Origin of the sequence: Streptomyces sp. NPDC059256 (assembly GCF_042753785.1) — a bacterium.
Taxonomy (GTDB): Bacteria; Actinomycetota; Actinomycetes; order Streptomycetales; family Streptomycetaceae; genus Streptomyces.
The window spans coordinates 230,687-280,508 of the sequence record NZ_JBHYZO010000007.1; the positions used below are offsets into that span (position 1 = coordinate 230,687).

At 67.6% G+C, this 49,822-nt stretch carries 44 protein-coding genes and 1 pseudogene (1 of these 45 only partly in view); 22 read left to right on the forward strand and 23 right to left on the reverse strand.

What is annotated here, in order from left to right:
* The 3 genes and pseudogenes from ACFXJL_RS18555 to ACFXJL_RS18565 all read right to left on the reverse strand — a co-directional run.
* A pseudogene (locus ACFXJL_RS18555) lies at positions 1-381 on the reverse strand (ABC transporter ATP-binding protein) (its annotated part extends 1,428 nt beyond the left edge of the window); the annotation flags it as partial.
* Positions 382-473: 92 nt separating this feature from the next.
* A complete protein-coding gene (locus tag ACFXJL_RS18560; protein ID WP_384693670.1) occupies positions 474-2,168 on the reverse strand; it encodes an ABC transporter ATP-binding protein in 1,695 nt (564 codons plus the stop codon).
* 142 nt (positions 2,169-2,310) lie between these two features.
* Positions 2,311-2,850 carry a hypothetical protein gene (locus ACFXJL_RS18565; RefSeq protein ID WP_384693672.1) on the reverse strand — a complete coding sequence of 180 codons (540 nt, stop codon included), beginning with the start codon at positions 2,848-2,850 and terminating at the stop codon, positions 2,311-2,313.
* A 281-nt stretch (positions 2,851-3,131) separates the two neighbouring features.
* Between ACFXJL_RS18565 and ACFXJL_RS18570 the strand changes: the two genes are divergently transcribed.
* A complete protein-coding gene (locus ACFXJL_RS18570) occupies positions 3,132-4,694 on the forward strand; it encodes an amidohydrolase (RefSeq protein ID WP_384693675.1) in 1,563 nt (520 codons plus the stop codon).
* A 332-nt stretch (positions 4,695-5,026) separates the two neighbouring features.
* On the opposite strand, the gene ACFXJL_RS18575 is transcribed toward ACFXJL_RS18570, so the two are convergent.
* Positions 5,027-5,554 carry an ATP-binding protein gene (locus ACFXJL_RS18575; protein WP_384643447.1) on the reverse strand — a complete coding sequence of 176 codons (528 nt, stop codon included), beginning with the start codon at positions 5,552-5,554 and terminating at the stop codon, positions 5,027-5,029.
* A 222-nt stretch (positions 5,555-5,776) separates the two neighbouring features.
* Here ACFXJL_RS18575 and ACFXJL_RS18580 point away from each other — a divergent pair, with 222 nt between their 5' ends.
* Together ACFXJL_RS18580 and ACFXJL_RS18585 are read left to right on the forward strand one after the other, a co-directional pair.
* On the forward strand, positions 5,777-5,992 hold the full coding sequence (locus ACFXJL_RS18580) for a DUF397 domain-containing protein (protein WP_384643499.1): 216 nt from the start codon (positions 5,777-5,779) through the stop codon (positions 5,990-5,992).
* An 86-nt stretch (positions 5,993-6,078) separates the two neighbouring features.
* Entirely contained in the window at positions 6,079-6,981 is a 903-nt protein-coding gene (locus tag ACFXJL_RS18585) for a helix-turn-helix transcriptional regulator (RefSeq protein ID WP_358881520.1), read from the forward strand.
* Between the two features lie 179 nt (positions 6,982-7,160).
* Here the strand turns inward: ACFXJL_RS18585 and ACFXJL_RS18590 are convergent, their stop codons facing one another.
* Positions 7,161-7,973, reverse strand: a complete 813-nt coding sequence (locus ACFXJL_RS18590) for an SAM-dependent methyltransferase (RefSeq protein ID WP_358881519.1) — start codon at positions 7,971-7,973, stop codon at positions 7,161-7,163.
* 550 nt (positions 7,974-8,523) lie between these two features.
* Here ACFXJL_RS18590 and ACFXJL_RS18595 point away from each other — a divergent pair.
* Genes ACFXJL_RS18595 through ACFXJL_RS18605 form a run of 3 tightly spaced genes read left to right on the forward strand, consistent with a single transcriptional unit; the run spans position 8,524 to position 11,727 of the window.
* A complete protein-coding gene (locus ACFXJL_RS18595) occupies positions 8,524-9,573 on the forward strand; it encodes an iron-siderophore ABC transporter substrate-binding protein (RefSeq protein ID WP_358881518.1) in 1,050 nt (349 codons plus the stop codon).
* A gap of 13 nt (positions 9,574-9,586) precedes the next feature.
* Complete coding sequence (locus tag ACFXJL_RS18600) at positions 9,587-10,618, forward strand: FecCD family ABC transporter permease (protein WP_384693680.1); 1,032 nt, start codon at positions 9,587-9,589, stop codon at positions 10,616-10,618.
* Entirely contained in the window at positions 10,615-11,727 is a 1,113-nt protein-coding gene (locus tag ACFXJL_RS18605; RefSeq protein ID WP_384693683.1) for a FecCD family ABC transporter permease, read from the forward strand. Before ACFXJL_RS18600 ends, ACFXJL_RS18605 begins: the two co-directional genes overlap by 4 nt.
* A 177-nt stretch (positions 11,728-11,904) precedes the next feature.
* Here the strand turns inward: ACFXJL_RS18605 and ACFXJL_RS18610 are convergent, their stop codons facing one another.
* Together ACFXJL_RS18610 and ACFXJL_RS18615 are read right to left on the reverse strand one after the other, a co-directional pair.
* The gene (locus ACFXJL_RS18610; protein ID WP_384693686.1) at positions 11,905-12,852 is read right to left on the reverse strand and encodes a hypothetical protein; all 948 of its coding nucleotides are present in this window, start codon (positions 12,850-12,852) and stop codon (positions 11,905-11,907) included.
* Between the two features lie 81 nt (positions 12,853-12,933).
* Positions 12,934-13,377, reverse strand: a complete 444-nt coding sequence (locus tag ACFXJL_RS18615; RefSeq protein WP_329013008.1) for a hypothetical protein — start codon at positions 13,375-13,377, stop codon at positions 12,934-12,936.
* 219 nt (positions 13,378-13,596) lie between these two features.
* Here ACFXJL_RS18615 and ACFXJL_RS18620 point away from each other — a divergent pair, with 219 nt between their 5' ends.
* Positions 13,597-14,622: an ArsR/SmtB family transcription factor gene (locus ACFXJL_RS18620; RefSeq protein ID WP_384693689.1), complete on the forward strand. Its 1,026-nt coding sequence runs from the start codon at positions 13,597-13,599 to the stop codon at positions 14,620-14,622.
* A gap of 145 nt (positions 14,623-14,767) precedes the next feature.
* On the opposite strand, the gene ACFXJL_RS18625 is transcribed toward ACFXJL_RS18620, so the two are convergent.
* The 5 genes from ACFXJL_RS18625 to ACFXJL_RS18645 form a co-directional block, all read right to left on the reverse strand.
* Positions 14,768-16,222: a glucoamylase family protein gene (locus tag ACFXJL_RS18625; RefSeq protein WP_384693692.1), complete on the reverse strand. Its 1,455-nt coding sequence runs from the start codon at positions 16,220-16,222 to the stop codon at positions 14,768-14,770.
* Between the two features lie 358 nt (positions 16,223-16,580).
* Complete coding sequence (locus tag ACFXJL_RS18630; protein WP_384693695.1) at positions 16,581-18,428, reverse strand: glycoside hydrolase; 1,848 nt, start codon at positions 18,426-18,428, stop codon at positions 16,581-16,583.
* A gap of 166 nt (positions 18,429-18,594) precedes the next feature.
* Positions 18,595-19,425: a carbohydrate ABC transporter permease gene (locus tag ACFXJL_RS18635; RefSeq protein WP_358881346.1), complete on the reverse strand. Its 831-nt coding sequence runs from the start codon at positions 19,423-19,425 to the stop codon at positions 18,595-18,597.
* The gene (locus ACFXJL_RS18640; RefSeq protein WP_384643423.1) at positions 19,422-20,381 is read right to left on the reverse strand and encodes a carbohydrate ABC transporter permease; all 960 of its coding nucleotides are present in this window, start codon (positions 20,379-20,381) and stop codon (positions 19,422-19,424) included. The genes ACFXJL_RS18635 and ACFXJL_RS18640 overlap by 4 nt, the downstream gene beginning before the upstream one ends.
* Before the next feature lie 4 nt (positions 20,382-20,385).
* Positions 20,386-21,627: a sugar ABC transporter substrate-binding protein gene (locus ACFXJL_RS18645; RefSeq protein ID WP_384643420.1), complete on the reverse strand. Its 1,242-nt coding sequence runs from the start codon at positions 21,625-21,627 to the stop codon at positions 20,386-20,388.
* A 540-nt stretch (positions 21,628-22,167) separates the two neighbouring features.
* Between ACFXJL_RS18645 and ACFXJL_RS18650 the strand changes: the two genes are divergently transcribed.
* Positions 22,168-23,370 (forward strand): erythromycin esterase family protein, encoded by a 1,203-nt coding sequence (locus tag ACFXJL_RS18650; protein ID WP_384693700.1) that lies wholly within the window; start codon positions 22,168-22,170, stop codon positions 23,368-23,370.
* Positions 23,371-23,418: 48 nt separating this feature from the next.
* Here the strand turns inward: ACFXJL_RS18650 and ACFXJL_RS18655 are convergent, their stop codons facing one another.
* Positions 23,419-24,486 carry a LacI family DNA-binding transcriptional regulator gene (locus ACFXJL_RS18655; protein ID WP_384693702.1) on the reverse strand — a complete coding sequence of 356 codons (1,068 nt, stop codon included), beginning with the start codon at positions 24,484-24,486 and terminating at the stop codon, positions 23,419-23,421.
* Positions 24,487-24,759: 273 nt separating this feature from the next.
* On the opposite strand from ACFXJL_RS18655, the gene ACFXJL_RS18660 reads away from it, so the two are divergent.
* Together ACFXJL_RS18660 and ACFXJL_RS18665 are read left to right on the forward strand one after the other, a co-directional pair.
* On the forward strand, positions 24,760-25,041 hold the full coding sequence (locus tag ACFXJL_RS18660; RefSeq protein ID WP_358881351.1) for a DUF1778 domain-containing protein: 282 nt from the start codon (positions 24,760-24,762) through the stop codon (positions 25,039-25,041).
* Positions 25,038-25,436 carry a fic family toxin-antitoxin system, toxin component gene (locus ACFXJL_RS18665; protein ID WP_384693705.1) on the forward strand — a complete coding sequence of 133 codons (399 nt, stop codon included), beginning with the start codon at positions 25,038-25,040 and terminating at the stop codon, positions 25,434-25,436. Before ACFXJL_RS18660 ends, ACFXJL_RS18665 begins: the two co-directional genes overlap by 4 nt.
* A gap of 144 nt (positions 25,437-25,580) precedes the next feature.
* Here ACFXJL_RS18665 and ACFXJL_RS18670 read toward each other — a convergent pair whose 3' ends face one another.
* Together ACFXJL_RS18670 and ACFXJL_RS18675 are read right to left on the reverse strand one after the other, a co-directional pair.
* Entirely contained in the window at positions 25,581-26,165 is a 585-nt protein-coding gene (locus tag ACFXJL_RS18670) for a GNAT family N-acetyltransferase (protein ID WP_384643412.1), read from the reverse strand.
* A gap of 141 nt (positions 26,166-26,306) precedes the next feature.
* A complete protein-coding gene (locus ACFXJL_RS18675; RefSeq protein ID WP_358881354.1) occupies positions 26,307-26,735 on the reverse strand; it encodes a PPOX class F420-dependent oxidoreductase in 429 nt (142 codons plus the stop codon).
* A gap of 554 nt (positions 26,736-27,289) precedes the next feature.
* Between ACFXJL_RS18675 and ACFXJL_RS18680 the strand changes: the two genes are divergently transcribed.
* A complete protein-coding gene (locus ACFXJL_RS18680) occupies positions 27,290-28,501 on the forward strand; it encodes a Cmx/CmrA family chloramphenicol efflux MFS transporter (RefSeq protein ID WP_384693709.1) in 1,212 nt (403 codons plus the stop codon).
* 177 nt (positions 28,502-28,678) lie between these two features.
* Entirely contained in the window at positions 28,679-29,908 is a 1,230-nt protein-coding gene (locus ACFXJL_RS18685; protein ID WP_384693713.1) for an MFS transporter, read from the forward strand.
* 230 nt (positions 29,909-30,138) lie between these two features.
* Here ACFXJL_RS18685 and ACFXJL_RS18690 read toward each other — a convergent pair whose 3' ends face one another.
* Together ACFXJL_RS18690 and ACFXJL_RS18695 are read right to left on the reverse strand one after the other, a co-directional pair.
* Complete coding sequence (locus ACFXJL_RS18690; protein WP_358881357.1) at positions 30,139-30,972, reverse strand: nitroreductase/quinone reductase family protein; 834 nt, start codon at positions 30,970-30,972, stop codon at positions 30,139-30,141.
* A 523-nt stretch (positions 30,973-31,495) separates the two neighbouring features.
* A complete protein-coding gene (locus ACFXJL_RS18695; protein ID WP_384693716.1) occupies positions 31,496-31,735 on the reverse strand; it encodes a hypothetical protein in 240 nt (79 codons plus the stop codon).
* 164 nt (positions 31,736-31,899) lie between these two features.
* Between ACFXJL_RS18695 and ACFXJL_RS18700 the strand changes: the two genes are divergently transcribed.
* Entirely contained in the window at positions 31,900-33,648 is a 1,749-nt protein-coding gene (locus ACFXJL_RS18700) for a serine/threonine-protein kinase (protein WP_384693954.1), read from the forward strand.
* Entirely contained in the window at positions 33,645-34,385 is a 741-nt protein-coding gene (locus ACFXJL_RS18705; RefSeq protein ID WP_384693719.1) for a hypothetical protein, read from the forward strand. The genes ACFXJL_RS18700 and ACFXJL_RS18705 overlap by 4 nt, the downstream gene beginning before the upstream one ends.
* 31 nt (positions 34,386-34,416) lie before the next feature.
* Here the strand turns inward: ACFXJL_RS18705 and ACFXJL_RS18710 are convergent, their stop codons facing one another.
* Complete coding sequence (locus ACFXJL_RS18710) at positions 34,417-34,980, reverse strand: DUF2165 domain-containing protein (RefSeq protein ID WP_358881360.1); 564 nt, start codon at positions 34,978-34,980, stop codon at positions 34,417-34,419.
* A gap of 226 nt (positions 34,981-35,206) precedes the next feature.
* Between ACFXJL_RS18710 and ACFXJL_RS18715 the strand changes: the two genes are divergently transcribed.
* The 5 genes from ACFXJL_RS18715 to secD all read left to right on the forward strand — a co-directional run bounded on the left by ACFXJL_RS18715 (position 35,207) and on the right by secD (position 41,813).
* Positions 35,207-36,238 carry an SPFH domain-containing protein gene (locus ACFXJL_RS18715; RefSeq protein ID WP_384693722.1) on the forward strand — a complete coding sequence of 344 codons (1,032 nt, stop codon included), beginning with the start codon at positions 35,207-35,209 and terminating at the stop codon, positions 36,236-36,238.
* Positions 36,235-37,128 (forward strand): hypothetical protein, encoded by an 894-nt coding sequence (locus ACFXJL_RS18720; protein ID WP_384693725.1) that lies wholly within the window; start codon positions 36,235-36,237, stop codon positions 37,126-37,128. Before ACFXJL_RS18715 ends, ACFXJL_RS18720 begins: the two co-directional genes overlap by 4 nt.
* A 720-nt stretch (positions 37,129-37,848) precedes the next feature.
* A complete protein-coding gene (locus ACFXJL_RS18725; protein WP_384693728.1) occupies positions 37,849-38,766 on the forward strand; it encodes a S1 family peptidase in 918 nt (305 codons plus the stop codon).
* Positions 38,767-38,972: 206 nt separating this feature from the next.
* Positions 38,973-39,395, forward strand: coding sequence for a hypothetical protein (locus ACFXJL_RS18730; RefSeq protein WP_384693731.1), 423 nt, complete (start codon positions 38,973-38,975; stop codon positions 39,393-39,395).
* Between the two features lie 123 nt (positions 39,396-39,518).
* Positions 39,519-41,813 carry a protein translocase subunit SecD gene (secD, locus tag ACFXJL_RS18735; protein WP_358881365.1) on the forward strand — a complete coding sequence of 765 codons (2,295 nt, stop codon included), beginning with the start codon at positions 39,519-39,521 and terminating at the stop codon, positions 41,811-41,813.
* A gap of 61 nt (positions 41,814-41,874) precedes the next feature.
* Here the strand turns inward: secD and ACFXJL_RS18740 are convergent, their stop codons facing one another.
* The 4 genes from ACFXJL_RS18740 to ACFXJL_RS18755 all read right to left on the reverse strand — a co-directional run bounded on the left by ACFXJL_RS18740 (position 41,875) and on the right by ACFXJL_RS18755 (position 44,211).
* Positions 41,875-42,405 carry a GNAT family N-acetyltransferase gene (locus ACFXJL_RS18740; RefSeq protein WP_384693734.1) on the reverse strand — a complete coding sequence of 177 codons (531 nt, stop codon included), beginning with the start codon at positions 42,403-42,405 and terminating at the stop codon, positions 41,875-41,877.
* A 23-nt stretch (positions 42,406-42,428) separates the two neighbouring features.
* A complete protein-coding gene (locus tag ACFXJL_RS18745) occupies positions 42,429-42,809 on the reverse strand; it encodes a VOC family protein (RefSeq protein ID WP_384693737.1) in 381 nt (126 codons plus the stop codon).
* Between the two features lie 129 nt (positions 42,810-42,938).
* Positions 42,939-43,664: a siderophore-interacting protein gene (locus tag ACFXJL_RS18750; protein ID WP_384693740.1), complete on the reverse strand. Its 726-nt coding sequence runs from the start codon at positions 43,662-43,664 to the stop codon at positions 42,939-42,941.
* Positions 43,665-43,779: 115 nt separating this feature from the next.
* Positions 43,780-44,211: a helix-turn-helix domain-containing protein gene (locus ACFXJL_RS18755; RefSeq protein WP_358881369.1), complete on the reverse strand. Its 432-nt coding sequence runs from the start codon at positions 44,209-44,211 to the stop codon at positions 43,780-43,782.
* A gap of 154 nt (positions 44,212-44,365) precedes the next feature.
* Here ACFXJL_RS18755 and ACFXJL_RS18760 point away from each other — a divergent pair, with 154 nt between their 5' ends.
* Complete coding sequence (locus ACFXJL_RS18760) at positions 44,366-45,001, forward strand: NADPH-dependent F420 reductase (RefSeq protein ID WP_384693743.1); 636 nt, start codon at positions 44,366-44,368, stop codon at positions 44,999-45,001.
* Between the two features lie 381 nt (positions 45,002-45,382).
* On the forward strand, positions 45,383-46,819 hold the full coding sequence (locus ACFXJL_RS18765) for a PP2C family protein-serine/threonine phosphatase (RefSeq protein WP_384693957.1): 1,437 nt from the start codon (positions 45,383-45,385) through the stop codon (positions 46,817-46,819).
* 47 nt (positions 46,820-46,866) lie between these two features.
* Here ACFXJL_RS18765 and ACFXJL_RS18770 read toward each other — a convergent pair whose 3' ends face one another.
* Positions 46,867-48,360, reverse strand: a complete 1,494-nt coding sequence (locus ACFXJL_RS18770; protein WP_358881371.1) for a hypothetical protein — start codon at positions 48,358-48,360, stop codon at positions 46,867-46,869.
* A 234-nt stretch (positions 48,361-48,594) separates the two neighbouring features.
* Between ACFXJL_RS18770 and ACFXJL_RS18775 the strand changes: the two genes are divergently transcribed.
* Complete coding sequence (locus ACFXJL_RS18775; protein ID WP_384643374.1) at positions 48,595-49,704, forward strand: aminoglycoside phosphotransferase family protein; 1,110 nt, start codon at positions 48,595-48,597, stop codon at positions 49,702-49,704.
* The last annotated feature ends 118 nt before the right edge of the window (positions 49,705-49,822 follow it).

The window sequence follows — 49,822 nt, forward strand, 5'->3', positions numbered from 1 at the left end:
GAAACGTTCCCGCAACTGGGCGAGTACGGATTCACCGAGCCGCGAGACCAGCGAGAGGCCGACTGCGGTGGCAAGGCCCTGAACGACGGCGACGGCCGCCAGCAGCAGCACGGTGGTGGTGAGGGCGTCGGGCGGTCGGTGGTCGGCCGCGATGTCCACGATGCGGCCGAGGAGCGGCTGGGTGAGCAGTCCGACGGCCGTTGCGATGATCATGACGGTGAAGCCTGTGACCGCGAGGAAGCGGTGCGGGCGCAGCAGTTCGCCGACGGCGGCCCGAGTGCGCGCCGGGGAGGCGATGGGGAGCAGGATGCGCTCGGATTCCTCGTCGGCGGTGGCACGCGTCGGGCGGTGTCGCACGGCAGCCTCCCTGTGGGGCGGCATCGACATGTCGTCCGGGTCGGAGCCGGGCGGCCGTCCGACCTCGAAGCCCTCCCCCGCGGAACCCTCGCTCTGAGCGTGCTGCCGACGGCCGGTCATGAGAGGACCGCCGTACGGTAGCCGAGGTGGTCGCTGACGAGTTCGCCGTGCGGGGCCGCGGCGAGGACCCGGCCGCCTTCGATGAAGATGACGCGGTCCGTCGTGGCGAGCAGTGCGGGGCTCGTGGTCAGCACGACGGTGGTCCGGCCCGCACGGATCTCCCGCAGTCCGGCGGCGATCTTGGCCTCGGTGACCGCGTCGACGGCCGTGGCCGGTTCGTGGAGCACGAGTACGGGTGCGTCGACCGCCAGGGCGCGGGCTAGTGCCACACGCTGCCGTTGGCCTCCGGAGAGCGATCGCCCGCGTTCGGTCACGGTCGTTTCGGCGCCCCGGTGCAGCGTCCGGGCGACCTCGTCGGCACCGGAGGCGACCATGGCTCGCTCGACCGTGTCAGCCGAGCCGGCTGCTGCTGAGACATTGCTGAGGAGGGTGCCCTCGAAGAGGTCTGCGTCATGTTCGGCGACGAGGACCGCGGTTCGGATCGCGGTGGGGTGCAGGGTGCTCAGTGGCACACCATCCAGTTCAACGGCCCCGCTGTCCGGATCGAAGCGACGGGCGAGACAGCCGAGCAGGGCGTTCGCGTCGCTCGGGTCGGTGGTGACCACGCCGACGATCTCGCCCGCGGCGATGTCCATGTCGACACCTCGAAGGGACTCGTGAGAGACCGCGCGGAACCGTAGGCGCCTCTGGACGGCAGGGGGGAGCGGGTCGGTACCCGGCAGTGTGGTGCCATCGGTGGCCAGCACTTCGGCGATACGGGCTGCGGACGCTCGCCCCTGTGCCAGTTCGGCGTTGACCCAGGAGAACTGGGAGAGCGGACCCAGCAGGAACAGGGCGAGACCGACGGCCGAGACGAGTTCGCCGAGGCTGATGTCCCCGGCGGTGGCCAGGCGCCCCCCGATGAATGCCACCAGGGCGATGAAGACACCCGTCAGGGACAGCACCATTCCGCTCTGCCACGCCTGCGCGCGGGCCGCCCGAAGGGTCGCCGCGAGGGAATGCCGACTGGTCGTGCGGTACCGGGCGACCGCCGCGGGCTCGGCGCCGATGCCCTTGAGCACGCGCAGCCCGGAGACGAGGTCGGCCGCCACGCCGGAGGCGTGGGCGGCCCGTTCCTGTTCGGCTCCGCTGCGGTGCTCCAACGGCTTGCTCAAGAGATGACCGAGCCAGAGCAGCAGCGGCGTACCGAGGAGCACCACCAGGCCGAGCAGTGCGGAGATCCGCACCAGGACCACGGCACTGACGAGGAGTCCCATCAGGGCGGAGATTCCGACGACCAGGGCCATGCAGACGGATCCGACGCGCTTGGCGTCCAGGGTGGCGATGTTGGTCAGCTCTCCCGAGAGCCGCCCGGGCGGCGAGCCGTCCTGTGGCGCGAGGATCCGGCTGACGAGTCGGGTCCTGAGCCGGTGGGCGGAGGTCTCCGCCGCCCGTTCACCGGCGCGCGCTCCGAACCGGAAGCTGAAGGACAGGCCGAGGTAGATGACTCCGAGGGCGACGACGCCCAGCAGCAGGCCGCTCAGGTCCCCGTCTGCGACGCCCCGGTCGATGACTGCGCCGATCACCACGGGAACCAGTGCTTCGCCCGCCTGATGTCCCGCTCCCAGGAGGGCTCCCAGCGCGACATCACGACGCTGGCCGGCGATGGCCCCTCTCAGGACCACCTTTCCCGACAGGTCTTGCGAACCCACCGCACCCCTCCGACACCTCAACAGCAGTGCCCGTCCGAAGAGCACAAGAACCAGGTAAGGCTAGACTAAGTAACCTTCAGTGCCCACCCCCGGTGCGGCCAGCGGAGCCCGAGCTCCCGTCCGCTGACGTCGCGCGTACGCCTCAGGAGTGGCGACAGGCGGAGTCATCGCCGTCGCACTGCGGCACCTCGGACTCCTCGCTCGGGATGTGGACGGAGTGCACCCGATGTGGCCCGGGGGTGCACGCCTCGAAGACCACCGACGTCTCGACCTGTTCTTCGAGGCGGACCAGTCGGTACCGCTGCTCGTACGGCGATCGACGACGTCGATCCGACTTGCGCGGTCTGGCCCGACGGGCAGCAGCGACGAGGGCTGCCACTTCGGGGCTCTCCTTGCGCAACCGGTAGAGCGCGCGTCCCGACATGCCCACGAGCGCGGCGGCCGGTCCGTGCTGGGCGCCCGAGCGCAGCGCCTTCAACAGGACGCGCAGCGCGGCGGGGTTGAGTTGCCGACTCGGCCCGACCGACTGGGCCTGGGCCATCTCAGCCGCCGCCCTCATGGCCGTGGCGAAGAACTCGTTCTGTGTCTGCCAGTTGCGCAGGAGGCGTTCCGAGACGCCTGCGGCCGTGGCGCAGCCGGCCGGGTTCAGCCCGAGCGCTGCCGCACGCAGTGCGTCCGCCATTCTTGCTGCCGTCTCCTCGCGGAGGTTGGGGCCCTTCTGTAGAGCGTGGAGCAAAGAGCGGTCAACATCCTCTTGCACGTCAAGGCGAGCGACGACATTGTCTGCCCAGACCTCCAACGGGTTCGCAGGAGTCTCTCCATGCCCATCCACACCGCAACACCTTCTTAGGTTAGCCTCACCTAACCATAGTCCTTTCTGTCTCATCATGGGCCCATCCACGGCCGGCTTCGTGCAACCAGAGGAAATCAGGCGGGTTTTCGTTCCATCGGAGGGATGCGTCCATGCTCACCAAGAAGATCACCAATGCCGACATCGTCACCATGGACCCGGCTCGCCCCTCTGCGCGCGAACTCGGCATCTGGCACGGGTTGATCGTGGGTCTCGACGAGGAGGTGGCGGGGCTTCCGGCCCTGGAAGTCGTCGATCTCGACGGGGCTGCGGTCCTGCCCGGGTTCATCGACGCCCATGTCCATCTGGTGTGGGCGGGGTTGGCCGCCCGAACGATGAGCGTCGCACCGTCCGACTCCGTGACGAGCATCCTCACAACGGTCGCGGAGGCGGTTGCCGACACTCCTCTCGGCGGTTGGGTCGAGCTGTCCGGCTATGACCAACGCCCGTTGGGCCGCCATCTGGCCGCAGTGGAACTGGACACCGTGAGCGCCGGGCGCAAGGTCCTCGTCACACATGCATCGGGCCATGGGTGTGTGGTGAACACCGCGGTGCTCGACCAACTGCCTCCGGGGTCGGCCCGGATGGGAGGATTCCTGGCCGAAGAGAAGATGGCGGCGGCGCGACGGCTGCGGCCCCCGCGCCCGCTGACAGAACTCGTGGACGCCATCGCTCACGCGTCACGCGTCTGCCGGCAGGAAGGCATCACGGGCTGCGCGGAAGCCGGACTGGGCAGCTCGATGTTCGCGTACGGGTCTCTCGACGGTGCCGCCTTCCAACTGGCCCTGGACCAGGGGCGACTGGCAGCCCGAACGCAGTTGATGGTGGCCGCCGACGCCTTGAACCCCATCGCGGCAGCGGACGACGATCTGACGACCCATGCCATGAGCCTTGGCCTGCGCACCGGATTCGGGGACGGGCCGCTCTCACTGGGTGCGCTCAAGGTCTTCACCGACGGCGGCATGATGGCCCGTACGGCCGCCCTCACCACCCCCTACGAGGGGACGACCAACATCGGTCAGCTCCAGGCGACGGACCGCCCCCTGACGGACATCATCGTCGACGGACACCTCGCCGGCTGGCAGCTCGCCGTGCACGCCATCGGCGACCGGGCCGTCGACGTGGCGCTCGACGCGCTGGCACAAGCGCAGCGCAGCCGTCCGCGGCCCGATGCCCGTCATCGCATCGAACACGCCGGGCTGGTCCGTCCCGACCAGTTGCGGCGATTCGCTTCCCTGGGTGTGACGGCGGTCGTCCAACCCGCGTTCCTCCGTCACTTCGGCGACGACTACGCCGCGATCATGGGAAGTGAGCGCGCACCGTGGCTCTACCGAGGTCGGGGCTTCATCGACAGCGGAGTGCGGCTGGTGGGGAGTTCGGACCGACCGGTCGCCGACGGTTCACCGCTGCGGGCCATGCAGTTCATGATCGAGCGCACCTCGCTCTCCGGGCAGGTCATCGGCCCGGACGAAGGCATCACCGTCGAAGAGGCGCTGCGCGCCTACACGGTGGACGCAGCCCATGCCTGTCACTGGGAGGACAGCGCGGGCAGCATCTCCCCCGGCAAGCGCGCCGATCTGGTGGTGCTGGATGCCAACCCCAAAAGGGTGCAGCCCTCGGGCATGGGTGACATCAGGGTGCTGGGTACGTTCCTGGCGGGTGAGAGTGATCTGTGACCGCCTGCCGGGGTAGGTCCGTACAACCACCCTGTTTCCCCATGGCCTCGGCGGGATCCGACGAAGAAGAGACCTTCAGCGGGCGCGGAAAGCGGCGGCCTTGACCTTCGGGGAGAGCGCACCCGCGAGTCAGTCGGCGGGACGGTACGTCTCACCACCCGGAGCGCATCCATGGCGAGGCGGTCCCCCGCCGTGCTCCGGTGTCGCCGAGGGACCCGGAGGTCTCCCGACCCCGGATCACGGGCGGGAGGTAGCCGGATCGCGGTCTGATGGACCGGGCCTCAAGCCTTGACGAATGCATTCTTCAAACGCGCACACCTACCGGGCGCGTATCAGCCCATGCTCGGCTGCAAGGACAGGGTCGCCCAGACGGTCTTGCCCCGAGGAGGAGTGAGCGACCAGGACCACGTCCGACTCAAGGCACTGATCAGGGCGAGGCCCCGGCCACCCAGTGCCGACGCCTCCGCATCCCTGGGACAGGGAGGGCGGGAACTGGGGTCGGTGACCGCGCAGACCAGTTCGTCGGGGTGGAGGAAGATCCCGAGCCAGACGGGGTACTCCCCCTGGTCAGCGGTGCCCGGCTCGACCGCGTGTTGAACCGCGTTGGTGACCAACTCGCTCACCACCAAGCCCGCGTCGGGCAGCAACCGCTCCAGCGCCCACCCATCGAGGGTCGCCGCCAGGAAGCGTCGCGCCTGAGGCGCGTTGCGCAACTGCCCATCCAGACCGCAGGCGGCGAATCCGGCGGGGCGACCGCCTTGGCTCATGCCCCACGGAGGCTCGTTCGACGCGGTTAAGCCCAACGGCCAGCGCACACCGGGGGCGGCGGCGCGCGACCGGCTGCCGTACCTGGTGCTCACGTTCGCCGAGGCTGGCACATGGGTCGTCACTGGTCATGTCCCCCTGGAGGCTTCGGACTTCGGGCGCTGCGGCAGCCGCCGTGCGACGAGTATGGTCGAGTATCACGTCGGAATGCAATTGCATCTGAGATTGCAAATGGGATTGCATGGACCGGCGCCATCTGTCACGAACATACGTACGGAGAGCAAGGGGCTGTTGCGGTGGAGCGTTTCTTCAACGGCATGAGTGCAGGCGCACTGAGTGCTACGACATGGACCAAGAGCAGTCACAGCAACGCGACGGGCAACTGCGTGGAGTTGGCCCAACTCCCGGGCGGACGGGTGGCGATACGCAACTCACGCGACCCTCAGGGGCCGGCACTGATCTACACGCGCGACGAGATAGCGGCGTTCGTGGCAGGCGCCCGGGGTGGCGACTTCGATTCCATGATTGGCTGAAAAACTACACAGGAATGTCATGTTCCGCCCCTGCGGAGATTCGGTAATGGATACTGGCTTCTTCCCAGCGTCCGCAGGAGCGCCCGATGGCTGCAACCGACCCGAACGAGTCGTTGTTCGTACGACCCCTTGGGGCGGTGGAGAAGAACCCAACCGCACTGAAGGTGATCCTCGGCGGCAAATTGCGCGAGCTGCGCGTTGCCGCCGAGCTGGATCCAGCCGACGTGGATGGTCGGCTCGGATTCTCACGCTCGAAAACAAGCCGAATCGAACTGGGGCGCCATGGGTGCAAGCAGGCAGATGCCCTTGCGCTGCTCGCCTTGTATGGAGTAGATAGCGAAGACCGCATAGCCGAGTTCCTCCGACTGGTCGAGCAGTCCCGTCGTCCTGACTGGTGGCGCTCGTTCAGCGATGTCCTCTCGGACTTCTTCACCCCGCTCGTCGCGCTGGAAGGCGCCGCGGAGCGCATCCGAACCTACGAGCCCTTCTACGTACCGGGGTTGCTCCAGATTCCTGCGTACACCCGGGCCGTCATCACCACCGGCCCCGGGCAACTGCTCGCCCACGATGTGATGCGCCGGGTGGAGTTGCGGCAGGAGCGGCAACGCCACCTCGACGCGCCGGACGCACCGCACCTGTGGGCCGTCATCGACGAGTCGGTGTTGTTGCGCACCGTGGGCGGTCCCGAGGTGATGCGGGCACAGCTGGAGCACCTCATCACCATGATGGAGCGGCCGAGGGTCTCCCTCCAGATCGCTCCACTCGATGTGTCCGCCTCCGTGGGCGTGGGAACGGGCGTCAGCTATCTGCGCTTCGCGCTGGGTGACCTCAAGGACGCCGTCTACATCGAGCACCTGACGGACTCGACGTTCACCCAGAAGCCCCAGACCGTCGAGCAGTACCGGAACATGTTGGACCGACTGGGCGCCTGTGCGCTCACACCCGCCGAGTCCAGAGCCATGTTGGAGAAGCGACTGAGCGCCTACTGACTCCGTTCGACCGCGACGAGGCCGCCCGGGACACCACCCCGGGCGGCCTCCTGCGTTGGGCCCGAATCCCCTCAGCACGGCTCACCGGTTCGGGAACGGAGAACGGCCCTGTTCCTCACGCCGGCGGGCGTGGGGAACAGGGCCGCTGTGTGGTTGACCTGCGACCTCTCGACGGCTGGTCAGCCTATGGAGGCCACGCCACCCCATTCGAGCCACTCGTGCGTCTGCTGCACGGGAGCGAGGTCGGTGTCCGGCCGCCAGGTGGAGACCTCGACCAGGCCGGGTTCGAGAACGTTGAACCCCTCGAAGTACGCGGCGACCTCACGCTGCTCGCGGACCCGTCCCCAGTGGCCGCCCGTCGCTTCGGCCATGAAGTCGGTCACGAACTTGCGGATCTCAGGCCGGTCACTGACCAACTGGCACACGACCAGGAAGCTACCCGGTACCAATTTCTCCGCCACCTGCCGGACCAGGGCTGCCGGATCGTCCTCATCCGGGATGCAGTGCATCACGGAGACGAAGAGTGCCGCGACCGGCTGGCTGAAGTCGATCAGCCGCGTCGTCTCCTCATGGGTGAAGATGCCCTCGGTGTCACGCATGTCCGCCTGGATGACCGCCGTGCGGTCATTCTCGTTCAGCAGGGCACGGCCGTGGGCGAGGACGATCGGATCGTTGTCGACATAGACGACCCTGGACTCCGGGGCAACAGCTTGGGCGACCTGGTGGACGTTGTCCTGCGTCGGTAGACCTGAACCGTGGTCGATGAACTGGCGTATGCCGTACTCGCTCGCGAGGAGCCGCACCACTCGCTGGAGGAAGCGGCGGTTGTTGACCGCCAGTTCCTTGGTGCTCGGAACCTGCTTCAGCAATTCTTCACATGCTTCGCGATCCGACTCGTAGTTGTCACTACCCCCCAGGTAGTAGTCGTACATCCGAGCAACGCTCGGGACAGTCGTGTCAATGGCGTCCGGGCGCCATGACTCCCCACGCATCCAGCCCTCACCCGCGTTTCTTCAACAGGAGCTACAGGGCGACCATGCTAGGGAGCAGGTGCTTCCGCGGATAGGTCATCCGGGAAGGACCGACCCTACGAGAGACATTTTCAGCCATATTCGTACAGGCATCCGAGATTTGATTAAGACTCCGCAGGTCAAGCCCCTCAACCTGAAATCGCCACGATGCCCATTTTTGTACGAGTTCGGCCGGCCAGGTGAATAGCAATCCCAGCCACAGGCGACCCCATGGCCACCTGTTGATCTTGGCCGATACCTCGGCACTCCCGTCACTGCCGACACTCCATCGACGGCCATGCCCCTCGAACCGTCGGCACTCAAGGTCGAAAGCACGTCGACGGCGGCTCGAACAGCGGGCCCGGAGCGCGGCCCCAAGGGGTGGTTGAACGTTTCGCCAATCGTAGCTTAGGCTTCCCTAAGTCGATCAGGGCCGCACTGTTCCGTCATGTCCGACATGCCACGACGGCTGCGCCATCCCTCGCCCGCTACTCATCGACCACTGTGCACTTCAACTCCATGAGGAACATCCATGCTCGGGTTCACTCGCGTGCGTCGTCGCGCGCTCGCCGCCGCGGCCACCGCCGCAGCCGTAGTCCTCACGATCGGCGGTTGCTCCTCCTCCGGCGAGAGCGACAAGAAGACCTCGGGATCCTCCGAGAAGAGCGGCGGTGCCTTCCCCGTCTCGATCAAGAGTGCGCTCGGCACGGCCGAGATCACCAAGGAGCCGAAGCGCGTGGTCACCCTGGGGCAGGGGTCGACCGAGACGGCGATCGCCCTCGGCCACACCCCCGTGGGCATCGAGAGCTACGCCTGGGGCAGTGACAAGACCGGCTATCTCCCGTGGATCCACGAGGCGGTCACCAAGGCCGGCGGCAAGCTGCCCAAGCAGTTCGCCGGCGGTGAGGAGATCGACTTCGAAACGATCACCGAGCTGGAGCCCGATGTCATCCTCGCCCCCTGGTCGGGCGTGACCCAGGAGCAGTACGACATCCTGAAGGACATCGCGCCGACGGTCGCCTACCCCGACCTGCCCTGGTCCACCAACTGGGACCAGCAGATCGAGATCGTGTCCAAGGCGCTCGGCAAGCCGGCGGAGGCCGCCAAGCTGAAGGCGGCGATCGAAAAGCAGCTCGCCGACGCTGCCAAGACCCGGCCGAACTACAAGGACCTCAAGTTCTCCTACATCTACAACACGGGTCCGGGCACCCTCGGCGTGTTCCAGGCCGAGGAGCAGCGGGTCAAGATGGTCTCGTCGCTCGGGCTCACCGTCGACCCGGTGGTGAACACCTTCAAGGAGACGAAGGGCACCGACTCCGCGCTCATCGGTCTGGAGAACGCGGAGAAGCTGAAGGACAGCGATCTGATCTTCACGTTCTACAGCGACGAGAAGAACCGCAAGGAGATCGAGTCCCAGCCGCTCTACAAGGCGATCCCCGCGATCCAGAAGGGTGCCGTGGTGGTCGGTGACAACAACCCGTTCGTGACGGCGTCCTCGATCATCAACCCGCTGACCGTCCCGTGGGTCATCGACCGCTATCTGCCACTGATCGACAAGGCCGTCGTCGCCGCGGGCAAGTAGGCGCACCCCACAGATGACTACGGTCACTTCCGTACCGCCGAGCAGTACCACGCGCAGTGGTGCTGCTCGGCGGGCGTATGCGCTGGTCATCGGGCTGGCCCTGCTGACGGTCACCCTGTTCGCGAGCGTGATGATCGGCAGCCGTCCGACGTCGCTGGGCGATGTGCTGGACGTGCTGTCCGGCACCGCCGACATCCAGGTCACGACCATCGTTGAGAGTCGCTACCCCAGGACGGCGCTCGGAGTCCTGGCGGGTCTTGCCCTGGCCGTGGCGGGCACGCTGATGCAGGGCGTCACCCGCAACGCACTGGCCGAGCCCGGGCTGCTGGGAATCAACGCGGGCGCATCGGCGAGCATCGTCACCGCGACCGCCTTCTGGGGTGCCACCGGAAACACCGCCGTGATGTGGTGGGCGCTGCCGGGAGCGCTGGTGGCAGGAATCGCCGTACAGGCCATCGGATCGGTCGGCTCCAGCAAGAGCCAGGTCAGATTGGTGTTGGCGGGTGCCGTGCTCTCAGCGGTGCTGATGGCCTACATCCAGGCGGTGACCCTCAGCAAACCGCAGGTGTTCGACAGCTACCGCTACTGGGTGGTCGGGGCACTCGGTGGTCGGGACTTCGACGTGCTTCAGGCGATGCTCCCCTTCGCCGCCGCCGGCTTCGTGCTCGCCGTCCTCCTCGGGCAGAGCCTCAATGCGCTGGCGCTCGGAGATGCGACCGCCGCGTCCTTGGGAGTGAACCCCTGGTTGGTGCGCGGGGCCGGACTGCTCGCGGCAACTGTGCTGAGCGCCGCGGCGACCGCGGCCGTGGGTCCGATCGCCTTCGTCGGACTGGCGGTGCCCCACATCGTGCGCGCCGTGGTCGGGGTGGACTTCCACTGGCAGATCGTGTTCTCCGCAGTGGCGGGGCCCACCTTGCTGCTGATGGCGGACATCGCGGGGCGGGTCGTGATGCGTCCGCAGGAGTTGATGGTGGGCATCGTGACCGCCTTCGTCGGCGCACCCGCACTGCTCATGGCCGTACGCAGGATGAGGGGGAACGCATGACGAATCCGCAGACGGTGGCGCCCCCCTCGTCCGATGCGGCGATCGAGCGGGCCGAGCGCACGGCCGGCCGACCCGCAAGGGCTCGGACCATGCTCACCCTGGGGCGTACGGTCGCCCTCCCCGTCCATCGGGTGGCGCTCGTCACGGCCTGTGCACTGCTGGTGCTCACCGCCGTGGCCGCGGTCGCCACTTTGACCCTGGGGCGTCTCGGCATTCCGCTCGCCGAACTCGGCAGCGCGCTCACCGGTGGCGCCGAGGGCAAGAACGCCTTCGTCCTGGAGCGGCTGCGCGGCCCACGGCTCGTCGTCGCGCTGGGAACCGGCTGTGCTCTGGGAGTGTCGGGAGCCCTGTTCCAGTCCGCGACGCGCAATCCCCTGGGAAGTCCGGATGTGATCGGCCTGGGCGCGGGCGCGGGGGCGGGGGCGGCGTTCGCGGCACTGCTCCTGCCGGGCGTGGTACCGGTCCCCGTCGGAGCGCTTCTGGGAGCGGTCCTCGCCATGGGACTGGTGTACGTCTCCACGGGGACGGGGTTCCGCAATCCTGCTCGGCTGGTCGTGGCGGGCATCGGTGTCGCAGCGATGTGTACCGCGGTGACGCAGTACGTCGTGTACACCATGGAGAGGGACAAGGCGTCGACCCTGTCGGCGTACGTCAACGGCAGTCTGTCGGCGCGCTCCTGGGACGACGCCACCACGATCTGGGTCGTGGTGCTCTGCACCGCCCCGCTGGTGGCCTTGATCTCACGCCGTCTGTCGATCGGTGAGATGGGGGACGACATCGCCCAGGGGCTGGGGGCCGGGCCCAGGAACACCAAGACCTTCGCGGTCGTCCTCGCGATCGTGCTGTCCGCGGGAGCGGTCAGCGTGGCGGGCCCCATCGCCTTTATCGCCCTCACCGCACCGCAGATCTCGCAACGGATCACCCGACTGCCCGGCCCGCATCTGCTGTTGTCCGCGCTGACCGGCGCCTTGCTCCTGGTCTTGGCGGATCTCTGTGCGCAGCAGCTCCCGCTCTTCGAGAACCTGCCGGTCGGCATCTACACGATGGCCATCGGAGGCGCCTACCTCGGCTATCTGTTGATGAGCGAGCGGCGCAGGGGAGCGCTCTGAGCTGGTAGGGAACGGGCACGGCTCCTACCGCCCCGAGGCCGACCCCGTCCAGCCGGGCACCGAGGATCTCTTGCAGATAGGTGGGCTGATGGTGGGATCGCTGCTTGGGATCGACCGCCCCCGGCGCCGAGCGGGCGGGCGCAGATCCGGCTGGTGGCGCCGCGTCCGCCTCGCCGCTCAGTGTCCTCGCAGCACACGATCGGCACGGGTCACCTGGGTGTCGATGTCATGGATGACCCGGTCCAGTTCGGCCCGGTGTTGTTCGATGGCCCGCCGCTGGTACGCCGCGTCCACGGCTGACCAGACCCCTACGACATTGGTCTCCCGCTTGCACGCGACGTCGGTACGGGCCAAGGCGATCTCCGCACGACTGGGATTCTCGGCGTTGTACTGGGGGGATGCGCCGGGGGCCTCGGTCGGATCGGCATATCGATGACCGTGCCGCTGCATGCACAGTGACCAGTCGCGGAAGACGGCCACCACCCGGGAGTCACGTTGCGACTGCTGGTGACTTCCGATGTTGATCGCTCCGACGAGTTCACGATTGCCGATCTTGTCGGGGTCCCCGGAGAGAGCGGCGGTGGCCTCCCCCAAGCATCCGCCCCGGGAAATCGGGCGTCCGCTGCGGTCCTTGTGCACGGGCGAGCCATCACGGTCCGCTCCGGTCGCCACGACCATCACTGCCTCGGACGGTGGTACGGACGCCGGTGGCCCCTTCTTCCGGGTACGCCCCAGGGGGGAGCCGGGCGCCGGGTGGTAACCGTACCTCGCCGCCGCGACGGGGTCGGTCAGCCCGTACCGGTGTGCCGTGTTGGCCGGGTTGAGCGTCCCGGTCTCCGCGGCGGACGCGGGCACCGGCCAGGTGTGTCCGTAGCGTCGCATGCAGGAAGCCGTCAGAACCGCCCGCGCCCGGAGCACCCGACCAACTTGGCGGTCGGTGAAGAGGTAGCGCTCGATGGGCAGTACGAGGGAGTCCACGGAGAGGAGCCGGTGGATCCGTCCGACGCTCGGGGGCCCTGCTGGCTTCCCGTCGTCCTGTGACTCTTGACCAGGCGCGCAGCCGATTGCGGTGGCGACCAGCGCGACGAGGATGACGATCGCGTGGCGCCCATAGGTCCTGCTCACGCTTTCCTCCCTGGCTGCGGGACGTGGCTCTCGGGCATGCGGGCGGCCCGCCCGTGCGCACACGGGCGGGCCTGGCTCAGCTCACTGCCACCAGCTGAGTGACGCATTGTTGTTGCGCACTCCGCTATTGAGGGCACGGGCGTTGCCGGGGTAGAAGTCGTCGTAAGGAGCCGGACCGCTCGCGTTCTGGTTCTCGTTGTAGTAGATCCGAGCGGTCCAGTTGGCGTCGTTGTTCCAGGCTCGATTGACGTTGTTCTTCACCGGCTGGCCGCTGCCTTCACCACCGGCGGCGAAGGTGTGCCCGGCGAAGTCGTTCACCCACCCCGCGTACTTGCTCCACGAACTGTTGGCGGACGCGCTGTAGTAGAGGTAGATGTTCCCGTCCCAAGCCGCGGCCCGCTGGGTGTGCGCGGAAGGGGCTGCGGAGTCGGAAGCGGAAGCAGGTCCGGTCGCCAGAACTGCCGTTCCCGCGAGGAGGGCCGCTGCGGTGGCGAGCGCCCCTGCCGTACGACGTACAGATGACATGGTGTCCTCCCGTTGTCGAGGTGTCGACAGAGGCCGTCGGCGGCCTGTGGCGCCACCCCGTGGTGCTTGTCATCGACGCTAGGGCCGGGGCGACAGAAGCCACATCACTTTCGGTCCTAGCCGAAATACACCCAATGGCGGATTTGGCTCTACCCGACCGGGCAGGGAGGCGGAACAGTAGAACACCTGGGATAGCAGCCTTTTCACGGGGGTACGTTCGTGCTGCGCATCCACTTCAGTGCCGAGGATCTCAGTCGGATCCGTCTGGCACCGGGACCCGATCCCGCCTGGGAGACACTGCTGAGCCTGCATGTCCTGGCAAGCCACGACAACGATATCGGGATGCTCGGCTGGCGGACCCGCATGCGGGGATCGATCGATCCTTCAGCACGCCCGCTGCTGCGGCTGGCTCCTCCGCGCGGGTACTCACCCGACTTCCTGACCCCTGCCGCGGGGACTGTCTGTGCCGAAAGCGGAATCGAAGCGATTCTCTCGACGCCTCGCACACAGCTTCGTACAGATCTCGCCACCCTCGGTCGGGAGCAGAGCCTTCCGTCCTGGGCGGACGCCCTGGCCCGCGGCGACGCGGGCGCGCTGCGCGGGCTGGGATCGGCCCTGCGGCGGTACCAGCGGCAGGCCCTGGAGCCGTACTGGGCCCAGATCACCTCAGCGGTGGACGCCGAACGATCGTCGCGGGCCGATGCATTCCTCTCGGGAGGCACCGAGGAGCTCTTGAACAGCCTGCACCCGGCCGTGCGGTGGAACCCGCCCGTGCTGGAGGTCGCGTATCCGCATCCGCAGGACCTCTTCCTCCAAGGGAGGGGATTGTTCCTGGTGCCCTCGTACTTCTGTCGGGGGACACCGATCTCGCTGAGGGACGGTTCGCTCGCGCCGGTGCTCGTCTATCCGATCAATCGGGACTCCCGCGCCCTGACACTGCATCAGGCTGCCTATGCGCCCGGCGCCGACACCTTGGCGCGGCTCCTTGGGCGCACCCGTGCTGCGACGCTCTTGTTGATCGCGGATGCGCAGGACGCGACCGGGGGCGAGATCGCCCGACGTCTCGACATCTCCCCCGCCTCGGCCAGTGAACACGCGACCGTACTGCGCGAGGCGGGGCTGATCAGGAGTCTTCGGGTGCGGAACACCATCCGTCATACGCTCACGCCCCTGGGGGTGGAACTGTTGGAAGGTCCCTTGCCCGCGGGCCCCGGAAACGGCGAGCGGTTGGACGCCCACTGTTGATCGGCACCACGGTCGGCTCTGGCTCGCCGTGCTTCCGGGGGTGCCGGTACGCATGGCGCCGACACCCCCGGAGCCTCAGCGCCAAGGTTCGTCCGGAGACAGAGGTACGAGGGTTGGGACGGAGGTGTGTTCCGCCCGGTACGGGTCAGATGCTGAAGCGTTCCTTCGCCAGCAGGGGCTTGACGCGGGCCTCGAACCCACCCGTGCGGAAGGGGCGTTGCAACAGCCCGGGGCGCAGTTCCTGGGCCAGTGCCGCGATGATCATTCCCTGGTCCAGTGCGAGGACGAAGTCGCTGACCCGGCCGGTCTTCACATTGACCGAGTCACGGAACCCGTACCGCTCGTCGTAGGCACCGAAGTCATGCGCGAGCGCCTTGAGGTTGGCGATCGCCTCCCGGCGGGCGTAGGGGAGGGCGAGGAAGGCTGCGTGCGGCGTGACGACCGAGCGGGACTGATAGCCCTCGACCTGCATACCGATGACATCGACTCCGTACTCGCTGTAGCCGCCTTCGGGGATGTTGGCCGGTGAGAACCCCCAGTAGCCGTACTTCTCCTCCAACAACCCGTGCTCGATCTGCGAGCGGACGTAGCGCTGGTGCGTGACGCCCCATGAGCGCCTGGCCCACTCCGGCTCCGGGACGAACAGGGGGACCATCAGCGCTTCGAACATGGAGCCGCCCCAGGTGGGGATGAGCTTGCGGCCCCGATGGGTGTAGTGGCCGTTCCAGATCCGGATGCCGTCGACGGTCGTGTACGAGCCCTGGGGCTTCTGCTCCTGCTCGTGCTCGGGGAGCATCGTGCGCAGCATGTGCCAGTAGTGGTCAGTGGGCAGCGATCCATCGGCGATCCCGAGGTAGCTCGCCATCCGTGGTTCCGTGTTGAGTGCGCCGTAGTGGTGACCGGTCGGCTCTCCGGTGTCCGTCCAGAATCCGCCGCGCAGCTGACCGGGTCCCTTGACCGGATCGGTCGGGTCGTACGGGGTGTAGAAGGTCGACCAGTCGGCGTCGGCGAGGATGCGGTCGACCCGGCGGCGCAGCCGAGGGTCCGCGTCGGCAGCGATGACGAGGCCGGTGACGAGCCACGCGTTGTCGACGGAGGAGAGGAAGGGACGAACGGGGGTACCGTTCTCGGGCCAGGTGGTGAGCACCGAGCCGTCGTACGCGTCGTACCAGTTGAGCCAGAAGCCACGATGGCGTTCGAGCTTCTCGACGGCGGCCACCATGTGGGCGAGGCGCTTTTGCATGGTGCTGCGCCCGATGACACCGAGCCCGGCGGCGGCGACGGTGGACCACAGCCCACAGCCGATGTTGGTGGGTGAGGTGTTGCGGGAGGGGACGGGCCGCCCTGCGACGCTGATGTCCGCCTTGTCCGCGGTGAGACCGAAGTCCGTTGTCAATGCCTCTATCGAGCGATGGGTATCGCGGAACCACTGACGCAGCAGCGTTGAATCAGAGGCATGAACACCTCGCGCGGGATTCTCGGTGGTGGACGCCTCGGGTACGTCCGAGGCGAAGGCGGGCGCGGCAAGCACTGGCAGGGAGAGCGCGGCTGCTCCGGCTCCCGCGGCGGTCAGGAGGGTTCGACGGTCGAGACGGTCCATGGACTTCCAGCTCCCGTTGGTCGGTATGGAGTCGTGTCGGTGGTGCACTGGGTCTCCCGGGCCCGGGAGTCTGCCGTCCTGACGCGACGGCAGCTCCCGGGCTGGGTGGGGGGTTGCGCCCATGGCGGCCCCGCCTCGCGACGGCACCCCCCGGGGGGCGCGGTGGGCGATCCGGTGGCGCGGGGAAGACTCCCGGTCTCGGGCGCGTCCACCGGTCCCCAAGCGTTCTCGTTCTCTTCCTTGGGGCCCTTGGGATCTCGCCGGGTTCGGGGGTCCAGGCCAAGTCCTGATGAGGGCCCTGAGATCGTGTCGTCGAGACCCCGTCCGCCTGACGGGGTCCCACGTGACACCCACTGGGTCAGGCGCGGGCCAGGCGCAGGAAGCGGATGCCAGGGTTGGGCAGATCGATGCTGAGCAGCACCGCTCCATCCGCGTTGGCGATGAAGGGGGGCAGTTGGTCCGCGGGCAGCCGGTCGGCAGCGCGCAGCTTCTCCCACTGTTGGGCGTCGGGCCAGTCGCCGCCGTCGAGTTCGTTCCAGACCGCCTGGATGTTGGCATGCTCTTCGTCCACGCGGCGCGAGACGACGTGGTAGGTGGCTCCGGGCTGGAGTCCGTCAATGTGAATGGTGACGGTGCGGTCGAGGGACCGGGCCCCATCGACCTTCGACTGGTCGAGGGTCCCGTTCCAGACGAGGACATCGAGGGTGGACGTGTCCTCGGCACGGGTGGCGATCGCCTCCACCAGGGCATCGGCGCCGTCTCCGGAGACGGCGGCGGGGATGCGTCCGCCGGCCAACTGGGAGAGGAGGTAGAGCGCCCAGAACCGCGGCTTGCGGAGATTTCCGACCGTCAGCAGACCGAACCCACCGTGGAAGAGCCGGTTCGGCCAGCCGAGCTCCTCGAACTGGTCGGATGCGACCCAGTAGGCGAGGCAGTCGGTGGAGGCGAGGGCACTCTTCATGCCGCGCAACACAAAGGGTGCGGCAAAGACGGAGTCGCTCACCCGGTGGAAGTGGGTGGGAGTGACGCCCCATTCGGTCCAGAGGATCTCCGGCTCTGGGCGCCCCGTCGCTTCGGCGAAGGCGCGTGTCATGGGCCGGAAGTCGAGGGGAGCGTTGCCGTAGGTGTGGGTGGAGACGAAATCAACCGGGACATCATGGGTTCGGCAGTGTTCCAACAGGGCGCCCACCCAGCCCGCAGCCGCGGAGGAGGGGCCACCGACCCTAATGCGCTCGTCGACGGCCTTGATCGCCCGCACGGCCACCTCGTACAGACGGTGGTAGTCGTCTTGGGTGCCGTTCCAGAAGACTTCGAGGTTGGCCTCGTTCCACACTTCGAACTCCCAACTCGCCACCTCCTCCTTTCCGTAGCGCTCTTGGAGGTGGAGGGTGAGGTCTCGGCAGAGGTCTCCCCAGCGCTGCCAATCACGAGGGGTCGAGACCAGCGCGCGGTAGTCGAAGACCGTGTACTCGGGGTCGGCGGCGAGTTCCCTGGGCATGAAGGAGAGTTCGACGACGGGCTTGAGTCCGGTGGCGAGGAATCGGTCGTAGACCTCGTCCAGGCCGGAGAAGTCAAAGGTGCCGTCGGCCCTGACGGAGACCGTCTCCGGGAGGAAGGTGCCGTGTGCCCGAACACTGCGCACCCCGATCTCATCCCGGACGATGCCCAGTGCCTGGGCGTACTCCAGGGCCACATCAGAACCACCGGCGCCCGGCTTGTCCCAGGTCAGCAGGGAGAAGTGTTCGGCACCGATCATGCGGTTCCACACACCGGGCAGTTCGCTGGTGGGAGCCGAGGCATCGAGTGCGACGGTGACCGCGGCGGGTGTGGCTCCTGCTGCGCGGGCGCGACCGGTAGCTGCTTCGGAGAGCTCGCCCGCGCCGCTGTCGGACCAGGTGGCGACCTTGTAGTGGTAGGTCCGCCCGGGCGTGACCAGGGTGTCTGCGTAGGGGGGATGCGGCACCGCCAGTACATCGCCGCCCAAGTGGTCGAGCGGTTCATAGGGGCCGTCGACACTGTCAGCCCGGTGGACGAGGTAACCGAGCGCTCCCTCCACGGGTGCCCAGTGGAGGAGCACCAGGCCGGTCCCGCCCTGAGCGGTCAGCCGATCGGGGGCGGGCAATTCGCCGACTCCGGTGAGTCGGGTATCGCTCGGCTTGCCGATGCGGGACTCCCAGTCGATGTGAGCAGCAGACTTATCAGTCATAACAGAACAAACCTCAGCATTGTAGGTAGGGGGAAGCGAGCGGTGATCAGCTCGGACCCACGCTCGGGCGCACGGCCGGTCGGACCCACGCTCGGGCGCACGGCAGGCTCGACTTCATGCCGAGCACCAGGGCCTTCACACCTCGACGAGTACGGGTGGGGAGGTGCTACTTCAGACCGGCGGTGGCGATGCCTTGCGTGAAGTGCCTCTGCAACACGGCGAAGACGAGGAGGACCGGAAGAACCACGAGGAAGGAACCGGCCATCAGAACACCGTTGGCGCCATTGGCCCGATTGGGGTCGGTGGCAAAGGTCGCCAGTGCCACGGGAAGGGTGTACTTGTCGGGGTCATTGGTCGCGATCAGCGGCCAGACGAAGTTGTTCCACGACTGGAGGAAGGTGAGGATCGCGAGCGTGGCCAGGGCCGGCTTGACCAGCGGCATGACGATGCGCCAGAAGATGTACCACTCGCCGGCACCGTCCAGTCGGGCTGCCTCCAACAGCTCGTCGGGGACGGACAACATGAACTGACGCATCAGGAAGACTCCGAAGGCACCCGCGGCGAAGGGCAGGACGAGCCCCGCATAGGAGTCGATCAGTTGCATCTTGCTCATCAGCACAAACAGCGGGAGCAGCATCAGATTGCCCGGCACCATCAAAGCACCGAGGACCAGCCCGAAGAGCTTGTTGCGGCCGGCGAAGTTCAATTTGGCCAGCGCGTATCCGAGCATCGAGCAGAACAGCAGATTCGAGAGAGTCACCAGGGCGGCGACGATCGTCGAGTTGAGGAAGTAGCGCGGAAGGTCGAGCAGTTCCAACAGCTCGCGGAAGTTTGCGAGCGTCCATTCCGTCGGGATCCACACCGGTGGGCTGGCGGCCAGCTCGGGCTTGGTCTTGAAGGCCGAGAGCGCCATCCAGGCGAAGGGCGCGGCCATCAGCACCAGGCCGAGGCCGAGCAACACATAGGCCGTGGGCTTCTTCAGTCGTAGGGCGCTCATGTCGTGTTGTCCTTCAGCAGACGGAGCTGGAGCACGGTGATGCCCATGATCGCAACGAACAGGACATACGCCATGGCGCTCGCGTAACCCATGTGGAAGAAGTTGAAGCCCTCTCGATACATGTTGAGAGAGACGGTCAGCGTGCTGTTGGCAGGGCCTCCGTTCGTCATCACGAACGGCTCCTCGAAGACATTGAGATAGCCGATGGTGGTGATCACGGTGGCGTACAGCAGGGTGGGTCGCAGCAACGGAACGGTGATCAGACGGAACTCGTTCCACGCGCCCGCGCCATCGAGCCTGGCCGCCTCACGCACCTCATGGGGAATGGCTTGGAGGCCGGCGATGAAGAGGACCATGACGGTGCCCAGATTTCGCCAGATGGCCATCACGATCAACGAGGGCATGGCGAGCGTTTCCGAGCCCAGGAAGTCAGGGGCTGTCATGCCCAATTCGCTCGCGACGCCGGCCACCAGCCCATCTGCGGGATCGAGGACGAAGCGCCAGACGACGGCGATGGCGACGATGCTGGTGACAACGGGGGCGTAGAAGCCGATGCGGAAGAACGTGCGCATTCGGTCGATGCCGTTGTTCAGCAGCACGGCGATGACGAGACCGGCGGCAATGGTCAAAGGCACCCCGACGACCACGAAGTACGCGGTGTTGAAGAGCGAGGTGAGGAACTTCTCGTCCTGGAAGAGCTTGGTGTAGTTCTCGAATCCGATGAACTCGGCCGACAGGGGGTCGGTGACGTTGCGCAGACCGAAGTCGGTGAAGCTCATGGCCAGTGTGGCCAGGATGGGCAGGGCCATGAAGACCGCGAACAGGGCGAGGAAGGGAGTGGAGAACAACCACCCCGCCACGTTCTGCACGCCGGCCCGGCGTCTTTGCGGCCGTGTGCCGGACGGCGTAGGACGAGCGTCCGCGTCCTCCGCCGGCGTTTTGGTGAGCGTCTTCACGGGTCTACTCCACAAGGCCCTCGGTCGCGGACTGCATCTTCTTCGCAGCCTCCTCGGGCGAAGCCTTGCCCTGAGTCACCGATTCGATCGCCTCGTCGATCTTGGCGCCGATCTCGGCCCACTTGGCGAGCGCAGGAATGGCCTTGGCGTTCTCCATCTGGGTTCGGAAGACCTTGAGGTTGGGGTCGCTGGCCAGCTTGCCCTCGCTCCACGCACCCTGGTGCGCAGGCAGATCGGTGGTGCGCTCGTACCAGTCGGCTTGGCCCTTGGCACTCGTGAGGTGCTTGATGAACTCACCGGCAGCAGCCTTGTGCTTGCTGTCCTTGGAGATCACCAGGCTGGAGCCACCGGCAAAGGATGTGGACGACGTTCCCGCGGGTATGGGCGCGGCTGCCCACTTCCCCTTCAGTTGGGGCTGGTTCTCCGCGATGTTGGTGGTCTGCCAGGGCCCGGACATGAACATCGGCACACTGTCGTTGCCAAAGTCCTTGATCACGTCATAGCCAGGCTGAACGCTCTTCTTCGCTAGACCCTTCTCAAAGTAGGTGGCGTACTCCTTGAGGGAGGTCACCGCCGCCTCACTGTCCAGTGCGGGCTTTCCGTCCTTGATCAGTTCGCCGCCCGCCGAATAGAAGAAGGGCAGCCAGTTCTGCCAGGCGTCCAGGTTGTAGGGCTGGAGGGAGATCCCCCACTTGCTTCCCGCCTTGCTCTGGTACGCGCTCGCGAGTTTCGCCAACTCGGCCCAGTTGACGGGTGCCTTGGTCACGCCGGCCTTCTGCGCCAGGTCGGTGCGGTAGTAGAGGACACGCGTGTCGACATACCACGGCACACCGTAGACCTCGCCGTCGACGACGTTGCCCTCCCAAGCCGCCGGGAAGAAGTCGTCCTTCTTGAATTCCTTGGTGTCCACCGGTTCCAGCACGCCGAGTTCGGCGAACTCGCCCATGAAGGTGGAGCCCATCTGCGTCACATCGGGCAGATTCCCGGCAGCGGCAGCGGAGACCAGCTTCTGGTGGGCGACGTCCCAGCCGATCGGTGTCACCTTGACCGTGACATTGGGGTTGACCTTCTTGTAGGCGGCGGCGACTTCACCGAGCTTCTCGCCCTCGGTACCCATGGCCCAGACGGTCAGCGTCTGCTTCTCGTCGGCTGCGACCCCGGCTCCGCCCGAGTTGCCGCACGCGGAGATTCCCAAGGTGGTCGCCAGCGCAACTGCGATCGAGACGGTTCTGGCCGTGCGGTGCATGGGTGCTCCTCCTTGAGCCTTCCGGCACGCGTTGAGCCGGTGATGTATGCGCAGCCTGTAAGCGCATACATCACCCTGCGGCAGCCTCCGAGACATCCGCAAGAACCCTGGGGATCACGCTTTCATAACGGCAGTGAACCGCGTCTACCCGATAAGGCGATCGCTAGACCTCGGACGCACAGGAAGAACGCAGCAGAGATTTATGGCGTTTTGATCTGGAGGGTCCATTGTGGAGAGCCACTGGGCCCAGGTGGGGGCGCTGCGAACGGCCACCCGACAGCCCACCCGGCACCGGGCCCCTGCGCTCTGAGCCGCAAACCGACTCAGCGCTCAGGAGAGCAGAGGCGGCCATCACGAGCCACCGGACCGACCGCCGGACATATGTCGCCTTCGCGATTCCCCATCGACGGCTGCCCTCGGCTCCGACCCTGCGCCAGGCCGGCGGACTCACATACTCACGATATTTGAGGGTTTCACCGAAAAACTTGACACCCTCAGCGAAAAAGCTTCAACCGAAGCTTCAAAGATACTGTTGAATCCATGGCTACCGACATCCAGGACACCACTTACGCCATCGATGCCACCGCAGTCATGAGACTGCTCCCGAGCCGGCCTCGACTGCTCGCCCTCGGCGAGCCCACCCACGGTGAGGACGCACTGCTCGACCTGCGCAACGAGCTCTTCCAGCAACTCGTCGAGCAGGAGGGCTACCGGACGATCGCGATCGAGAGCGACTGCCTCATGAGCCTCGTCGTGGACGACTACGTCGCCCTGGGCACGGGCAGCCTCGACGAAGTCATGGAGCATGGGTTCAGCCACGGCTGGGGCGCCTGCGCGGCCAACCGCGAACTGGTGCGTTGGATGCGCGCGTACAACGACGGACGGCCCGCGTACGACCGACTCCGCTTCGCCGGTTTCGACGGCCCGCTGGAGATCACCAACGCCGCCAGCCCCCGCCAGGCCCTCACCACACTGCACGGCTACCTCTCGGCTCAGGCAGACCCGGACCTGCTCCCCTGCACCAGGGAAACGCTCGACCACCTACTCGGCGCCGACGACCGATGGACCAATCCCGCCGCGATGATGGACCCCACCCAGTCCGTGGGGCAGTCGATCGACGCAGTTCAACTCCGCCTGCTCGCCGATGATCTGGTGGCGCTTCTCGACGCGCAGAAGCCGTATCTGGTCAAGGTGACCTCGCGGGGCGACTGGGGCCGGATACAACTGCACGCGCGCACCGCGACCGGCTTGCTGCGCTACCACCACTGGATGGCCGACAGCTCATCGGCGCGCCTGACCCGGCTGGTGGGTCTGCGGGACCAGATGATGGCCCAGAACCTTCTCGCCCTCGTGGCGGCGGGCCCGGTACTCGCCCATGCTCACAACTCCCATCTCCAGCGGGAGAAGAGCTCGATCCGGATGGGCGGGGATCCCTTGGAGTGGTGGAGCGCCGGCGCACTGGTCAGCACCCGACTCGGCGAGGAGTACGCCTTCGTGGCCACGGCCCTCGGCACGATCCACCACCAGGGAGTGGGCACACCACCGCCGGACACCGTCGAAGGGCTCCTGTACGCGCTCCCAGAGGACCGTTGTCTCGTCGATGCACAGCGGTTCGCCAGCACCCTCGGTGACTCACTGCCCGCGCCCCGCATATCCCCCTGGTTCGGCTACGCTCCGCTCGACCCGGCCCACCTGACGAACAGCGACGGCATGCTGTTCGTCAAGGACGTCACAGGGAGCTAGCGTCGCGTTGGCGATCGCGCCCGCCAGGGCTCTCGGCCGGTCTGAGGCTCAGGGGCGAGGCTCTTGGGCGGGGCAGCCGCAACTGGTCCGGCGGGTGAACGAGACCGGCAACATCAGGGAGACGGGCTCACGGCTGCGATCACGCAATCGCTTCACCAAGAGGTCCACCGCGTCCTCCCCCAGCTGCCGCATGGGCTGTCGTACGGTCGTCAGTGACGGCCGTACGATCCGCCCGAGGGGAATGCCGTCGAAGCCGACCACAGCGATGTCCTTGGGAACCCGCACCCCTCGTTTCTCCAGTACGTGCAAGGCGCCCAACGCCATCTGGTCATTGGCGAAAAGCATCGCCTGCGGCGGCTCAGCCCCACGATCGAGCAGTGCCTCGGCAGCCCGTGCGCCTTCGGCCTGGGTCATCATCACCGCCCGTGCGGCGGGTTCGTCGGGCGCGGGTAGCCCCGCCTCCTGACACGCGGCCCGAAACCCTTCGAACCTCGCCTCGGCGTCCGGCGAGTCCTTTTCGCCGCCCACGAAAGCGAGGCGGCGCAGCCCGTGGTCGTCGATCAGATGGCGGGTCAGCTCGTGTTCCCCGTCGAAGTTGGCCACCTCGATGTGGTCGAGGTGGTCGATCTCCCGTGGTCCGGCCAGCATGACCACAGGCAGCCTCCGCGAGATCACCTCAAGGTCTTCGGTGGGCACGGTCCTGGCCAGGACGGCGAAACCGTCCACCCGCCCGGCGACCTGCTCCACGAGGCTCTGTGGTCCGCCTTCCAGCGAGGCGGCGATCAGCAGGGCGTAACCGTGCCGTCTGGCCGCCCGTTCCATGCCGCGGATGATCTGATCGGAGTAGAGCATGACGGCTGAGTCGTCCACGTCCGCGCCATCGGCTTCGGCGTCCGGGTCGGCGTAGTCGGGAAAGCACAGCCCGAGCACGCCGGTGGTTCGACTGGCGAGTCCACGCGCGTTCCCACTCGGTACGTAGCCGAGTTCACGCGCGGCTTCGAGCACCCTGTCCCGGGTCGGGGCGCGTACGGAATCGGGGTTGCGATACACGCGCGAGACGGTCGCGATGGAGACTCCCGACCGTTCGGCGACGTCGTACACAGTGGGAGCGCTCAAGCGTCCGCCCGTCCCCTCTTGGACCGGTGACCGCAGTCCCGTGACCTTTGCCGAGTAGTTCTGAAAGCGCATTCACCCTAGGTCGGCTCCCTCCTGCGAGCAAGGCCGACCTCGCCCTCAGCGACGTAAGACGCATCTGGGCGTTCACTTCCAGCCAGAGGAGATCATGCAGAACCACCTTTCGGCCACCCAGGAGGTCAGTGGGAACCGTACCGAGGATTGGGCACCGAAAGGCTTCCCTCGGAGGGTGATACCAGTGATACCGTCGATATCATGACCGAGCCAAGGGCCATGAGCCTGCGCTTTCCCGATCCAGAACAGCGCGCCACGATCGCCGCCGCCGCCAAGGCCGCGGGAGTCAGCATGCAGGAGTACATCCTCTCGGCGGCCTACGAACGGGCCACCGCAGTGGAAGCCACCTTCCTCGACCACTTCAAGGCGTCCGTGTCCCGAAGCCACGAGGCATTCGCCGCCGAGGCGGGCAGCGATGACGCCGACGGCCGACGGCCGTCCAGGCACGACGCTGAACGGGGCGAGCAGGACCACGCCGCGTGACCGAACCCGAGGACGGCGAGCCCGAAGCACATCGCATCGACGTCTCCTTCCTGTTGCACGCGGCGGAACTCCTCCCCGGTGATCCGCAGGTGGATGACTACGGCCCCCTGTACGCCGCCGTGGGACGGGTGTACGCGCGGGCAATGGATCGTGACATCTACGGTTCACTCCATCTGAAGGCGGCGGCGCTCCTCCAGACCCTGGCGAAGCTCCCCTGCCTCGAACACTCCAACGAAGCCTTCGCCTGGCACAGCACCGAGGCTTTCCTCGCCCTGGGCGGCCTTGTGCTCGGATACACGCCGAAGGCTGCGGTCGCCTTGGTCCAGGAGGCGGCTTCCGGAACTCTCGACGTGTCCCGGATCAGCCGTCAACTCCATGCGTGGACGGTGGTCTGAGCAGGTTCCGGGCGTCCGCGGCGGTACTCTCCATCGTGATCGCGTCGATGACCTGCCCATCACATCACCGCACCCCCGTGTCGGCGTCCGATCCGCCGGCGATGGTTCTGTGCACGCCCACCAGACACCAGTCAGTGGTCGCACTCAACCAACGCTCCGACCATCGCAAGAACTGCCCCTCGCTGCATCCGACGGTTCAAACGGTGTGGTCGAGGACCGGACGCCGAACCACTGCTCTGCACCGTAGCCCTCGAACCGCTCCACCTCGGTGAACCCCAGCTTTGCCGCGAGGCGCATCGAGCGGAGGTTGGCGGTCTGGGTCGCGAGCACCACTGGTTCGCCGGGAAGCGCGCCGGCGAACCAGTCGAGTGCCGCTCCGCACGCCTCCGCTGCGTAGCCGCATCCCCATGCCTGCGGCAGCAGTAGATAGCCGAGCTCAACCCTTCCGGCAGCCTGCTGAAGGTGTCCCGTTTCTCTGGTGAGCGTGATCTGACCGATCATCGCCCCGTCGAGCTCAACAACGAAGAGGCCGGGCCGCCTTTCGGCTATCTCGGCCACCGCACGGTTGACCTCATCACGCGGTCGGGGGCCGCCGAGGTAGGTGTGAACTTCCGCTGACGCAAGCAGCTCGATGAACGCCGCATGGTCGCGGACCTCGGGCTCACGCAGCACGAGCCGTTCGGTTCTGATCGGGGCTGGCGGCCAGGCGACGGGTCCGAGTTCGGTCATGGCGGGCAACCTATCGGACTCCCAGGAGAGTGATCCTGGGCATCCCGGGCGCTCGGCGGCGGGGATGCCTGCGGTGGACAGCAGAACGTCCGGTCCCGGTGGCCCGGCGGTGGACGCCGAGCCGGTTACCGCTGCGCCGACTCACGGTTCGGTCGGTGGTGCGTGGACGGTCCGCAGCGGGACGTACCACTCGTCTCCCACAGGGACACCCTCCAGGTTCCAGCTCCAACTGACCGTGGGGGCGATGCGCATATAGGTGCCGTGACCGACCCGTCCCACCCGCTCGAAGGGCTCCTCGGCCCGGCCGTAGATCCGCATGCACCGTGCGACGAAGGGGTCGAAGGAGATCATGTCGTCGATGACCAGGGCGACTTTGTCGTTGCCTCCACGGACATTGCGGAACTTGCGGGTGCGGATGACGGACGGTCCGCTGCCCCCGACCCAGAAGTGGGTTCCATCGAACTCAAAGCTGACGGGCACCACATCCGGCTGTCCATCAGCCGAGGTGCTCGCCAACCGTGCCAGTGGCTGGGACTGGAGATACGCCGTCTCCTCGGGAGTGAATGCCATCAGTCCGTCCTCTCTTGTTCGGCGGGCCCGTGTTCGCCGCGCCAATCGATGCGGTCGTTCGATGTTCGGTCGTCAAGGACGGCTGTTCCAGACCGTCGGCCCTTCCTCTGGCGCTCCCCCGCATCGGCGACTTCATCCCTCTTCGCCCGCTGCATTCACCCAAATTCATGCGAATCGACACCCTCGTCCGGTGCAGCCTCCTGCGAATGCATCGGACGTGCTCATTCGGCGGAGAATCAGCACGGAACCAATGAGGGTGCATCAGCACAGGCAGCCGCAGTGCCGTTCGACGGTGGGCAGAGCTGTGGGCCGATCCGAGAAACCGTATGGACAACGCACGAACGTGGTCCATAACCTGTGCGCATGTCCAGCCCCGAGGCGTCCAGACTGTCGCCACCGGTCGTCCGGTGGCTTCCCGCTCTGTCGCCCTGACACACTCCACGCCTCAGGCCCCGCCCGAGGCGCTTGGCGCTGTGTGCCTCGACGCGCATTCGGGTGCTGCCCGCGACCCACCGCTGCCCTCTTCGATTCCATCGTGGCTGTGGAGTTTCGCCGTGCCTCTCATTCTCTATGCACTCGGACTGGCTGTCTTCGCCCAAGGGACCTCCGAGTTCATGTTGTCCGGACTACTTCCGGACATCGCTCGTGATCTCGATGTGTCCATTCCGACAGCCGGCTACCTCACCTCGGCATTCGCCGTGGGAATGGTTGTCGGCGCCCCCCTCATGGCCATGGCCAGCATGCGCTGGCCCCGTCGGCGCGCGCTGCTGGCCTTCCTGTTGACGTTTCTGGTGGTCCACGTCGTGGGCGCACTGACCAGCACTTACGGGGTGCTCCTCGCGACCAGGATCGTGGCCGCCCTCGCCAATGCCGGATTCCTCGCGGTGGCCCTCGCCACCGCGACCGCTCTCGTCCCGACACAGGCAAGGGGCCGCGCGGCCTCGATCCTGGTCGGAGGGATCACCCTGGCCTGTGTCACGGGAGTGCCCGGTGGGGCACTGTTGGGGCAGTTGTGGGGCTGGCGTTCGGCATTCTGGGCCGTGGCACTGCTCTCCGTGCCTGCGGTCTTCGCCGTACTCAAGGCGGTTCCGAACACGGAGACATCCGCTGCCCCTCTCGGAGTGCGACAGGAACTGCGCGCGCTGAAGGATCCCCGGCTGCTGATGACCCTGTCGGTGGGTGCCCTGATCAACGGTGCGACCTTCTGCGCCTTCACCTATCTCGCCCCGCTGATCATCGATGTCACGGCCCTGAGCTCCGCCTGGGTACCGGGTGTTCTGGCACTGTTCGGTCTGGGCTCGTTCCTCGGGGTGACCGTCGCCGGTCGGTTCTCTGACGTACGGCCGTGGCCGCTGCTCTGCTACGGCACGATCGCCCTCGGCATCGGCTGGGCGGTGTTCGCCTGGTGGGCGAACCATCTCGTGGTGGCTCTCGGGCTGGTACTCATCCAGGGCGCGCTGTCGTTCGCCGTCGGGTCGACGGTGATCGCCCAGGTGCTCGCAGCAGCCCACACGGCACCGACCCTGGCGGGTTCCTATGCGACGGCCTCGTTCAATGTGGGGGCCGCTCTCGGGCCGTGGTTCGGCGGGGTCGCCATCGCCACGACCGAGAGCTATCGCTCGCCGTTGTGGGTGAGTGCCTTCTTGGTGGTGCTGGCGCTCATCGCCGGTGGGGTGGCGATGGCCAGGAACACGGGTGGAGTGAAGGCTCTCCGCTCCGGGCAGCGGGATCCTTCGTACACTGGTGAGATGCACCAACGACATTGATCCTCGGCCGAGGATCGTCCGGCGCGGCGCGCGCCGGAGACCGGGCGCGCCGCGTCTGAGTGCTGCCCATCGCCCGAAGCGGGTCGGCGGGTGGGAACGGCCGGGGGATGCCGGGGGCCTCCCCCGTGGCGAGTGGACCCTGCCACCGTCCGTTCCCCCGCCGAAGGAATGCCTCCCATGCCGCTTTCTCGTGCGCCCGTGCCAGCGCGCGCCTCCGTACCCGTTGAAGTACGCCGTCTGGAGCGCAGGCTGCTCGCCTATGCCGGTCTCGACGATTTCATTCTGTTGTATCCGGTCTATGCGGTGCTCTTCACCGACCACGGACTGAGCACTGCCGAGATCTCATCCCTGTTCGTCATCACGTCCCTGACGGGCCTCCTGGTGGAGGTGCCGTCAGGGGTGTGGGCGGACACCGTGTCCCGACGTCGCATGCTGGTCATCGGCCCTGCGTTGGCGTCGATGGGATTCGCCCTGTGGGTCGCCCTGCCGGGGTACGCCTCATTCGCGTTGGGAATGGTCCTCTGGGCCGGTGGTGGGGCTCTGCGTTCGGGTTCGATGGAGGCATTGGCCTACGAGGAGTTGGAACGCCTGGGCGCCGAACAGCGGTATCTGCGGCTGATGGGCCGTGCCGCTGCGGCCAGCACGACGGCCACAGCCCTGGCGACCGCGGCGGCGGGTCCGCTGTTCGCCTGGGGCGGCTACCCGGCGTTGGGCGCCGCCAGCGTCCTGGCCTGCGTGTTGTGTTCCGCGGCTGCGCTGACACTGCCCGAGCACCGGCGTTCCCACTCGGCGGCTGGGGCAACGACTGCCGCTGAACCACAGACCGCCCGGTCGGTGTTCAGCAGTGGTCTGGCCGAAGTCCGGGCCGGACGAGGCGTACGGTACGCCCTACTCATGTCCGTACTGTTGACCTCTGTCTGGGGTGCGCTGGAGGAGTACGTTCCGCTGCTGGCGGCCGAAATGGGTGCGGCGACCCGTGACATTCCGTGGTTCGTTCTGATCGTCTGGGTCGGTGTGACGCTCGGCGGGCTGTTGGCGGAGCGGGCGGAACAGCTCTCGCACCGGGTCATGGGCGGGCTTCTGGCCCTGGCAGCGCTCCTGTTGGCCATGGGTGCGCTCGCCGGCGCACTGTGGGGGTTCCTCGCGCTCGCCTTCGCCTTTCTGGTGTTCCAGTTGGCCGATGTGGTGGCCGACGCTCGGCTTCAGGGCACGATCACCGGGCCGAGCCGGGCAACGGTGACCTCGTTGGCCGGTTGGGGTACCAGTTGCACCACGCTCGTCGTCTACGGCGTGTACGGGACGGCGTCCGGGCAGTTGGCCCACGGTCCGCTGTTCGCGTTCTTCGCCGTTCCGTATCTGGTGGTGGCCGCGGTGCTGGCCCGGCGCGCAGTGCGGTACGAAGGCTGACGGCACGGTCCGCCGCTCGGTGTTGCTGACGGATGCCCGGTCAGCAACACCGAGGGCGCACCGAGCGAGGGGCCGCCCATCGCCACCGCGGGATGCCGGATCGCCAGGGGAGGCATGACCCCGGACTCGTACGAGGTGACCCGGACTCGCACGAGGAGATCGGGGCTCGTACGAGGAGATCGGGGCCGGCTCGCATCCGTGCCCTCGGCTTCGGCCGCCCGGGGTCGTACCTATCCGGCGAGGAGTGGGATCAACTGCTCTTCCTCGTAGGTCAAGTGGTCCTCAAGGGCCCAGGTCAATCGCTCGACCTCGGTGAGGAGGACCAGTGGGTCGATGTCCTCGATGGAAATGACCCGTTGGAGGTCCTCGATCAGTACGGCGATCTTCTGGTGCTCCTGGTCGAGACGCTCCAGAACGGGAGCCGCTTCGGGGTGGTGTCGGGCGAGCGCCGGAAACATCATGGTGTCCTCGCCGGTGTGGTGGTTGTGCAATCCCTGACACATCGCCAGGCAGTTGATCCGCAGTTGGGCGCCCACCCTGGGTCCCGATCGTCGGACTTCTTCGCGGATCAGTGCGAGTTCATGGCGGAATCCCTGGTGGATCAGCCTGATGGCCTCTCCCGGGGAGGAAGCGGCGATGTTGGGCGGGCCGGCGGGGATTTCCCTGAGTGCGATCACGGGAATGACCCGGTCGGTCTTCGCCTGGTAATCGGCCCACCCCCCTTCGGACTCGACCGCCCGGGCGAAGGCGGCATCCCGTTCCGCGCCGACCAACACCGTGGCCTGCGCCTCATAGGTGAAGACGCCGGCCTCCACGGTGACACGCGGATTGGCCAGGAGGTTGTGGTACCAGGCGGGATGCCGGGGTGCGCCAGCGGCCGAGGCGATGACGAGGACACGATCATCGGCGTCGGGGAGATAGGCGACGGGGGTGGTGTGGCTGGCGCCCGAGCGGGCCCCGGTCGTGGTGAGGAGGAGCAGCCTCGCCCCCTCGAACGGGCCGCCGACGACACCGCCTCGGGCCCGGAACTCCTCGATGATCTGCTGATTGAAATCGTTTGGCATGCTCTGCTTTCTCGCGTTCTCTGCACGGCTGACCAGAGCGCGCGGCGCGCTTGGCCATGCCCGAGAAGCCGTCGGACAATGGACGGCGGAATCAATTCGGTGAGGGCTTGCGCCGTATGAAGGGCACAAGGGGCTTTCATCTCAACAGCGCGCGAGGCGCCGGATGTGTGAAAGCAGAAAGGCGGGGCTCTCACCCGCCTCGGATTCACTCCGAGGCCGGGAACCCAACTCGCTTCTGGCACAAGGCCGACCCGGCAGTCACATCGCGCATCCTATGCAGCGCGTGGGCGTGGAGGCAATGTGGATTTCGCTGGGCGGGTCACCGCAGTGGTGAACCAACACCCCCGAGTCGCCGGGGCCAGGGCGATACTGCGGACCGGCGCGAGACACTGCACTGCATCCGTTGCGGTGTGTCGGCGGGTGTGTTCGGGTGGGCGGACCACAACATGTGGGGACATGGTCCCGGGGACAAGCGCGTAGCCGTGCTCGGCCGCGGCTGTCGTCAGGAACGCCGCGGCTATCGTCAGGAACCGTGGGAGGTGTCTTGCGGAACGGACCAGTCGTCGGCGCCGCCTCCTCGCCACTGGATCAGGTCCGACCCCACGAGATCGATCGTCTCGGCAGTCGGGGCGAGCTCGGCGCGGAGCAACTCGGCGAGTTCGCCCCGTCCGTACACGAATCCCACGATCCGGCCATTCACCGTCACCCGGCGACCACCGCTACGGGAGGGTGGCTGCACAATGACGGGCGGATGCCGGGACATGACTCCACCCTGCATCCAGACCGGCGGGAACGCATCCCGAGATCCTTCGACGTAACCATGGCGGGGGCGGGAACCGCAGCGGCCGGCAATGGTGTCTGTTCTGGGGAGAGCGGGTGGGTGCCGTGCGGCAGCCGGGGCCGGTCATCGTGCGGTCGTTGACGACCGTGCTGGACACCGGCCGTGGCGGCGAGGGGGACGGGATGAACACGTGGTCGGTTCCGGGGTACACCGATGTCCGAGAGCTGGGCTCAGGTGCGAGCGGACGGGTCGTCCAAGCGGTCCATGACACCACCGGGACAGCAGTGGCGATCAAGTACCTCAGTGAACGACTGAGGTCGAACCCCAGCTTTGTCCAGGGCTTCCGTGCGGAGGCCCGGCTGCTCGGCGGACTGGACTCGCCCCACGTCGTCAGACTGTACGAGTACGTCGAGTCCCCCCACGGGGCAGCCATCGTGATGGAGTTGGTCGATGGCATCGCCCTGCGTGCCCTGCTGCGCGAAGAAGGGGCGACCACCGGCCCGGAAGCTGCTCTCGTGGTGCTGAAGGGCTCCCTCCTGGGCCTGGCCGCAGCACACCGAGCAGGTGTGGTGCACCGTGACTACAAGCCGGACAACGTTCTGGTCGCCGCGGACGGCTCGTCCAAACTGGTCGACTTCGGCATCGCCGTGGACCACGGATCGACAGTGGAGGTGGCCGGCACCCCGGCCTATATGGCTCCGGAGCAGTGGCAGGGGGAGCCCGCCTCACCGGCCGCTGACGTCTATGCGGCCACGGCGACCTTCTACGAGTGCCTGACGGGGCACAAGCCCTACTCGGGAGAGAACTTCGCGGAACTCGCCCTGCAACACATCGAAACGCCGGTACCGGACGAGGACGCTCCGGAGGCCGTACGCCCCCTGATCCGGCGGGGGCTGGCCAAGTCGCCCGCGGATCGCCCTGCGAACGCCGATGTGTTCGTGGCCGAACTGGATTCGATCGCACAGAGGGCGTACGGGCCCGAGTGGGAGGAGCGGGGACAGCGCAAGCTCGCGGCCCTCGCCGCACTGCTGCCCCTCCTGTTCCCCTTCGCCGGCGAGGCGGGAGGCACCACCGAACTGGCCACCACCGCGCTCCGACGGCCCGATCCGACGGTAGGCGGGCTCGTTCCTGGTGGTCCTGGTTCCGGTCGTGACCTCATCTCGGCGCTCCGGGGAGTCCTGGCCAGTGCCCTCGCCCTGGCCGTGGCACTCGCGGTTCTCGCCGGGCTGCTCGCACTGATCATCGTCCAGGAATCGGCCGCCAGCACTCCGGTGCGGGTGAGCGCCCAGAACCTCGCCACCACCAGTGCGTCCCCCGAATCGACACCTGCGGAACCGACCGCCGAAGCACAGAGTTCCGGGCCCCCCGAGCCCTCGCCTTCGCTGCTTGAGATCTCCTCGCCGTCGCCGACGCCCTCGCCGTCACTGAGCACCCGGCCCGAGGCTTCCGCGTCCGAAACGGCCGCGCCCGTGCCCTCAGCGCCGCAGTCCTCGTCCGCACCGGTGGTGTCCCCCTCGGTGAGCCCGCCGCCGAGCACTCGTCCGAGCCCTTCGGCATCGGCCACGCCCCCGGTACGGGTCCGCTCCGTGGCGGTCAATTCCTTCCAGCAGCGGCGCCGAGGGCCTGTCGCGGACGCGGCCATCAGCGTGCTGACCGATGGGACGGGCACTGTCACCGTCGTCGTCACCTGGTACACCGGCGATGTCCCGGGCGAGCTCGGGATGGCTGAGGGGTCGGAGAGCTTCACTTTGCAGGGCGCCCAGGAGTACGCCCTCACCCCCAGTCACGCTTTTCAGGGGACGGGTTGCTACCTGGGCGTCCGCGCCACGACACAGCCGGATGCGACCAGCGGGGAATCCACCCGCCAGATCACACGGGGGTGCGCCCTCCAATGAACGAGCCACCGCCTCCGTACCGTCGGGGGCCCCAGGTCGAAGGTTCTCCCGGGCCCCAACCAGAGCCCGGGGACGAGTACAGTGCGACCGCTCTGGGCAGCCACTGGTTCGAAGGGCCGCGCGCCGCGGAAGGGATCGACCGTCCCACTCTGGTGCAGCCGCTCCCCTGGGGTGCCGTACGGCCCGACCGGGTGGAGGGCGAGGTGTTGCGGTTCGGTCCGGGGGTGACGGCCTCACCCCCGGGCGTCCTCGCCCCCTCCATCGCCACAGCCGTATGGCACGGCGCCCATTCAGCCGACGGTCGGGGCATCGCCGGGCCGCACGGGCGCGGGCCCGCCCGTGCGCGAAGGCTGCGCCGCTACGCCCTGGCAGCGACCGTACTGACTCTTGTCCTGGCGTTCCTCGCCTGGCAGCGCTACGGCAGCTCCCTGGCGGTGGAGGGCGTCTCGGTGGACCCTCGCTCCACCGCCATCGGCTGTGACAGCACCGCCGACCTCGTGGCCGTGGTACGCACCGACGGACGCCCCGGAACGCTTCACTACCGCTGGGTGCGCAGCGATGGAACGCGTTCGGAGCGATTGCGGGAGACCTTGGCCCGTGGGCAGAAGACCGCTCGGTTACACCTGCTCTGGACGTTCCACGGCACGGGTGCGTACCGCGCGAGCGCCGAACTCCAGATCCTCTCCCCCTCGACCGAGCGTGCGATCGGCCGATTCAGCTATGCGTGCAACGGCTGATCGACAGTCTGCAAGGCCCCTCACGCCTTCCTCAACGGTGTGCCGTGCGCTCGTGGTTACCGCGGACTCCGGGCAGATGGATCACGATGAGGACCACCGCGGCCATCATGACATTGCGGCCGGCCGGCTCCAGTCCGTTCCACTGCGGCGACTGCCACATCTGGAACCACTCGCCCCCGATGGCGATGAATCCCAGCCCGAAGAGGAGCAGGGTCATCGTCAGCCCGAAGGTCGTGGTCTTCCTCGCACGCCGGAAGTCGCCCTTGCGCAGGCTCTTCGTCCACAGCCAGGTCGCCGCGGCGAGGACCAGGGCTGCCATCGTCTCCCAGACAATGATCGCAACATAGGCGATATCGCTGATGGTTCGGGATTCGATGGCACGCCACATGACGTCTTCGTCCTTGAATGTGGTGTCCATCGCCAGGACATGGCGGACGAATTGTCTATTGGTGTCGAAATCAGAGATGTTTCCCCATGCCACCAATGTCATATACACCGCAATCGTAGCGGTGAGGGCGGTAGCCGCTCCCGGCAATGTCCCCAATGAGAGAATCCGCCCGTACTTAACGCCCCCTCGGCGCTCAACCGCTGCCATGCTCTTCCCCTACCCCATGCATTCGGCGACCTTTTCCCTTTCCATCGTGGCACGTTTCTCGATGAACTCCGCAGCATGGCGAAATGACGCCAACCAAGCGACGCTTTCAGGCCGTTGAGTAGGGCAGCAACCACGCGAACCACTCCACCAGCGGCCCTCATCTCGTCCACTTGACGATAAGCCTCCTCGTGGCTATCGTCAGAGAGACGAAAAATGGGGGTTAGGTATGGCTGACATCGTTCGGCGATTCGGTTGGCGTCATCTTCGCTCGGCACCAACCGCGCACATTCGTCACCACCGCAGGGGACAACTCGTCCACGACGGGACGGGGTTGAGCTTCTGGTTCCGCGCTCTGACGGCTGCCCTGTGCGAAGTCCCGGTCGACGACCGGGAGGAATCCATGGTCTTCCACGCGCGCACCGCGGACTTCCAGGATGTGACCGTCCAGGCGACGGTCACGTACCGCGTCGCCGATCCGGCCGTTGCGGCCGAGCGGATCGACTTCTCGATCGATCCGGACACCGGAGCGTGGCGCGGCGCACCACTCCCCCAGATCTCCACCCTGTTGACCGAGACCGCCCAACAGCACGCGCTGGATGTGCTGGCCCGTACGCCCCTGTCCGCCGCTCTGGTTGACGGGGTGTCAGCAGTGCGGGGGCGCATCGCCGACGGGCTCGGGGACGAACCCCGGCTCTCAGCCACCGGTATCGCACTCGTCGCCGTCCGAGTGGTGGCGATCCGCCCCGAACCGGAGGTGGAACGGGCCCTGCGCACCCCGGCGCGCGAACAGATCCAACAGGATGCGGACCGAGCCACCTACGAGCGGCGCGCCAATGCCGTCCAGCGCGAACGCGCGATTGCCGAGAACGAGTTGGCCAGCAAGATCGAACTGGCCCGGCAGGAGGAGTTGCTGGTCGAGCAGCGCGGCACGAACGCCCGCCGCGAGGCCGAGGAGAAAGCAGCTGCCGACGGAGTGCGAACCGAGGCGGAGGCCCTGCGCACCGTGCGGCTCGCGATGGCACAGGCAGAGGCGACGCGCGCAGCGGGAGAAGCGCGCGCCGATGCCCAGTCGGCCTGGCTGCGGGTCCACTCGGAGGTGGACCCGGCAACGCTGCACGCCCTTACCGGGTCACGGCTCGCCGAGAACCTGCCGCGCATCGACAGCCTCACCGTCTCGCCCGACGTCCTCACCGGACTGCTCGCGAAGCTGGGCGCCGGCCACCAGATGCCGGCCCCACCCGCAGGAGACCGGCGGTGAGCCTGGCTCCTCGGGCAGTGGTGGTCCACCGGACGAGCGAGTACGAGGAGTTGCTCGCCCGCCACGGCACCCATGGCCAGGCCGAGTTCTTCCTCTCGTCGCGCGGGCGTGGCATCGACGACGTGGTCGATCGGCATCGGAGGAAGCAGCTCTCGCTCAGCGAGGTCGAGGCCGCCATTCCGGCGAGTTGGCGCCAGGCCCGCCTGGAGCGAGCCGACCTGGACCGGTTCCTCTTCGGACCTGAGGACGTGGTCGTGGTGGTGGGGGCGGACGGGCTGGTGGCCAACACGGCGAAGTACCTGTCGGAGCAGCCGGTGGTGGGTATCGACACCGAGCCCGGCCGAGGTCTCGGGACCTTGGTGCGGCACCGCCCGCGGGACACCGCCCGGCTGTTGTCGGCAGCCGCCGCGGGCGGCCCCGCCATCGATGAACTCACCATGGTGGAGGCCGCGGCCGACAACGGTGAGCGGCTGTGCGCCCTGAACGAGATCTACTTCGGCAGTCCGGGCCATCAGAGCGCTCGCTACCGCCTCACGCCTTCCGCAGCCACCGATCCGGAGACGCAGGCGTCCTCGGGTGTGCTGGTGGGAACCGGCACGGGGTCGACGGGTTGGCTGCGCTCGCTCTGGCAGGAGCGGAGCAGCGCACTGCCGCTTCCCGGTCCGGCCGATCCCCGGTTGCTGTGGTTCGTGCGCGAGGCGTGGCCGTCACCCGCCACCGGCACGCGGCTGGTCGAGGGGACACTGGCCGGCACGGAGGAGCTTCGGCTCACGGTGGAGTCCGACCGTCTCGTCGCCTTCGGGGACGGCATCGAGAGCGATGCGCTGGAACTGACGTGGGGCCAGACCGTGCGGGTGGGCATCGCGGCGAGACGGTTGCGGCTGGTGTGAAGAAGGTGGCTCGGTCACGGCGAAGCCGGGTGAGGGAGCGCCCGAAAGTGGTGGGCGCGCGCAGAACAGGTCAGAGCACCAATCGGGCGTAGCGGGGCAAGGGGCACAGTACGTCGCGGGCTCACCGGCACCGGTGCATGCCTTTCACGCGCAGCCCTCAAGGGAGCAGGACGTCATCCCGCCACCGAACACCGCGGAGTATCGCTCCCTGGTGCATACAGCGACGCGACACGGACCATAGGGAGCCGGGGCACCACCGGACGTGGGCCTTCGAGGGACACCAAACACCGAGCCGTACCGTTCTCGGCGACCGACGATGCACTGTCGTTCAGCTCGTGAGCTGGCTGGAGCACGAGGCTTTCGTGCTTTCCGAGCCAAAGAGCACTCCCCCATGAATTGCATGCCATGGGCAGAAGGCAACCCAATTGCTCGTACACCAACAAAAAGGGGGAAGCGACCACGTCGCGTCAGGGCCGACCCACCATTTCCGCACGCCGCTCTTCATGGGGCATGCATTGATCCCGCCACTCCGGCCGAACGCCACTCATCACGTGATAGGTGCCCGAAAAGCGAACTTGCCCTACCGCACTTCGCGATCCGAGGATCGCCACCACGTCGATTGGCAGGCTCATGACCAAACCGGTCCGGAGGGTCCGTCGATCGCACGGTTCCAGGGCCCGTCCTCCCACCGGGCCCCTCGATCTCCCATCGGAGGTTGCAGTGAAACTGAAGCGACTCTTACCCCTCGGCTCCTTCACCGGACGCGCCCGTATGGTCGCGGTCACCGCCAGCCTGGTCACAGTCACCGCCTTGGCCGCGCCCCACGCGGTCGCCGAACCGAGCGGCACGGCGCGGGCCACATCGGCGCAGCTCGCCCAAGCCAGTGAGGCGGTCCTCGAAGCCGATGTCGCGGGCACGGCCTGGTACACGGATCGAAGGACCAGCAAGATCGTCGTCACCGCCGATCAACGGGTCACAGCCGGACAGCTGGCCCAACTCAAAGAGGCCGCAGGCGCATACGCCGGCACCCTGGAGATCAAGCGGGCCGCCGGCACCTTCAGCAGACTGATAGCCGGTGGCGAGGCCATCTACTCGACCGGGGCCCGGTGCTCCCTCGGCTTCAACGCGGTCCGCGCCGGGACCTACTACGCACTCACCGCGGGACACTGCACCAACGGCCGAAGCACCTGGTACACCAACCCGGCCAACACCGTGCTGCTGGGCACCACCGTGGCGTCCAGCTTCCCCGTCGACGACTACGGCATCATCCGGCACGCGAACCGCGCCGCCGCCGACGGCCGCGTCTACCTGTACAACGGCACGTACCGGGACATCGTCAACGCGGGCAACCCCGCCGTCGGTCAGTTCGTCGAGCGCACCGGCTCCACCACGGGCTACCACAACGGCCGGGTGACCGGCCTCAACGCCACGGTGAACTACGGCGGCGGCCAGCTCGTCTACGGCCTCATCCAGACCAATGTCTGTGCTCAGCCCGGTGACAGCGGCGGCCCGCTGTTCTCCGGTTCCACAGCACACGGACTGCTCTCCGGCGGCAGCGGCAACTGTTCGGTGGGCGGAACGACCTTCTACCAGCCGGTCACCGAGCCCTTGGGCCTGTACGGACTGAGCGTGTTCTGACACCCCGAGCACCATCGGTGGCCCCCGTCGACGGATGGGGGCCACCGGCCGTTCGTCCTCATGAAGCAAGGCGTCATGGAGGCAGGGGCCATAGAGCGAGGCGGCGTGGAGCGAGGCGGTGTGGAGGGTGGGGCCATCGCTGTCGTCCCCGCCGCGGCATCGCCTAAGGTGAAGGTCAACAAGGGACCGCGACAGAGGGGAAGGCGATGCACTCACGCACCCGACTCCTCGTCGCAGCAGCACTGACGTCGGTCCTGCTCGCCGTCTGGGGGACCTTCTCGGTCCTGGTCGGCGTACCGCACACGACCGGCGTCACCACCACTCACGCGGCGCCCGTCGGCCCCCTGGTGCCCCTCCGCGCCGACACCTCCCGGACCGGTTCGCCCCACCAGGAGCCCCACTCCGAGGTGCGTCGTCTGGTGCACACCGGCGTCGAGGAGGCCGTGGCGGTCGACACCGGCGCCCGACTGCTCCTCGCGCCCCCCGCCCCGGCGGGACCGGTCGCGTTCGACTTTCCCCGCCCGTCGGTCGGTGACGCCTGCGTCGGACCGCGCCAGGAGCGCGCACCGCCCGGTTCTCCGTACAGCCCGCGACACACCCGCGCACCGCCCTCCACAACGAGCAGCTGACGTCCTTCAGCACCTGCCCACCCCGCCGCACGACCGTGCCGGGGTGCCCGAGCAGGTGCTCCTTGACCTTTCCGCTGTCCGCAGGCGCCCGTAGGCGCTCTGCGCGCTGCCCGTGGAGTCCTCATGTCTCGTCGCGCCACGTTCTGGCGCGCCCTTCTGGCGCTCGCTCTCATCGCCCTGTCGGTCGGTGTGGCCCTGACCAACCCGCCCCGCCTCGGACTCGATCTACGAGGTGGCACCCGCATCGTCCTGGAGACCCGGGACTCCCCCACCGTGAAGGCCGACGCCGCAGCGACCGACCGGGCACTGGAAGTCCTTCGGCAACGCGTCGACGCCCTGGGAGTGTCGGAACCGTCGCTGGCCCGCTCCGGTGAACAGCGCATCGTCGTCGAACTGCCCGGGGTACGCGACCCCCGTGAAGCAGCCGAGGTCATCGGCCGTACCGCACAGCTCACCTTCCACCCCGTACAGGAGATGACTGCGGGACCCAAGAGCGGTCCCGCAGCGGACGGATCACGCGTCCTGCCCGATCCGGACGCATCCGGGAGCTTTCTCCGGCTGGCACCGCCCGGGCTGACCGGCGAGGGGGTCAAGGACGCTTCCGCCGTCCTGGACGCCCAGTCCGGTCGGGGCTGGACGGTCGACCTCTCCTTCCGTGGCGGCGGCAAGGACTGGGCACGGATCACCGGAGAGGCCGCTTGCGCAGCCCCCGGTGATCCGGCGCGCCGGGTCGCGATCGTCCTGGACGACGCGATCGTGTCCGCTCCCGGCATGGAACAGTCAGTGCAGTGCGGAGCGGGCATCAGCGGCGGGAACGCCCAGATCACCGGTGGCTTCAGCGCCGACGAGGCGCGCGATCTGGCGGCCCTCGTCAAGGGGGGCGCCCTGCCCGTTCCGGTGACGACGATCGAACAGAGCGTGGTCGGACCCACACTCGGCAAGGAAGCCATCCAGGCGAGCGCACTGGCCGCCGTGATCGGTCTGATCTGTACCGGCGTGTTCATCATCGCCGTGTACCGGCTGGTCGGGCTGCTCGCCACGATCGCACTCGCCCTGTACGGGCTGATGTCGTACGCCGCGGTCGTCGCGCTCGGCGCCACGCTGACCCTGCCGGGACTCGCCGGATTCGTCCTGGCGATCGGTATCGCCGTCGATGCGAATGTGCTGGTCTTCGAACGCGCACGGGAGGAGTACCTTCGCTCCCCGGACCGGGCGATGGATCTACGGCGTCCGTTGCGCGTCGGATTCGACAAGGCGTGGAGCGCGGTCGCCGACTCACATGTGACGACCCTGCTCGCCGCCGGTCTGCTGTTCGTCTTCGCCATCGGACCGGTCAAGGGATTCGGGGTGACGCTCGCGATCGGTGTCGTGGTGTCCCTGGTGTCGGCGATGCTCATCACCCGGCTGCTCGCCGAGTGGGCACTGCGCCGGGGCTGGGTGCGCAAGAGGCCCGCGATCACCGGTCTGACGCTGACGGGACGGGTACGGGCAGCTCTGGCGAAGCGCCCACCCCGACTGATGCGGAACAGGCGCCGTTGGCTCGGCGGCTGCGCCGCGCTGCTGCTGTTCGCTCTGGGCGGCATCGGTGTCCGCGGTCTGGAGTTCGGCGTCGAGTTCACGGGCGGGCGGCAGATCCAGTACGCGGCGGAGCGCCCGGTGGACGCGGACATCGCCCGGCAGGCCGTGGCGGACGCGGGATTCCCGCGGGCCGTGGTGCAGGCGACGGGCGAGCAGTCCATCACCGTCCGTACCGGGGAGCTCGACAACGAGGAGCAGGAGAAGGTCCGCGGCGCACTGGAGAAGGCCGTCGGCGAGGTCGCGGTCGAACGGGACGACACCATCGGGCCGAGCCTCGGCAGCGAGTTGCGCCAACACGCACTGATCGCACTGTCGGTGGCCGTGGCAGCGCAACTGGTCTATCTGACCGTACGGTTCCGCTGGACCTTCGCAACGGCGGCGGTGGCGGCGATGGTCCAGGACGTCCTGCTGGTGGTGGGGTTGTTCGCCTGGTTGGGCAAGCCGGTGGACAGTGTGTTCCTGGCAGCCCTGCTGACCGTGGTCGGATACTCGGTCAACGACACGGTCGTCGTCCTCGACCGACTCCGAGAACTGCGCCGCGCGGCGCCGCGCGGCGCATGGCCGGAGCTTGCTGACAAGGCCGTAGCGCAGACCCTTCCCCGTACGGTGAACACGGGAATGGGTGCGCTGTTCGTCCTGATCGCACTCGCCGTACTGGGTGGGGACTCGCTGACCGACTTCTCCATCGCCCTGCTCGTGGGAGTCGTGGCGGGCATGGCATCGACCGTCTTCACCGCGATGCCGATCGCCGTCGGCCTCCAGCACCGCTATCCCGATCGACCGCGTTCCCGGCCGACGGGGACGAAGCGAAAGGACCGCGGAACGGGAGCGGTGGTGTGAACGACTGACGTGGGTCAGCCGGAGTGCGGGGCGGCAACTGCTCGCCCCGCCTCCGCGGCGGCTAGCCGGACGTGGTGGAGCAGCCCTCGTCGAGGCGGTCGAGATGGAACATCAACTCGGGCCGGTCCCAGTTCACCACGGACGGCTGCGCGGCAACGGTGCCCGTGCGCTCTGCTCCGACGCTGCGGTAGAAGCCTTCGGCAGGGGGGTGGGAGACGACGCGAACGGCAGCGAGGCCGGCGCTTCGCGCCTCGGTGATCATGTGGGTAATCAGTTGGCGTCCGACACCGAGACCCTGGGCCCGGTCCGCCACGAACATCAGATCCAGCTCGGGCGGGTCGAGGAGGAGCGCGTAGAACCCGAGCAGTGCGTCGTCCTCGCCGATCGCGATGTGCACCGAGTGGGCTTCGATGTAGTCGGGCCCCACCCGGTACCCGGCGACCATCGACGCATAGCCACCCTCGTAGGCGCGTGAGCGGCGCACCATCGCGGTGAGGCGTTTGGCGTCCCGGGGGGTCGCCCGTGCGATCCGCACGGTCGGCCCCCGTTCCCGCCGCCCTCGTCGATCCCGGGTCGTCATGCGTGAACTCATGAAGTGAGTATTACATTCACTGTTCAGATGTGAAGAAAGAGGCAGAAGGGATGGCCGGCGGGGTCGAAGAGGACCCGGACGTCGTCCTGTGGCTGGCTGGTGGCCTCCCTTGCCCCCAGGGCGACCGCACGCCGGGTTGCCACCTCCAGATCATCGACGTGGATGTCCAGGTGCAGCATCTTCTGCTGCTCATCGACTTCCTCGGGCCATCGGGGCGGGACATAGCCGGCCTCGCCCTGGAGGGAGAGCGCCGGACCCCCGTCCAGGGAGCGCAACTGGACCCAGTCGGGTTCACTGGCGGTGACCTCCCATCCCAGCAATCGCCCATAGAAGGCAGCGAGGGCATGTGCATCGCGGCAGTCGATGACCACGCTGGCCAGGGTGAACCGAGGAGCATCCGTCACTCCTCCACCCTTCCCCGCCAACGGCCTCCGTGCACTCCCGCCCAGGGCACCGGGCGGATGGGCTCCGACTTGGGAAGGGATCGGCCGCACCGACACCTTCCAGGGCAGGCATCCGCAGGTGATGGGCGGTCAGGCTGCGCGCCAGTACCCCAGGGTGTGGATGCGGTCCTTCGGCAGTGCGAGTTCCTTGCGGAGGTAGGAGGAGAGCGACCGCGTGGTGGCGGTGTCACAGGCGACCCAGACGTACGCGCCAGAGGGGTCATCGATCAGTTCGGGTAGCGACTCCTTGACCTGGGCCACCAGATGGGCACCGCGCTCCTTGCGCGGAACCCGGCGCAGTTCATGGCGGTCGGCGTGCAACCTCAGCGGCAGTTCTTCCTCGACCACGTCGCCGGTCTCGAACCAGATCGTCGCCGGAGTGTCCGGAAGCGCATCGAGGAGGGAGTTGATCGCGGGGAGGGACGCTGGGTCGCCGATGACGAAGAGACGCTTCGGGAGCGGTGCGGGGGCGGTGAATCCGGTGCCTTGGAGGGTGGCGTCGACGCAGTCGCCCACCTCCGCCGAGCGTGCCCAGTCGCTGGCCCGCCCGTCGTGCAGGGCGAACTCGATGCTGAAGGTGCCGGCTTCGGAATCGGGATCCACGAGGGTGTAGGCCCGCTGATGGGGCTTGTCCCCGTTGTCGAACCAGACCCGAACCCACATGGTCGGGTGGACACCGGTCTGCGCCAGCATGCCGCCATCGGTGAAGTGCACACGCCGAAAACGTTCGGTGACCTGCTCGACCCCGCTCACGGTGAACACGAAGTCCTTGCCGCGCATCAGCTTGAGGACCACACCTTCCCAGCCGTGCCCCATGCTCGCCCGCCTCCCCTCACCAGCCCGAATATGTCTCGGGACAGTAGCATCAATTTAGGGCAGCCTAACCTTACTGGAACGGAAGATCGTGGGCGGTTTTCCGGGCAGGCAAGGATCAGCCGGAAGTTGTTGCTGGACCTGAGGGGGCGCCCTGTGCGGCGTCATAAGTGGAACGGGCCCTATCCATGTGTGCGGTGTTCTCCTCGGCCCATCGTCCGAGCTCGTCCAACACCGGCAGGAGGCTGAGCCCCAGCGGGGTCAGTGCGTAGTCCACGCGGGCCGGCACGCCGGGGACGAGTGTGCGGGTGAGCAAGCCGTCGCGTTCGAGTCGGCGCAGTGACTCCGTGAGCATCTTCTGACTCGCGCCCGCTATCGACCGGGCCAGCTCTCCGTAGCGCCGCGGCCCGTCGGCCAGTTCCTTGAGCACTACGGCGACCCACTTCTCGCCGAGGCGGGCCAGGAGTCGGTTGGTCGGACAGAGGGCGAACGCGTCCTGATGGACGGTGCGTGCCTCGGCCCGCCGTTGGGCGGCGGTGCGCGTGGTCATGGCTTCCCTTCGCGTGCGTTGGCCACGGTGAAGTGCCTACTCCCGTCCAACGGTAGGCCCACCTACGGTCCTTGAGCAGCGGCATGTTTCCCGAGGAATCCCGAAGACGCTCAGGAAACCCGAAGAACCCCAGAGCAAGAGGAGTGGACCGACCTTGACCACGATTGCAGTCCTGGGTACGGGCGCGGTGGCGCGGGCCCTGACGGGCGGGCTCCAGCACGTCGGACACCGGATCCTGATGGGCTCGCGCGATCCGCAGCGCGTGCGGTTCGAGGAGTGCCGGGACCTCCGGGCCGTCGGCTTGCGCGATGCGGCCGGCGCGGCGGACGTCGTCGTCAACGCACTGCCGGGAGACGTCTCCGTACGGGTACTCTCCGACCTCGGGGGCGAGCTCGCCGGCAAGGTGCTGGTGGATGTGGCGAACGCCGTCGAGTCGGGTCCGAGCGGATTCGCGTCCGCCGTCCGGTATCCCGGCGGGAGCCTGGCCGAGGAGCTCCAACGGACACTGCCCGGCGCCCGGGTGGTGAAGACCCTGAACACGGTGCATGTGTCGCTCATGTCCCGACCTGCTCGGGCGAGCGTCCCACCCAGCGCCTTCCTCTCCGGCGATGACACCGGGGCGAAGCAGACCGTGGCCGAACTCCTCGGTGATCTGGGCTGGCCTCCGGAGTCGATCATCGACCTCGGAGGCGTACGTACGGCCCGGGGGCCCGAGTCGTTCGTGCTGATGATCGGCGATCTGGTACGCGCACTGGGACCGGTGCCCTTCGGCATGGCCATCGCCCGCTGAGCCGGACGGATTCGGCTCCAGAACACCGTCGCGTTCGAACGGGAAGACCCGGGAGAACACAGGAGAGCGACGTCCTGGCGAGTACGGGGGGCCTGCCCGCCATGTCCAAGGATTGAAACTCGACAGTCAGGAATGCGCCTGAATCAGCTGGAATCCGCCTTGCTCGTGTCTCTGACAGCGGATAAAACGGTGGGGGCGGTGGCCAGCCAGGGTCCTCCGCTCCGAGCCGGACCTACCAGTAGCATATGACCGGGGCACCACCACATCGAGTGTTGCCAAATCCCTTACGGGCCATCGCTCCCTGTGCAAGAGTCGTAACGGTCCACTGTTCAGACCGTGTCTCAGACCTGGCCCCCGGCCACGCCTGTATCGGAGTACGACATGCCGTCCCATGTGTTCGCGGACCGTCCTGCCGCGCAGCCTCCAGAGCGCGGCGCCGTCGACGCCTTGATCACCCGGACGCACCGGCTCAGGGGCGACGTGGACGCCGTACGCCGCGACGCCGTCGTCGACCTGGACGATCCGGCCGGCAGGTGGCAGCGCGCTCTCTGCGATCTCGCCGTCCACCAACTGGACGACCTGGGCACCCATCTGGGTCAGCTGAAGGAAGGGTTGCCCCAGAGCCCCGAGGTCGCGGGCCATGTCGACCGATCACTCCCCGGGGGCGACGACCCACGGACCGGCTCGCTCCTGAGTCGTGTGGGCAGCGCCGAATGGAATCTCCTCACGGACGAGGTGAGTTGGTCCGACGAGCTGTTCCAGATCATGGGCCGCTCACCACAGCGGGGGCCGATGACCCTCGACGAACTACCCTCGGTCGTGTTCGCCGAGGACCAGTCCCTGCTGACGGCCATGGTCACCGCATGTCTGGTCGACGGACGCCCCATCGACGGGGAGTTCCGCCTGGTGCGCGCCGACGGCCGGGTTCGGACGGTCCATATGACGGGCGAGCCCGTTCTTGACCCCGATGGCTCAACCGCCTCCATGTGGGCGGTGTTCCGCGATGTCAGCGAACTGCGACGCAGCGAGCGGGCGGTCCGTGAGAGCCGCGACTCGCTCCACCGCCAACAGCACTTCGAGCAGACCGAACACCGGCTCGCGGTGGAACTCCAAGAGGCCGTACTGCCGCCCTGGCGCAGCTCCGTTCACCTCCCACTGGGCGACACCGCAGGGCTGGACCTGGCAGCGCACTACCTGCCTTCCGTGAACAGCGCTCTGATCGGCGGCGACTGGTACGACGCCCTTCAGCTTCCCTCCGGCCAGTCGATGTTCAGCGTGGGGGACCTCACCGGACACGGGGTGGCGGCCACCTCCACCATGGCTCTGCTGCTCGGTGCGCTGCGCGGCCTCGGCGTCGCCGGAATCGAGCCGGGCGAGGTGCTCGGGCACGCCAACCGGCTCCTGGAGACATCGACACAGCCCGCACTGGGAAGCGCGGTCTGCTGCCGCTTCGATCCCGTGAACCGAACGGTGTCCTGGGCGCAGGCAGGCCACCCCGTCCCCCTGCTGTTCCGCAACGGGACGGGGCGTGCCTTGTCACGGCCCGATGGAGTGCTGCTCGGTGCCACCTCCCACGCCGAGTACGAGCAAGCGGAAGTTGCCCTCCTGCCCGGAGACCTCCTCCTTCTCCACACGGACGGTCTCACCCGCAAGAATGCGGCCGACGAGAGCGACGGAGCAGCTCGCCTGCTGGCGTTGGCACCACGTCTCGCTCAAGCCCAAGACGCCCAGGAATGCGTCCGGATCGTGGTCGAGGCATGTGGCACGGACAACCGCATGGATGACGCCTGCGTCCTCGTGGCCAAGGTCTGCCCCTGACGGCATCACTCCGCAGGCAGCAACCGCAGCTCGGGGCAGGTGCCGGATCAGATGTCGACGCTTCTCGCCCTCAGGGACGGACTGTTGGGCAGTGCGAGCCTGATCTCCTGACGAAGGTCCTCGATCTTTCCATGGCCCGAGTACTGCCCGGTGAGTCGATACATCTCCCGCAGCCGGTCCCAGGTGCGATGCGACGAGGTCTCCCCCATCGACACGAGCGCCAACCTGGCGTAACGATCGGCCTGTTCGGGGTCATCCGCGATGAAGCAAGCGGACGCCAGCGAGATGTAGTCGAAGATCTTCGACCGCTGACGCCCGCCCTCCCGCAGCTCCAAAGCCTGCTTGGCATGGTTCTGGGCGATCGTGGCAGCGGCGGGCTCGTGTTCGGCCAGGGTCCGGTACGCCAGGGCTTCCATCCCGTGCAGATCGGCCTCGTCGAACATCTGCATCCAACTCGGCGGCGGTACATCCCCCTTGTCGGAGACGAAGAGCTCCTCCGCCTCGCCCAGCGTTCGCCGCATCGCCTGCCCCTGGCCCTTCGCCGCCTGGGCCCACGCCTCGATGGTGTGGAGCATGGCTTGGGTGCGGGGCAACGTCTCCTCGCCCGAACCTGATTTGGCGAGCTTCATCAGGTCGAGCGCATCATCGGGACGCCCCAGGTGGACCATCTGCCGAGCGGCACGGGAGAGTGCCTCTCCCGCCCTGGGGCGGTCTCCGCCTTCTCTGGCCGCGTGTGCCGCAATCACGAAGTACTTCTGGGCGGTGGGTTCGAGGCCGACGTCGTGGGACATCCAACCGGCGAGTACGGCAAGGTTCGCGGCAACCCCCCACAGCCGTCGCTGTAGGTGTTCGGGATGTCGGTAGGCGAGCATGCCGCCCACTTCATTGAGCTGACCCACGACGGCCTTGCGTTGGAGTCCGCCACCGCGGGAGGCGTCCCACGCACGGAAGATGTCGACGGAACGCTCCAGCGCCTCGATCTCCTGCGACCCGATGGGTGCGGCCTCGTAGCGGTCGTAGCCCGCGGGGTCCGCGTGCAGGGGGTTGTGGGTGTAGGGGACGTCTCGGGCCAGTGCGGGGTCGGTGTGCAGCCATTCGTGCATGGCGCTGCTGAGGGCAGTTCCTGCGGCGAGCGCGGCGCCCGCGCCCACCAAGCCGCGTCGGTTGAGCATGAGGTCCATTCCCGTGAATTCGGTGAGGACCGCCGCCGTCCGGTCGGGCGCCCAGGGAAGGCCGTCAGGGTTGTCCACTCCCTGCGCGCCCTTCCGTTTACCCGCTCGCCCGTTCCGTGCAAAGCCGAGATCCTCGATGGTCACGACACGGCCGAGCCGCTCGGTGAACAGAGCCGCCAGCACCCGGGGCACGGGGTCGCGCGGGGTCTCCCCCATGTCGATCCAGCGCCGTACCCGCGAGGTGTCGGTCGCCAGCTGGGGATGGCCCATGGCCGCCGCCTGCCGGTTCACGAGTCTTGCGAGTTCGCCTTTGGACCAGCCGGCCAGGCCGAACAGGTCACACAGACGGGTGTTGGGTACTCCGGTCACGTCAAGCCCCCAGGTTCTCGGCTGAGTCGACAGTAACCCTCCGTCAGGGGGGTGGCGACTATTCGCCAGGGTTTCGCCAGGGTCCGCCAGATGGTGTGCCACCCGTGCGCTGGTGTGACGTAGGAACGCGCCACCCCGGCCCGGCAACCGGTCACATTCCCCAGGATGCGATCGCGTTGTCGGGACGGGGCAGCGCTTGCAGACTGTCGGCGCGCGAAGGGATCTGTCACCCCCATGTACACAGCATCGTCCTCCGTGTCCGCGCCACACCGGCCGCAGCGCGCCACCGTCCCGGTGGGCACCGGACCGTACTCCGGACCCGTGCACGCGGCGACCCGGATGCGTCGGCCGGCCGTGGTCGGCGGCCAGCTGAGCGGGAGACTTGATCTGTCCGGTCCGCAGGGAGCACAACTGCGCATGGCCGTGGCATCCGTGCACCGGATCTGCCCGGAGTTCAATCCGGTCCAGGTGCTGCGCCGCAGCGGACGTTCCGTACTCATCGTCGGCACCACCGGTCGCGCCACCGCCGTCGCCAAGTGCCTGTTGGACCACTCCCCCGTCTGGGTCGAGCGGTTCCGGCACGAAATAGCGGTCTACCGGACCTTCGTGCGGCATCGCCCGTTGGTCCGGGCCCCGCGGCTGATCGCCGCAGACCCCGACAACTGCACCTTGGTGATCGAGCGAATGCCCGGTCGTCCCGCGGCCCTGGTGCGCCACCCTTCCGAAGCGCCGCCGCGTGCCGACATCCGGGCGGTCCTCGGCTCGCTCGGTCGACTGAACAACTGGCGCCCTCCCGCGGAGGTGTTCGACCGTCCGCTCGACTACACCTCACGCATCGCGCACTATCACGAGCTCGGACTTCTCACCGACCGTGACCTGGGGGACCTTCACAAGCTGTTGCACGGCCTGGCCCAGGCGGGAGGGCGCCAGAGCATGAGCCAGTTCTGCCACGGCGACGCCCTGCTGTCCAACATCCTGCTGTCGCCCACCGGTCCGATCCTCGTCGACTGGGAGCACGCGGGTTGGTACCTACCGGGCTACGACCTGGCGACCCTCTGGTCCGTTCTCGGGGATGCTCCGGCCGCCCGTCGACACATCAGCCAACTGGCGCAGCGGGAGGGTCCGGCGGCGCGTGATGCGTTCCTGGTGAACCTGATGTTGGTGCTGACGCGGGAGATCCGTACCTACGAAACGGCGGTGCAGCGCACGATCCGTGAGCCGGGACCTGCGGGCGGACCGGGGGGCGTGGCAGCCGGCGAGGAACAACGGCTGTTGCTACGACGGTTGCACGACGACTCCGCGATGGCACGGCGAGCCGTGCGGGCCGCGGTCGGAACCCGCTGACCGGTTACCGAGGGGGAACTGCGCTGTGGGCCCCGGGGGGGTGGACCCGGGGGACAGCCCAGTGCGGTTGTGGCGAGCTGGGAACGAGCGGAGCGGGCCCGACGAGATCGATCCCGGA

Excerpts from the sequence above, each read along its gene's own strand:
- ACFXJL_RS18615 (WP_329013008.1), bottom strand. The coding sequence starts at position 13,377 with ATGTCATCTGTACGTCGTACGGCAGGGGCGCTCGCCACCGCAGCGGCC.
- ACFXJL_RS18690 (WP_358881357.1), bottom strand. The coding sequence starts at position 30,972 with ATGCCAAACGATTTCAATCAGCAGATCATCGAGGAGTTCCGGGCCCGA.
- ACFXJL_RS18630 (WP_384693695.1), bottom strand. The coding sequence starts at position 18,428 with ATGACTGATAAGTCTGCTGCTCACATCGACTGGGAGTCCCGCATCGGC.
- ACFXJL_RS18585 (WP_358881520.1), top strand. The coding sequence starts at position 6,079 with ATGGCTGCAACCGACCCGAACGAGTCGTTGTTCGTACGACCCCTTGGG.
- ACFXJL_RS18650 (WP_384693700.1), top strand. The coding sequence starts at position 22,168 with ATGGCTACCGACATCCAGGACACCACTTACGCCATCGATGCCACCGCA.
- ACFXJL_RS18590 (WP_358881519.1), bottom strand. The coding sequence starts at position 7,973 with ATGCGTGGGGAGTCATGGCGCCCGGACGCCATTGACACGACTGTCCCG.
- ACFXJL_RS18750 (WP_384693740.1), bottom strand. The coding sequence starts at position 43,664 with ATGGGGCACGGCTGGGAAGGTGTGGTCCTCAAGCTGATGCGCGGCAAG.
- ACFXJL_RS18675 (WP_358881354.1), bottom strand. The coding sequence starts at position 26,735 with ATGGCATTCACTCCCGAGGAGACGGCGTATCTCCAGTCCCAGCCACTG.
- ACFXJL_RS18730 (WP_384693731.1), top strand. The coding sequence starts at position 38,973 with ATGCACTCACGCACCCGACTCCTCGTCGCAGCAGCACTGACGTCGGTC.
- ACFXJL_RS18625 (WP_384693692.1), bottom strand. The coding sequence starts at position 16,222 with ATGGACCGTCTCGACCGTCGAACCCTCCTGACCGCCGCGGGAGCCGGA.
- ACFXJL_RS18705 (WP_384693719.1), top strand. The coding sequence starts at position 33,645 with ATGAACGAGCCACCGCCTCCGTACCGTCGGGGGCCCCAGGTCGAAGGT.
- ACFXJL_RS18765 (WP_384693957.1), top strand. The coding sequence starts at position 45,383 with ATGCCGTCCCATGTGTTCGCGGACCGTCCTGCCGCGCAGCCTCCAGAG.
- ACFXJL_RS18685 (WP_384693713.1), top strand. The coding sequence starts at position 28,679 with ATGCCGCTTTCTCGTGCGCCCGTGCCAGCGCGCGCCTCCGTACCCGTT.
- ACFXJL_RS18635 (WP_358881346.1), bottom strand. The coding sequence starts at position 19,425 with ATGAGCGCCCTACGACTGAAGAAGCCCACGGCCTATGTGTTGCTCGGC.
- ACFXJL_RS18670 (WP_384643412.1), bottom strand. The coding sequence starts at position 26,165 with ATGACCGAACTCGGACCCGTCGCCTGGCCGCCAGCCCCGATCAGAACC.
- ACFXJL_RS18695 (WP_384693716.1), bottom strand. The coding sequence starts at position 31,735 with ATGTCCCGGCATCCGCCCGTCATTGTGCAGCCACCCTCCCGTAGCGGT.
- ACFXJL_RS18660 (WP_358881351.1), top strand. The coding sequence starts at position 24,760 with ATGACCGAGCCAAGGGCCATGAGCCTGCGCTTTCCCGATCCAGAACAG.
- ACFXJL_RS18600 (WP_384693680.1), top strand. The coding sequence starts at position 9,587 with ATGACTACGGTCACTTCCGTACCGCCGAGCAGTACCACGCGCAGTGGT.
- ACFXJL_RS18710 (WP_358881360.1), bottom strand. The coding sequence starts at position 34,980 with ATGGCAGCGGTTGAGCGCCGAGGGGGCGTTAAGTACGGGCGGATTCTC.
- ACFXJL_RS18775 (WP_384643374.1), top strand. The coding sequence starts at position 48,595 with ATGTACACAGCATCGTCCTCCGTGTCCGCGCCACACCGGCCGCAGCGC.
- ACFXJL_RS18570 (WP_384693675.1), top strand. The coding sequence starts at position 3,132 with ATGCTCACCAAGAAGATCACCAATGCCGACATCGTCACCATGGACCCG.
- ACFXJL_RS18715 (WP_384693722.1), top strand. The coding sequence starts at position 35,207 with ATGGCTGACATCGTTCGGCGATTCGGTTGGCGTCATCTTCGCTCGGCA.
- ACFXJL_RS18740 (WP_384693734.1), bottom strand. The coding sequence starts at position 42,405 with ATGAGTTCACGCATGACGACCCGGGATCGACGAGGGCGGCGGGAACGG.
- ACFXJL_RS18565 (WP_384693672.1), bottom strand. The coding sequence starts at position 2,850 with ATGGCGGACGCACTGCGTGCGGCAGCGCTCGGGCTGAACCCGGCCGGC.
- ACFXJL_RS18755 (WP_358881369.1), bottom strand. The coding sequence starts at position 44,211 with ATGACCACGCGCACCGCCGCCCAACGGCGGGCCGAGGCACGCACCGTC.
- ACFXJL_RS18595 (WP_358881518.1), top strand. The coding sequence starts at position 8,524 with ATGCTCGGGTTCACTCGCGTGCGTCGTCGCGCGCTCGCCGCCGCGGCC.
- ACFXJL_RS18580 (WP_384643499.1), top strand. The coding sequence starts at position 5,777 with ATGAGTGCAGGCGCACTGAGTGCTACGACATGGACCAAGAGCAGTCAC.
- ACFXJL_RS18605 (WP_384693683.1), top strand. The coding sequence starts at position 10,615 with ATGACGAATCCGCAGACGGTGGCGCCCCCCTCGTCCGATGCGGCGATC.
- secD (WP_358881365.1), top strand. The coding sequence starts at position 39,519 with ATGTCTCGTCGCGCCACGTTCTGGCGCGCCCTTCTGGCGCTCGCTCTC.
- ACFXJL_RS18645 (WP_384643420.1), bottom strand. The coding sequence starts at position 21,627 with ATGCACCGCACGGCCAGAACCGTCTCGATCGCAGTTGCGCTGGCGACC.